Annotated in this window: 52 protein-coding genes and 1 tRNA gene; 24 read left to right on the top strand and 29 right to left on the bottom strand. The window is 62.9% G+C overall.

The features are described 5' to 3' along the window. Window positions 1-202 precede the first annotated feature (202 nt). On the top strand, window positions 203-859 hold the full coding sequence (locus IFT44_RS08685; protein WP_122475011.1) for a DUF1120 domain-containing protein: 657 nt from the start codon (window positions 203-205) through the stop codon (window positions 857-859). 182 nt (window positions 860-1,041) lie between these two features. After that, the gene (locus IFT44_RS08680) at window positions 1,042-1,692 is read left to right on the top strand and encodes a DUF1120 domain-containing protein (RefSeq protein ID WP_122475009.1); all 651 of its coding nucleotides are present in this window, start codon (window positions 1,042-1,044) and stop codon (window positions 1,690-1,692) included. A gap of 7 nt (window positions 1,693-1,699) precedes the next feature. Here IFT44_RS08680 and IFT44_RS08675 read toward each other — a convergent pair whose 3' ends face one another. The 5 genes from IFT44_RS08675 to IFT44_RS08655 all read right to left on the bottom strand — a co-directional run bounded on the left by IFT44_RS08675 (window position 1,700) and on the right by IFT44_RS08655 (window position 7,726). After that, window positions 1,700-2,824, bottom strand: coding sequence for a DUF1120 domain-containing protein (locus IFT44_RS08675; RefSeq protein ID WP_192054578.1), 1,125 nt, complete (start codon window positions 2,822-2,824; stop codon window positions 1,700-1,702). Further along, window positions 2,821-5,193: a fimbria/pilus outer membrane usher protein gene (locus tag IFT44_RS08670; RefSeq protein ID WP_192175768.1), complete on the bottom strand. Its 2,373-nt coding sequence runs from the start codon at window positions 5,191-5,193 to the stop codon at window positions 2,821-2,823. Before IFT44_RS08670 ends, IFT44_RS08675 begins: the two co-directional genes overlap by 4 nt. After that, window positions 5,193-5,915 (bottom strand): fimbria/pilus chaperone family protein, encoded by a 723-nt coding sequence (locus IFT44_RS08665; RefSeq protein WP_122475003.1) that lies wholly within the window; start codon window positions 5,913-5,915, stop codon window positions 5,193-5,195. Before IFT44_RS08665 ends, IFT44_RS08670 begins: the two co-directional genes overlap by 1 nt. A gap of 226 nt (window positions 5,916-6,141) precedes the next feature. Then, window positions 6,142-6,798: a DUF1120 domain-containing protein gene (locus tag IFT44_RS08660; RefSeq protein ID WP_122475001.1), complete on the bottom strand. Its 657-nt coding sequence runs from the start codon at window positions 6,796-6,798 to the stop codon at window positions 6,142-6,144. A 247-nt stretch (window positions 6,799-7,045) separates the two neighbouring features. Continuing rightward, window positions 7,046-7,726, bottom strand: coding sequence for a spermidine synthase (locus IFT44_RS08655; protein WP_122714304.1), 681 nt, complete (start codon window positions 7,724-7,726; stop codon window positions 7,046-7,048). An 84-nt stretch (window positions 7,727-7,810) separates the two neighbouring features. Between IFT44_RS08655 and IFT44_RS08650 the strand changes: the two genes are divergently transcribed. Continuing rightward, a complete protein-coding gene (locus tag IFT44_RS08650; RefSeq protein WP_192175767.1) occupies window positions 7,811-8,089 on the top strand; it encodes a hypothetical protein in 279 nt (92 codons plus the stop codon). Between the two features lie 298 nt (window positions 8,090-8,387). Here IFT44_RS08650 and IFT44_RS08645 read toward each other — a convergent pair whose 3' ends face one another. After that, window positions 8,388-10,442 (bottom strand): S9 family peptidase, encoded by a 2,055-nt coding sequence (locus IFT44_RS08645; protein WP_192175766.1) that lies wholly within the window; start codon window positions 10,440-10,442, stop codon window positions 8,388-8,390. Between IFT44_RS08645 and IFT44_RS08640 the strand changes: the two genes are divergently transcribed. From IFT44_RS08640 to IFT44_RS08630, 3 genes are read left to right on the top strand one after another with little or no spacing between them, the layout of a single operon-like run. Beyond that, entirely contained in the window at window positions 10,441-11,043 is a 603-nt protein-coding gene (locus IFT44_RS08640) for an MFS transporter (protein ID WP_446730944.1), read from the top strand. The two genes, IFT44_RS08645 and IFT44_RS08640, sit on opposite strands and share 2 nt — an antisense overlap. A gap of 30 nt (window positions 11,044-11,073) precedes the next feature. After that, a complete protein-coding gene (locus IFT44_RS08635; RefSeq protein WP_192058706.1) occupies window positions 11,074-11,856 on the top strand; it encodes a class II glutamine amidotransferase in 783 nt (260 codons plus the stop codon). A 42-nt stretch (window positions 11,857-11,898) separates the two neighbouring features. Continuing rightward, window positions 11,899-12,438: a DUF2937 family protein gene (locus IFT44_RS08630; protein ID WP_185795090.1), complete on the top strand. Its 540-nt coding sequence runs from the start codon at window positions 11,899-11,901 to the stop codon at window positions 12,436-12,438. A gap of 63 nt (window positions 12,439-12,501) precedes the next feature. On the opposite strand, the gene IFT44_RS08625 is transcribed toward IFT44_RS08630, so the two are convergent. The 3 genes from IFT44_RS08625 to IFT44_RS08615 all read right to left on the bottom strand — a co-directional run bounded on the left by IFT44_RS08625 (window position 12,502) and on the right by IFT44_RS08615 (window position 15,871). Further along, window positions 12,502-13,680 carry a vWA domain-containing protein gene (locus tag IFT44_RS08625; RefSeq protein ID WP_192175765.1) on the bottom strand — a complete coding sequence of 393 codons (1,179 nt, stop codon included), beginning with the start codon at window positions 13,678-13,680 and terminating at the stop codon, window positions 12,502-12,504. 31 nt (window positions 13,681-13,711) lie between these two features. Beyond that, entirely contained in the window at window positions 13,712-14,557 is an 846-nt protein-coding gene (locus IFT44_RS08620; RefSeq protein WP_056844259.1) for an AAA family ATPase, read from the bottom strand. Window positions 14,558-14,794: 237 nt separating this feature from the next. Further along, a complete protein-coding gene (locus IFT44_RS08615; RefSeq protein ID WP_192175764.1) occupies window positions 14,795-15,871 on the bottom strand; it encodes a DUF748 domain-containing protein in 1,077 nt (358 codons plus the stop codon). A gap of 123 nt (window positions 15,872-15,994) precedes the next feature. Between IFT44_RS08615 and cysK the strand changes: the two genes are divergently transcribed. The 3 genes from cysK to IFT44_RS08600 all read left to right on the top strand — a co-directional run bounded on the left by cysK (window position 15,995) and on the right by IFT44_RS08600 (window position 20,605). Beyond that, window positions 15,995-16,969: a cysteine synthase A gene (cysK, locus tag IFT44_RS08610; RefSeq protein ID WP_122474984.1), complete on the top strand. Its 975-nt coding sequence runs from the start codon at window positions 15,995-15,997 to the stop codon at window positions 16,967-16,969. A gap of 633 nt (window positions 16,970-17,602) precedes the next feature. Further along, complete coding sequence (locus IFT44_RS08605) at window positions 17,603-18,541, top strand: aspartyl/asparaginyl beta-hydroxylase domain-containing protein (RefSeq protein ID WP_122474982.1); 939 nt, start codon at window positions 17,603-17,605, stop codon at window positions 18,539-18,541. A 111-nt stretch (window positions 18,542-18,652) separates the two neighbouring features. Beyond that, complete coding sequence (locus tag IFT44_RS08600; protein ID WP_192175763.1) at window positions 18,653-20,605, top strand: TonB-dependent receptor domain-containing protein; 1,953 nt, start codon at window positions 18,653-18,655, stop codon at window positions 20,603-20,605. 13 nt (window positions 20,606-20,618) lie between these two features. Here IFT44_RS08600 and IFT44_RS08595 read toward each other — a convergent pair whose 3' ends face one another. From IFT44_RS08595 to glcD, 7 genes are all read right to left on the bottom strand, one after another. Then, the gene (locus tag IFT44_RS08595) at window positions 20,619-21,947 is read right to left on the bottom strand and encodes an ATP-binding protein (protein WP_192138258.1); all 1,329 of its coding nucleotides are present in this window, start codon (window positions 21,945-21,947) and stop codon (window positions 20,619-20,621) included. A 29-nt stretch (window positions 21,948-21,976) separates the two neighbouring features. Then, window positions 21,977-22,723, bottom strand: coding sequence for a response regulator transcription factor (locus tag IFT44_RS08590; protein ID WP_192175762.1), 747 nt, complete (start codon window positions 22,721-22,723; stop codon window positions 21,977-21,979). 112 nt (window positions 22,724-22,835) lie between these two features. Further along, window positions 22,836-25,016, bottom strand: coding sequence for a malate synthase G (locus IFT44_RS08585; RefSeq protein ID WP_192102574.1), 2,181 nt, complete (start codon window positions 25,014-25,016; stop codon window positions 22,836-22,838). 30 nt (window positions 25,017-25,046) lie between these two features. Further along, window positions 25,047-25,448: a heme-binding protein gene (locus tag IFT44_RS08580; protein WP_122474974.1), complete on the bottom strand. Its 402-nt coding sequence runs from the start codon at window positions 25,446-25,448 to the stop codon at window positions 25,047-25,049. 59 nt (window positions 25,449-25,507) lie between these two features. Next, a complete protein-coding gene (glcF, locus tag IFT44_RS08575) occupies window positions 25,508-26,728 on the bottom strand; it encodes a glycolate oxidase subunit GlcF (protein ID WP_192175761.1) in 1,221 nt (406 codons plus the stop codon). 18 nt (window positions 26,729-26,746) lie between these two features. Next, on the bottom strand, window positions 26,747-27,808 hold the full coding sequence (gene glcE / locus IFT44_RS08570; protein ID WP_192102572.1) for a glycolate oxidase subunit GlcE: 1,062 nt from the start codon (window positions 27,806-27,808) through the stop codon (window positions 26,747-26,749). Further along, complete coding sequence (gene glcD, locus IFT44_RS08565; RefSeq protein WP_192102571.1) at window positions 27,808-29,307, bottom strand: glycolate oxidase subunit GlcD; 1,500 nt, start codon at window positions 29,305-29,307, stop codon at window positions 27,808-27,810. The genes glcE and glcD overlap by 1 nt, the downstream gene beginning before the upstream one ends. 198 nt (window positions 29,308-29,505) lie before the next feature. Here glcD and glcC point away from each other — a divergent pair, with 198 nt between their 5' ends. After that, window positions 29,506-30,258, top strand: a complete 753-nt coding sequence (glcC, locus tag IFT44_RS08560) for a transcriptional regulator GlcC (protein WP_122474967.1) — start codon at window positions 29,506-29,508, stop codon at window positions 30,256-30,258. Between the two features lie 9 nt (window positions 30,259-30,267). On the opposite strand, the gene IFT44_RS08555 is transcribed toward glcC, so the two are convergent. The 3 genes from IFT44_RS08555 to IFT44_RS08545 form a co-directional block, all read right to left on the bottom strand. Beyond that, the gene (locus tag IFT44_RS08555; protein WP_192102733.1) at window positions 30,268-31,128 is read right to left on the bottom strand and encodes a DUF6279 family lipoprotein; all 861 of its coding nucleotides are present in this window, start codon (window positions 31,126-31,128) and stop codon (window positions 30,268-30,270) included. Between the two features lie 67 nt (window positions 31,129-31,195). Then, on the bottom strand, window positions 31,196-31,915 hold the full coding sequence (locus tag IFT44_RS08550; RefSeq protein ID WP_122474965.1) for a TorF family putative porin: 720 nt from the start codon (window positions 31,913-31,915) through the stop codon (window positions 31,196-31,198). Window positions 31,916-32,076: 161 nt separating this feature from the next. Beyond that, window positions 32,077-32,265, bottom strand: a complete 189-nt coding sequence (locus IFT44_RS08545) for a hypothetical protein (RefSeq protein WP_177327984.1) — start codon at window positions 32,263-32,265, stop codon at window positions 32,077-32,079. 215 nt (window positions 32,266-32,480) lie between these two features. On the opposite strand from IFT44_RS08545, the gene IFT44_RS08540 reads away from it, so the two are divergent. Then, entirely contained in the window at window positions 32,481-33,317 is an 837-nt protein-coding gene (locus IFT44_RS08540; RefSeq protein ID WP_192102570.1) for a CvfB family protein, read from the top strand. A 21-nt stretch (window positions 33,318-33,338) separates the two neighbouring features. Here the strand turns inward: IFT44_RS08540 and IFT44_RS08535 are convergent, their stop codons facing one another. Next, window positions 33,339-33,719 carry a hypothetical protein gene (locus tag IFT44_RS08535; protein WP_192102569.1) on the bottom strand — a complete coding sequence of 127 codons (381 nt, stop codon included), beginning with the start codon at window positions 33,717-33,719 and terminating at the stop codon, window positions 33,339-33,341. A 217-nt stretch (window positions 33,720-33,936) separates the two neighbouring features. On the opposite strand from IFT44_RS08535, the gene IFT44_RS08530 reads away from it, so the two are divergent. Together IFT44_RS08530 and IFT44_RS08525 are read left to right on the top strand one after the other, a co-directional pair. Further along, window positions 33,937-34,128: a CsbD family protein gene (locus IFT44_RS08530; RefSeq protein WP_192058726.1), complete on the top strand. Its 192-nt coding sequence runs from the start codon at window positions 33,937-33,939 to the stop codon at window positions 34,126-34,128. 221 nt (window positions 34,129-34,349) lie between these two features. Continuing rightward, complete coding sequence (locus tag IFT44_RS08525; RefSeq protein WP_185795101.1) at window positions 34,350-35,327, top strand: YihY/virulence factor BrkB family protein; 978 nt, start codon at window positions 34,350-34,352, stop codon at window positions 35,325-35,327. 16 nt (window positions 35,328-35,343) lie between these two features. On the opposite strand, the gene IFT44_RS08520 is transcribed toward IFT44_RS08525, so the two are convergent. Continuing rightward, entirely contained in the window at window positions 35,344-35,751 is a 408-nt protein-coding gene (locus IFT44_RS08520) for a GNAT family N-acetyltransferase (protein WP_342214277.1), read from the bottom strand. Between the two features lie 119 nt (window positions 35,752-35,870). Here IFT44_RS08520 and IFT44_RS08515 point away from each other — a divergent pair, with 119 nt between their 5' ends. Further along, complete coding sequence (locus IFT44_RS08515) at window positions 35,871-36,506, top strand: DUF998 domain-containing protein (RefSeq protein ID WP_122474955.1); 636 nt, start codon at window positions 35,871-35,873, stop codon at window positions 36,504-36,506. A 4-nt stretch (window positions 36,507-36,510) separates the two neighbouring features. Here IFT44_RS08515 and IFT44_RS08510 read toward each other — a convergent pair whose 3' ends face one another. The 4 genes from IFT44_RS08510 to IFT44_RS08495 all read right to left on the bottom strand — a co-directional run bounded on the left by IFT44_RS08510 (window position 36,511) and on the right by IFT44_RS08495 (window position 40,767). Then, complete coding sequence (locus IFT44_RS08510) at window positions 36,511-36,840, bottom strand: DUF202 domain-containing protein (protein WP_185795103.1); 330 nt, start codon at window positions 36,838-36,840, stop codon at window positions 36,511-36,513. Next, entirely contained in the window at window positions 36,837-37,238 is a 402-nt protein-coding gene (locus tag IFT44_RS08505; RefSeq protein WP_122474951.1) for a YidH family protein, read from the bottom strand. Before IFT44_RS08505 ends, IFT44_RS08510 begins: the two co-directional genes overlap by 4 nt. Before the next feature lie 87 nt (window positions 37,239-37,325). Further along, window positions 37,326-38,516 (bottom strand): sensor histidine kinase, encoded by a 1,191-nt coding sequence (locus IFT44_RS08500; protein WP_192058781.1) that lies wholly within the window; start codon window positions 38,514-38,516, stop codon window positions 37,326-37,328. Window positions 38,517-38,634: 118 nt separating this feature from the next. Next, window positions 38,635-40,767: a putative bifunctional diguanylate cyclase/phosphodiesterase gene (locus IFT44_RS08495; protein ID WP_192175760.1), complete on the bottom strand. Its 2,133-nt coding sequence runs from the start codon at window positions 40,765-40,767 to the stop codon at window positions 38,635-38,637. Window positions 40,768-40,952: 185 nt separating this feature from the next. On the opposite strand from IFT44_RS08495, the gene IFT44_RS08490 reads away from it, so the two are divergent. After that, window positions 40,953-42,032 (top strand): MBL fold metallo-hydrolase, encoded by a 1,080-nt coding sequence (locus IFT44_RS08490; protein WP_185795105.1) that lies wholly within the window; start codon window positions 40,953-40,955, stop codon window positions 42,030-42,032. Window positions 42,033-42,044: 12 nt separating this feature from the next. Here the strand turns inward: IFT44_RS08490 and IFT44_RS08485 are convergent, their stop codons facing one another. Together IFT44_RS08485 and IFT44_RS08480 are read right to left on the bottom strand one after the other, a co-directional pair. Then, a complete protein-coding gene (locus IFT44_RS08485) occupies window positions 42,045-42,956 on the bottom strand; it encodes a formate/nitrite transporter family protein (protein ID WP_192054538.1) in 912 nt (303 codons plus the stop codon). Window positions 42,957-43,060: 104 nt separating this feature from the next. Next, window positions 43,061-43,942, bottom strand: a complete 882-nt coding sequence (locus tag IFT44_RS08480) for an alpha/beta hydrolase (protein ID WP_192102564.1) — start codon at window positions 43,940-43,942, stop codon at window positions 43,061-43,063. Between the two features lie 219 nt (window positions 43,943-44,161). On the opposite strand from IFT44_RS08480, the gene IFT44_RS08475 reads away from it, so the two are divergent. The 8 genes from IFT44_RS08475 to IFT44_RS08440 all read left to right on the top strand — a co-directional run bounded on the left by IFT44_RS08475 (window position 44,162) and on the right by IFT44_RS08440 (window position 52,884). Continuing rightward, the gene (locus IFT44_RS08475) at window positions 44,162-45,145 is read left to right on the top strand and encodes a 2-hydroxyacid dehydrogenase (protein ID WP_192175759.1); all 984 of its coding nucleotides are present in this window, start codon (window positions 44,162-44,164) and stop codon (window positions 45,143-45,145) included. A gap of 206 nt (window positions 45,146-45,351) precedes the next feature. Next, a complete protein-coding gene (locus IFT44_RS08470) occupies window positions 45,352-47,289 on the top strand; it encodes a flavin monoamine oxidase family protein (protein WP_192175758.1) in 1,938 nt (645 codons plus the stop codon). A 129-nt stretch (window positions 47,290-47,418) separates the two neighbouring features. Further along, window positions 47,419-48,312 (top strand): nitrilase family protein, encoded by an 894-nt coding sequence (locus IFT44_RS08465; protein ID WP_185795110.1) that lies wholly within the window; start codon window positions 47,419-47,421, stop codon window positions 48,310-48,312. Between the two features lie 12 nt (window positions 48,313-48,324). Beyond that, entirely contained in the window at window positions 48,325-49,515 is a 1,191-nt protein-coding gene (locus tag IFT44_RS08460; protein ID WP_122474935.1) for a hypothetical protein, read from the top strand. A 13-nt stretch (window positions 49,516-49,528) separates the two neighbouring features. After that, complete coding sequence (locus tag IFT44_RS08455; protein WP_192175757.1) at window positions 49,529-50,515, top strand: asparaginase; 987 nt, start codon at window positions 49,529-49,531, stop codon at window positions 50,513-50,515. A gap of 80 nt (window positions 50,516-50,595) precedes the next feature. After that, window positions 50,596-51,264 carry a UPF0149 family protein gene (locus IFT44_RS08450; RefSeq protein WP_192175756.1) on the top strand — a complete coding sequence of 223 codons (669 nt, stop codon included), beginning with the start codon at window positions 50,596-50,598 and terminating at the stop codon, window positions 51,262-51,264. A 104-nt stretch (window positions 51,265-51,368) separates the two neighbouring features. Next, window positions 51,369-51,445: transfer RNA gene (locus tag IFT44_RS08445), tRNA-Val, on the top strand. Window positions 51,446-51,591: 146 nt separating this feature from the next. Then, the gene (locus IFT44_RS08440) at window positions 51,592-52,884 is read left to right on the top strand and encodes a sensor histidine kinase (protein ID WP_185795113.1); all 1,293 of its coding nucleotides are present in this window, start codon (window positions 51,592-51,594) and stop codon (window positions 52,882-52,884) included. A gap of 250 nt (window positions 52,885-53,134) precedes the next feature. Here the strand turns inward: IFT44_RS08440 and IFT44_RS08435 are convergent, their stop codons facing one another. Next, window positions 53,135-53,695, bottom strand: a complete 561-nt coding sequence (locus IFT44_RS08435) for a hypothetical protein (protein ID WP_192058745.1) — start codon at window positions 53,693-53,695, stop codon at window positions 53,135-53,137. Between the two features lie 73 nt (window positions 53,696-53,768). Then, window positions 53,769-54,908: a class C beta-lactamase gene (ampC, locus tag IFT44_RS08430; RefSeq protein ID WP_446730947.1), complete on the bottom strand. Its 1,140-nt coding sequence runs from the start codon at window positions 54,906-54,908 to the stop codon at window positions 53,769-53,771. Window positions 54,909-55,041: 133 nt separating this feature from the next. Between ampC and IFT44_RS08425 the strand changes: the two genes are divergently transcribed. Continuing rightward, window positions 55,042-55,416, top strand: coding sequence for a c-type cytochrome (locus IFT44_RS08425; RefSeq protein WP_192058749.1), 375 nt, complete (start codon window positions 55,042-55,044; stop codon window positions 55,414-55,416). The last annotated feature ends 732 nt before the right edge of the window (window positions 55,417-56,148 follow it).

Raw genomic sequence — 56,148 nt, 5'->3', positions numbered from 1 at the left:
AAAGGGGCGATATGGTAAAGCAAAAACGCATGGGCCAACACCGCACCCCTGCTGGCGGCGCTTTCGCGTCCCAGGACCTACACCGCTGCGCGCACCTTCGTCGGGTGCAGTGGCCGATCTCTCATGTCTTGACCCGCGCGTGGCTATCACCATGCCGCACGCGCCACCTCCTTCACGCGAGCGCATAGCCTGAGACAACGACATGAACGCCGTTACCCGCATTACCCTGCTTGCCACGCTGCTCACCTCCATCGCCACGGCCGTCGCCGCGCCGTCGGTGGACATTACCGTCACCGGTTCGATCGTGCCGGGTGGCTGCACACCTACCCTGAGCAACGCGCTTTTCGATCATGGGCGGCTGTATACCCGCGACCTGCTTGCTTCAGCGCCCACCGTCCTGCTCGATCGTGCCCGTACCTCAACGTTGAACATAAATTGCGAAGCCGCTACCGCTTACGCGCTTCGTGCGGTGGACAATCGCGCCGATTCAGTCCTGGAAAACATCGACGGCAGCCGTTTCGGGCTGGGCTTGACCAGCAAGAACGAGAAAATCGGCTCCTACAGGCTACGCATCGATCCTGAAGGCTCGAGCCTGGATGGCGAACCGCTTCTGCTGCTGATAGGCAGCCCCACGGGCAATGCCTGGTCTGCCGCCGAACGCCGTGCGCGCAGCTTGCGCAACGATGGTCAGCTCATTGGTCTGGCCAGCCGAAAAAACGATGGCGGCGGACCCATGCCGGCAAAGGACGCAGTGCTGACCCTGGTGTCCTACCTGACCATCGCGCCGACCGACAGTTTGACGTTGGACGCTGAAGTGCCCTTGGCCGGTGCCGCTACCCTTGAGTTGTTCTACTTGTAGGAAGAACTACGTGAAGGAAGAACTAGGTGCAGTCAGATCTACCTGTACCAAGATCTTTCGTAGGAACAGATTTACCTTTCTTCAGAAATTTCCTCTTTCAAAGGGGAAACTTCCCCTTCAGCCTGAAGAGCGTGACCGGTTTCCCGTGCCGGTCAGCTCATCGGACAGTGAGGGACAACATCATGCATCCTGGCTTTCGGACGCTGACCGCCATGCTGGCGCTCGGCTTCACCACGCCTGCTTTCTGCGCTTCCACTGTGGATATTCAAGTCACCGGAACGCTCGTTCCCAGCGCTTGCACGCCCATCCTGAGTGTCAGCACGCTGCACTTCGGCACCGTGAGTTCGGCCGACCTGCACCCCGAGCGGCCTACCGCGATGATCGAGCACACGCCGAACCTGACGATTCAGTGCGGCACACCGACCTTGTATGGTCTGCGCCTGGTGGACAACCGCGCCGGTTCAGCCTATGACTCCGGCATTGCTGGTCGACTGGGTATGGGCCGCACGGCGGCGGATGAGCAGATTGGCGCGTATCATCTGCAAGTCGATCCAGCACGTTCGACCGTCGATGGCCGTCGTGTATTTCTCAGCCTCGGCGATCGTACCGGCAGCCTGTGGAGCACTTCTACCGCCCAGCCGATGGCGCTGCCTACCGACGGCAGTTTATTGGGGCTGGTCGACCGTGTCGGCGTAGACACCGGTGCCGTAGTGGTACGAATGGCCCAGCTGGGCATCCGCGCCCATGGCGTTATCGCTCCTGCGCGCAGCCTGACCTTGACCGATGCCGTGCCCTTGGACGGACACGTCACCGTGGAGCTGGTCTACCTGTAAGCATGCGCTACAGGTAGATGATCTCCAGTGTGGCCGAGCCGTCGATCGGGGTTTCCTGGCGCACGTCCAGCCCTCGGGCTGGAGCCAGGTGCAGTTCGACGGTCAGCGGCAATGACAGTCCAGACCAGGCGCCGGGGGCGACGCCGGGTGTCGCTTGTCGCCCGAGCGCGGTGGGCGGGCCGTCACTGCGCAGCCATCCATCGGGGTGCGGTCGCCAGGTTTGCGCAGAAGCGTCTCCGAGCAAGGGATAAGCACTGCTGCCGTCACGACCGATCCCCGTGCCCAGCCGAGCAGTGAAACCGCCCAAGGCCTGACCGTCCGCCGTGCGGCCGATGCCGAACAACGTCGGAGCGGCAGCCAGGAGCTGGTCGCTGACGGAGCCGGCCCGGTTATCCAGCGCGCGGATAGCGAAGCGCGTCGGTGCGTCGCAGTCCACTTCCAGCACCGTTTGCCGGCTGAACGTGGTGACCGATTCGCGCCGCAGATCGGCCATGCCAATGCGACCGAAGTTCACGTTCGCGTTGCCCGCCAGCGAGGGCCGACACGCCGCTGGAGCGAACCCGGCCTTCACCAGCAATGGCTTTTGCTGACCGACAATGTCGAAACTGCCGCTGGCCGACAGCTCATGGGCGTCACTGACGGCGAGCACGGTGGGGGCAAGCGTGGCCTGCAGTTCGATCTGCGCCTGCAGGCGTTTGCCCCTGACCGCGTGGCCGGCCCGCAGCGGTTGCAGTGGCTGGTCACCTTCCAGCGCCGCTGCGCCGGTGCGGGTTGCAACCTGTGGCGCAGCGGCCGCCACCTGGCCCCACTGTACGGGCTGATCGTCCACCGATGCCTGCAGCACGCGCAGACGGTAGGCGCCTTGCGAACCCAAGGCATAGCCCTGGTTCGAGAACTGGCCGGCCCGATAGGCAAGCGTCAGATCCTGTTCGGTTTCACACAGTACGCTCAGGCTGAGTCGACGCGGCGGCAAAGGCACCTCGCCGGACGCCAACTGCACGGTCGTGCGATTGAATTGACCCAGGTCGATGTCGGCCGGGCTGAGCGACAGGCTGCATCCCTGCGCAAATGCCTGCAACGGTGTGGCCAATGCGGTGGCCACCAGCGCCGTCAGGAAGGTGCAACGGCTCATGATTCGCTCTCCTCGACCCGGCACTGCGCCGTGGTCTGCTCGTAATACGCCTCGGCATCGGCGCTGGCCGGCAGTTCGAACTGCAATCGGCACGGCTGCTCGTCTACCGTGCGGCTCCACAACTGCGGACTCGCATGGATATTGGGCACGAAGACCGCGCCGTCTTCCTGTACCAATGTCACCAGTTGGCCCTGCGCATCGGTGACGCCCGTGCTACGGTTGAGGCGCCGCCCGGCCTCGTCCTGCACCTGAAGCAGCAAGCGCCGCGTGACCTCCACACCGAACATGATGCGCGGCACTGCGCCACGCGCGGCCTGGAGGGTGGCTGCGCCTTGATGCACGTCGACGTTGCGCGGTAACGATGCAGTGGCCACCTGCACGTTGCTGCGACCGAACGGAGCCAGTTGCGGCAGCACGGCGCGGCCCTTGCGGTCGGTCCACACGCTGCCGCCGGGGGTATCGATCTGCACGTTTGCGACATTTTCCAGGGTCAACAGGCCGAAGGTGTCCTGCAACGGGTAGGGCGACAAGGTGAAGCCATCTTCGTGGAGCACCACGGCGCCTCGTGCAGCGCCACTGTAGCCATGGCTGTCGCTGCCGTAGTTGGCATAGCCGACGTCCAGTTGACTGGCTTGGGTCAGCCGCGATACGCCGCCGTTGTAGCTCACCGCGCCAGTGCGACTGGCGCGCTCGGCGGCGACTCGGTACTGAGTGCGCTCGTCCCAGCGGCCTTGCACACCGCTGCCCAGGCGGATGCCGGTGCTGTCGTTGCGGGCGGTCGAACGCCAGTTCAAACCGTCACCCAGGGGCAGGCTGGCGCTGAAATACAAGGCATTACCCAGGCCACCGTCGCCGGCCAGCTGCCATTGCCCGGTAGCGGTCAGAGACACGGGGCCGAGCCGTCGCCCCCAATTGACCTGGGCTCGACTGGAGCGTTGCCCGTCGAACGCCGTGGCGGTGGACCACGTGCCGCTCAGGCTGCCCGTCCAGGGATGGGTCCAGCCCAGGCCGAAGGCGTACTGATCACGCACTCGGCTTCGCTGGCCAGCGGGCTGATTCCACCCACTGTCGATCAACTCTCGATAGCCGACTGTCTGCCGACGGGCACTGAGCAAGGCTGACCAGCGATCGCCGAGCTGCTGATTGAGACTGATGCTGCCCTGCACCCCCTGGTCGTCCGATTCGCTGGCATGCGCGGCCTGTAACAGGCTCTGCGCTCGCGAGCCGGGCCACGGTTCCAGGTTGAGCCCGGCGCCGCCGGCGTTGTAGCCTTGGCCGATGAGGGCACCGCCACTGATACTGGCGGCCGGCGCCAGTGGGTAGCTGCCTCCGGCGCTCAACACCCAGGGTTCCCGAGCGCTGCGCCCACTGTTGCGCAGCTGTCCGATGCCCACAGCAAAGCCCTGTGAGGGCAACTCCAGGCCCAAGGTGGCGGCCAGGACGGTAAAGGTGCGACGTTCGCCATCGGCCTCGATCACCGTGACCTCCAGGTCTCTGCGCCGGTCAAGTTGGGGAATATCGCTCAACTCGAAAGGTCCGGCCGGCACCACGGTTGAATAGATCAGCACGCCGCTCTGGCGAACGTCCACCCGCGCCTGGGTAGCCGCAATGCCCTGCACCCGAGCGCCACGGCCGCTGCCGCCGAGCGCCGGTTCGCTCATCCACTGCGCGCCGGTGACGCGCGCGCCGGCGAGCACCGGGTTGCTCAGGTTGATCTGGCCCAACTGCAGCATCGCCTGCTGGTCGCTGAAGGTGCGCTGCGCATAGGCTTCCATGTGCTGCAGGCTCGCCTTGCCCTGCACCGAGCTATAGAACTGACGGCTGCGCAGGATCCAATCGCCTGCATTGACGCCAGCCTCGGTGTTGGCCGAAAGAAACCGGCTGCGTTGACCATTGAACTGGTTGTACAGGCCCTGCACGTCATAGTTGAGCAGGCCGGCAACCCCACCTCGGGTAAAGGCCGATTGGTCGGCCGATGCAGTGCGCAAGGCAGGTGCAGGTACCAACAGCCGCACCTCACCGGCTTGGGGTAGCAGTTCGATCAGGGTCTGCGGAAATTGCTCGATGAACTCGCCGCAGCCTGACCCGGTATCGACCAGTTCCCCGGCGTCGCGCACGGCCTGGTCGATACACAGGGCACCTGCGGTGTCGAAGGCGGCTTGGACAACGCCTCTGGGCTGACCGTTGACCCACAGTCGCACAGCGTGCACGCCTTCTGTGAAGCGCGCGGTCTGGCTCAAGTAGGCGGCCAAGTCAGGATCGATACCACGCAGGCGCAGGGTTTCGCTGTCGAAACTTGTTGCGCTTGCAGTCTGGGTGTACAGCGCCAACGTCACTGCGGACAATGTGCTACCAATGAGCGCCTTCATCAAGGCGCGCCCTGATTCAGCGTTGCCTGATGCGTACCTACGGCAAAACCGTACACCGTGGCAGGGGTAAACAGGACCTGCCCATCGGCGACGGCCAGCGCCTTGCCGGGCAGAGTCAGCCGATCACCGGGCAATACGTAGCTGCGGGGCAGCTGCCAAGGGGTCTTGCTCGGCAGGCTGTGCACTTCCTGTGACAGACGCACGACATAGGGAGTGGGGTTGGATACCGTAAGCTGGCTGTCCTGCAGCGACCAGTGCAGGCCCTTCCAAGGCTCGGCGTTCCTCACCAGGCCTTTGGGGTGCAGGATCACCGGCAGATTCTGTCGTACGTTTACCGATACTCGTGCCTCGCCGGGTTTACCTGGCTGGTCGTTCTGCGCCAGTCCCTCGAAGATGACCCTTTTCAAGCGTTGAGTGGTGAGCGGTTCGGAGTTCGACAGGATGAAGCGCACCAGCTGCGATTCACCCGCCTCGACGCGCGCGATGGGGGGTGTGACGAACAACAGCGACGCCTTGTCTTCGGGGATGTGATCCAGCGTGACGTGCAGCAGCGCAGGATGCTGGTCGCTGTTGGTCACTTTTATGGCGGTTTCGGCATCGCCTTCGTAGACGATGACCACCGAGGTTTCCGGGATCATGCCGTCGGCATGGATTTCAGGACTGCAGATCAGCAACGCTGTGATGCCCAGGTACGCATACAAAACGTGGTTGCGGCGGTTCATCGGTTTCTCCAGACAGGGAACGCAACAGGCAGGTACGACCACGCCTTCCTCGACACCGCAGTGCCGGGAAGATCGTGTGAGGGGGAAAAGCAGCAGTACTCTAAAAGCAATCCGCGCGTTCTCGGCTCGGACCCTTCAGCAAGTGCAGGACGAAAAGATTGCAAGCGACGTAGGACGTATCTGCGCCAGGCTTTGCCGACAAAGAAACTACCGCAACGCGGTGTCGTTACAGGTACACGAGTTCGATGGTGGCGGCACCGTCGAGGGCGACTTCGTCGGTCAGGGTCAGCCCTTTGGCCGCAGCGATGACCAGATAGGATTTGAGTGCGAAAGTGGCATCCTTGATCGGCAGCGGTTGCGCCAAAGCCCCTGCTGTATCGGTGAAACCCAACAGCTCGCCGTAGTTGCGAATACCTTTCTCGCCCTGGGTCGCACTGGTCCATACGGTGCCCGCCGCATTACCTACGCCTACGAAAGCAGGTTTGCCGTCAATCAGTGATTCGCGTGGGTAGATTTCCAGAAAATGCGCACCGATTTTCTCTCCTTTGGGCGTCAAGCCCAGCCCGTAGGGTGTCACGTACCAGTTATTTCCGACGGTATCTGCACGATTGTCGATCCCACGGATTCCGTACACCGTAGCAGCCGTGCAATTGACGCTCAGGGTGGCGACCTTCTTGTTCTCGGTGAAACCTGTTGGCCCATCCACGTTGAGGTCGCTCTTCGATATCTTGCCGTGGTGGAAATCGCTGGCAGAGAGCGATGGGGTGCAAGCGGCCGGTACGATCGAGCCGGTGACACTCAAATCAACGGTTGAAGCCGCCATCGCGGTCGGGAGTGCTGCCAGCAGCGTGGTGCCGATAAGCAGACGGGATATAAGGGTCATGTTGATTTCCAGATTGGTTAATGGTGGTTGCACATCGCAACACCGCCAACTCTAGAAGCCGCTGAACAGCCCGTAAGTGAGCCGATTCAGAAGTTTGCCGTGAAACCTCCTAGCCGATTTCCACAGCCGAACAGGAATGCTCCTCACCGTAGGAGCGGTCATTGGCCGCGAAGCAGACGCCGCGGTGCATCTAGCGGACCGTGCTGCGCCCTTCGCGGCCACGGACCGCTCCTACGGCGCAGTGGGTTCAGATTTTCTGGGCGATCCAGATGGTATGGCGGGTGCCCTTGTTGCCGTGGGCGAACACCTGCACTTCTTCGGCCTTGAAGCCGGCCTTGCGCAGTTTGTCGCTGAACTGGCGGTCGGCGCTGGCCGACCACACGGCGAGTACACCCTTGGACCTCAAGGCTTTCGCGCAGGCCGCCAGGCCACCGCTCGAATACAGCCAGCTATTGGCCTTCTGGGTCAGGCCTTCGGGGCCATTGTCCACATCCAGCATGATCGCGTCGAAACCGGCCGGCTCGGCCTGCAGCACCTTGGCCACGTCCTCCAGGCGGATGACGGTGCGCGGATCGGCCAGTGGATTGCCGGCTTTTTCGCCCAACGGCCCGCGATTCCATTCGACCACGCCCGGAACCAGTTCGGCGACCACCACCTCGGCGGTCTTGCCCAGGTGCTTGAGCGCCGAAGCCAGGGTGAAACCCATGCCCAGCCCGCCGATCAGCACCCGCGAATTCGGCCGCCCGGCCACCTTGCGGCAAGGGATCTCGGCCAGGGCGTCTTCGGAACCGTGCATGCGGGTGTTCATCAGTTGCCCGCCGTCACCGCCCTGGATCTTGATGACGAAGTCTTCGCCGTACTCGAACAGGCAGAGCGCACCGCCGTTGTCGGGGATCGGTGTGGTATCGAGCAGTACGAAGCGTTTCATCGGTCAATCTCGGAAGGAGGACAAGGTAGTGCCATGGTAGTAGCCTGTGTCATCGGAACAGGCAGTCAGGCCTTGGGGTGTTCAATGAAGTTGCGCAGTGTATCGGTCTTTGCATGTGTTGCCCTGTGTGCCGGTGTCGCAGCGGCCTCGTCGCTGCCCCCGGGATCGCCGGGTACACCCACGCCAACCCCCTATCCACAGGTTACCGTGCCCTCGACCCATGGCGGCGAGGGCATGAGCGGTTCACCGCCGCTGCTGCCGCCCATACCGTTGCCTGCGCCACCCAAGGCCGAGAACGTCCCCGAACCCGAACGTCAGGACACGCCGCCGACCCCGGTCAAGCCCAAATCCCCCGGCGGTTGATCGCGCTTTCCCTGGCATACCGCATTCTCCGCCGACGCGGCTCGCGCCGCTGCTACAGGGGGATACAGGCCACCTGCAACGCCACGCCCCTCGTAGCAGCGGCGCAAGCCGCGTCCGGGCTCACCGCGTTCCTTCAGGCCCACCGCATCCGATGCGCCACGCCCCTTGTAGCAGCGGCGCAAGCCGCGTCCGCGTTCACCGCGTCCCTTCAGGCCCACCGCATCCGATGCGCCGCGAACCCTTGTAGCAGCGGCGCAAGCCGCGTCCGGGCTCACCGCGTTCCTTCAGGCACGCCACATCAAGATTGTTTGGGTGTGCCCAGGGCCTTGAGCACGAACGCATATTCCAGGGCCACATCGCGCAGGCCCTGGTAACGGCCGCTCATGCCGCCGTGACCGGCACCCAGTTCGGTCTTCAGCAGCAGCAGGTTGTCGTCGGTCTTGCACGCGCGCAAGCGCGCTACCCACTTGGCGGCTTCCCAATACTGCACACGGCTGTCGTTGTAGCCGGCGACCACCAGCAGGTGCGGATACGCCTGCGCGGTGACGTTCTCGTACGGCGCGTAAGCCTTGATGCGCGCATGCACCTCGGGGTCCTGAGGGTTGCCCCACTCGTCATATTCGGTCACGGTCAGCGGCAGGTCGGGGTCCAGCATGGTGTTGAGCACGTCGACGAACGGCACCTCCGCAACCGCCGCCTGGAACAGCTCCGGACGCTGGTTCAACACTGCGCCGATCAACAAACCGCCTGCGCTGCCGCCACTGATGACCAGCTGCTCGGCGCGCGTCAGCCCCTGCTCGATCAAGTGTTCGGCACAGGCGATGAAATCGCTGAAGGTATTGCCTTTGTGTTCCTGCTTGCCAGCCCGATACCACGCCTCGCCCAACTCGCCGCCGCCGCGCACATGGGCGATGGCAAAGGCAATGCCGCGGTCCAGCAAACTCAACCGCGCATGGGAAAACCACGGATCCAGGCTCTCGCCGTAGGCGCCGTAGCCGTACAGGTACAGCGGTGTGGCCTGCCCAACGAATGCTTTCTTCATCACCAAGCTGATCGGCACCTGAGTGCCGTCTGCGGCGGTGGCCCAGAGGCGCTGGCTGACATAGTCGTCGGCGTCGAACCGACCCAGCACCGGGGTCTGCTTGAGCACCACCTGGGCGCCGTCGCGCAGGTTCAGTTGGCGAACCTGGCCAGGCCGGTTCAAGGCCTCGTAGCGCAAGCGAATCTGCTCGCTGGCAAACTCCAGGCTGTCGGAGACATACAGGCTGTACGCGGCATCCGGCAGTTGCACCGGGTAGGGCGCCAGGCCCTGGGCATGGACTTCGATGATCGGCAGGCCGCGCGCGCGCAGGCTCAAGGTGAAGGCAGCGGCATTGAGGGTCACCCCTTCGAGCATCACATCGTCACGGTGTGGGATCAGCGTTCGCCACTGCTCGCGAGTCGGCGCCGCGCCCGTGTCGGCGGCCTGGTACAAGGCGAAGTTGATGCCCGACTGGTTGCTGCGGATGAACCAGGCCCAGGCACCGTCGAGTTGGCCGTGATCCGGATAGTACTCATGGTCCTCGACCCTTGGCGCCAAGCAGGTGAAATCCCCTGCAGGCTGGTCGGCATCCAGCACCCAGGCTTCGCTGGTGGTCTTGCTGTTGAGCAGCAGGATCAGCTGGCGCTCCGAACTGGAACGGTAGCAGTGCAGGAAGAAGCGCCCGTCGTTCTCCTCGAATACCTGCTCGGCGCCGTCGCTGCCCAAGGTGTGGCGGTGCAGCCGGTGAGGGCGGTGGGTTTCGTCCAGTTCACCGAAGAACAGGGTCTGGCTGTCATTGGCCCAGGTCATGCTGCCGTCGCAATCCTCGAAAGGCAGCTCGACCACCGCATCGTTGCCCAGCTCCTTGACGAACAGGCGGTAGATCTCGTCGCCACTGGTGTCCAGGCTGTAGGCCAGGCGCTGGTGGTCAGGGCTGATGTTGAACGCGCCCATCGACAGGAAGCCACCGTTGGCCAGCACGTTAGGGTCCAGCAGCAACTGCTCGGAGTGCTCGTCGACCTGGGTCGAGCCGTCGTCCGGGCGTGCGCAGCGATAGTGCCGCGGGTACTCGTCGCCGGCCGTGGTGCGGGTGTAGTACAACCACGGCCCCCACGGCGAGGCCAGGGACAGGTCGGTTTCGCGGATGCGCCCCTTTATTTCCTCGAACAATTGCTCGCGCAGCTCGGCCTGGTCGGCCAGTTGTGCATCCTGCCAGGCGTTCTCGGCCTTGAGGTAGTCGAGCACGTCGGCGCGGTCGCGCACCTGCAGCCAGGCGTAGGGGTCGTCACCGGGGGCGACATGGGCGATGGGGGCGACGATAGGCTGGGACATGAGCGGCTCTCTTGGCGCGGGTGCTGGCGGTGCATGCCTCGGGGGGCACGACAACAGCAGCGCCGGGCAGGCGAAAAGCCGTTATCATAAGCGCCTATTTGCCTGCCATGCCACGGACACCATGACCGAGAACGACTATTTCCTCGCCTGGGGTATCTACGCCTTCGCCGCCCTGGGCTGCATTCTGGTGTGGTTTCGTATCACCCGCTGGATGTGGCGCTACCTGCGCGAGCCCTTGCGCCTGCTCGGCGTGGTGCTGCTGCTGACGCCTACCGTGGTCGATCCGGCCCGCGACCTGCTGGCCCCGGCCGTGGCCATCAGCGCCCTGGAGCTGTTGTTCAAGATGGGCGGCAGTGCCTGGGGCGCGATTTCCGACCTGACCATGGCCGCAGTGATTGCCTTGGGCGTTTACGTGATTTTCGCTCTGGTGCGCCTGCCGTTCCTGCGCAAGGCCCAGGCCCGGCGCCTGGCGCAGGCTGAAGCAGACGCCGCACGGCACGATGGCGATGCCGCCGCGGCTGCGCGGCCCATCGAGCCGCGCGAAGAACGTCCGGTGCCCACGCCGCCACGGGACAACCTGCGGGTCGAACCGCGCATCTGAATCCACGTTCCATCGTCTCGAGTACCGTGCATGTGTGAACTTCTGGGCATGAGTGCCAACGTACCGACCGATATCGTTTTCAGCTTCACCGGCCTGATGCAGCGCGGCGGCCGCACCGGTCCGCACCGCGACGGCTGGGGCATCGCTTTCTATGAAGGCCGTGGCCTGCGCCTGTTCCAGGACCCGACCGCGAGCAGCGAGTCGGAAGTGGCGCAGCTGGTGCAGCGCTATCCGATCAAGAGCGAAGTGGTCATCGGCCACATTCGCCAGGCCAACGTCGGCAAGGTCTGCCTGGCCAATACCCATCCCTTCGTGCGTGAGCTGTGGGGACGCAACTGGTGCTTCGCCCACAATGGCCAATTGGCCGAGTTCAGCCCGCGCGCCGATTTCTACCGCCCCGTGGGTGATACCGACAGCGAAGCGGCGTTCTGCGACCTGCTCAACCGCGTCCGCGAATGCTTTCCCGAGCCGGTCGAGTTCGAGCGCCTGTTGCCCATCCTCGTGCAGGCCTGCGAGCAGTACCGTGGCCAGGGTGTGTTCAATTGCCTGCTCAGTGACGGCGACTGGCTGTTCTGCTTCTGCTCGACCAAGCTGGTGCACATTACCCGGCGGGCACCTTTCGGTCCGGCCCGGCTCAAAGACGTGGACGTGATCGTGGATTTCCAGGCCGAGACCACGCCCGACGATGTGGTCACGGTGATCGCCACCGAGCCGCTGACCGAGAACGAAACCTGGAACCGCTACGCGCCCGGCAACTGGGGTCTGTGGCGCCAGGGTGAATGCGTTGCCACCGGACAGGCGCAGCCTGCCTGATACCCCACCGTGGCGCTGCCACCTTTGACTGAGAGGACGTTCATGCTGCGAAGCTACCTGCGACTTGTGCTGTTTGCCGTCGGCTTGCTGGTGGGTGTGCAAGTGCCCGGCGTGATCAACGACTACAGCCAGCGGGTCGAGGCCCATCGGCTCGAAGCGCAGCAGAGCCTGCGTGGTTTCAGCGAGACCGCGCAGCGCTTCTTCAATGGCGACCTGCAGGCGCTGGTGGCGCACTACCGTGCCAGTGAAGACCCGGTGTTCCGCAGCGACGCCGCCAGCATCGGCGCGCTGCTGGCCCGCAACCAGTTGCTGGAACGCGAGTGGCAAGCGCTGCAAGGGCCCTGGTATGCGAAAGCCTGGCATGTGGTGGCCCAGGCCGATCCGCAATTGCGCCAGGAAACCTTGAATGGCTACAGTTATCAGGTGCTGCTGGCGCCTGAGGCAATTGCCTGGGGCATCGCCTGTGCCCTGGTGCTGGCCTGGGTGGTGGAATGCATCATCCTGTTCATCGGCTGGACCCTGTGGTTCGGCCGCCGCCGTGCCAAACCCGTGGCCGAGCCCCTGGTACGCCGCGAACGCTAGAGCGTGCTCCTAGCTTCACCGTAGGAGCGGTCAGCGGCCGCGAACAACCTCACGCAATACCTTTCACTTGGCCAGGTAGCGCATCCCGTCTTCCAGGCCACTCAGGGTCAGCGGGTACATTCGCTGTTCCACCAGATCGCGAATGATGTGCGTCGACGCCGTGTACCCCCAGGTGTTCTCGGGGTAGGGATTGATCCAGATCAATTTGCGGTAGGTCTGCATGAAACGCTGCAACCAGACCAACCCCGCTTCTTCGTTCCAATGCTCGACACTACCGCCCGGATGGGTGATCTCGTAGGGAGCCATGGCGGCGTCGCCGATGAACACCACTTTGTAGTCGGGGCCGTACTTGTGCAGCAGGTCGTGGGTGCTGATGCCCTCGGCGTTGCGACGCTGGTTGTCCTTCCAGACCGTCTCGTAGACACAGTTGTGGAAGTAGAAATACTCGAGGTGCTTGAACTCGGTACGGCAGGCCGAGAACAGCTCCTCGCAGACCTTGACGTGGGCGTCCATCGAACCGCCGATATCGAACAGCAGCAACAGCTTCACGTTGTTGCGCCGCTCGGGACGCAACTGGATGTTGAGCAGCCCGCCATCGCGTGCGGTGTGGTCGATGGTGCCGTCGATGTCCAGCTCTTCGGCCGCCCCTTGCCGGGCAAACTGGCGCAATCGACGCAGTGCCACCTTGATGTTGCGCGTACCCAGTTCCACGCCGTCGTCCAGGTTTCGGTACTCGCGCTGATCCCAGACCTTCACCGCCTTGCCCTGGCGCTCGCCGGCATCGCCCACGCGAATGCCTTCGGGGTGATAGCCACCCGAGCCGAACGGACTGGTGCCGCCGGTGCCGATCCACTTGCTGCCGCCGGCATGCCGGCCTTTCTGTTCCTCCAGGCGCTGCTTGAAGGCTTCGATCAGCTTGTCCAGCCCGCCCAGGGACTGGATCTGCGCACGTTCCTCGGCGCTCAACGAGCGCTCGAACTCCTTGCGCAGCCATTGCTCCGGGATCAACGCTTCGAGGTGTTGATCGAGGTGCTGCAGGCCATTGAAATAGGCTGAAAACGCCCGGTCGAATTTGTCGAAGTGACGTTCGTCCTTGACCAGTATCGCCCGCGCCAGAAAGTAGAATTCGTCCATGTCGGCGAACGTCACGCGCTGTTCCAGGGCATTGATCAGGTCGAGCAGTTCACGCACCGACACCGGCACTTTGGCCGCGCGCATTTCATTGAACAGGTTGAGCAGCATGGCGGACGCCCTCGCAGTCGAAAAAGGGGGATCAGCGGTTGCCGCGCCGGCTCATGAACGCCAGGCGTTCGAGCAATTGCACGTCCTGTTCGTTCTTGACCAGTGCACCGGCCAGCGGTGGGATGGCCTTGGTCGGATCACGTTCGCGCAGCACGGCTTCGCCGATGTTGTCGGCCATCAGCAGTTTGAGCCAGTCGACCAGCTCGGAGGTGGAGGGCTTCTTTTTCAGGCCGGGCACCTTGCGCACGTCGAAGAACACGTCCAGGGCTTCGGCCACCAGGGTTTTCTTGATGTCGGGGTAGTGCACGTCGACGATGCGTTGCAGGGTCGTGCGGTCGGGAAAGGCGATGTAGTGGAAGAAGCAGCGACGCAGGAATGCGTCGGGCAGCTCCTTTTCGTTGTTGGAGGTAATGATGATGATCGGGCGGTGACGGGCCTTGATGGTTTCGTTGGTCTCGTAGACATAGAACTCCATCTTGTCGAGTTCCTGCAGCAGGTCGTTGGGGAACTCGATGTCGGCCTTGTCGATTTCATCGATCAGCAGGATGACCCGCTCGTCCGCCTCGAACGCCTCCCACAGCTTGCCTTTCTTCAGGTAGTTGCGCACATCGTGGACCTTGTCCACGCCCAGTTGCGAGTCGCGCAGGCGGCTGACCGCATCGTACTCGTACAGCCCCTGGTGGGCCTTGGTGGTGGACTTGATGTGCCAGGTGATCAGGCGCGCGCCGAAGGACTCGGCCAGTTGTTCGGCCAGCATGGTTTTGCCAGTGCCCGGCTCGCCCTTGACCAGCAGGGGTCGTTGCAGGGTGATCGCGGCATTGACCGCCAGCTTGAGGTCGTCGGTGGCGACATAGGCGGGAGTGCCTTCGAACTTCATGGGGCTGTCCTCGGTGATCAAAAGTGGTGGCCGACTATATAGCGCAACGAGCTGCTTGTGGTGTGCCAGAAGGCTTGGCGCAACCCCCGTAGGAGCGGTCAGTGGCCGCGAACGGTGCCACGCGGTGCGCCAGATACACTGCAGCGCCTGGTTCGCGGCCAAAGACCGCTCCTACGAGAAAACCCAAGGAGAGCGGCTGGCCCTCTGCCCGCGAAGGGGCCAGGCCTGTCAATCACCTCATTCCTGCTTCGGCGGCGCCTGTTCATAGCGTGCATTGAAAGCCTGCACGAATCCGTTGCGCAAGATCTGCCAGAACGCCTGCAATGGGCTGATGTCCTGACGATGCACATTGCCGCTGAGTTCGACCCGGGTCGCGAACTGGTTCTGCGACTGGTTTTTCAATACCGTCTCGGTCCCGCCCACCACGGCCTCCCAGATGGAACGCAAGATGCCCTTGTCCTTGTTCTCGACGTCCTGTTGCCAGTTGAACACGTCGACATTGTGCAACAGCGGCTTGATGTAACCACTGAGGCGGGCGTTGTCGGCGTCGGCCTCGATCACGATGTCGCCACTGCCGGCGTTGAAATCGAACTTGCCATAGGCCCCCGAGAAATCGTTGAGCCGACGCAACTCGATGCCGGTGGCGCGCAAGCGGAATTCGAAGTCTTCGAAGTTGCTGAACGGATCGAACGTGGCGGTGCTTTCAATGGGGGCCTGGCCGAACAGCTTTGCGTGGCCTTCGAAACGCGCATCGCGCTTGCCTTCGAGGTCCTCGACATTGGTCAGGTTGTACAGGCTGGCGTTGACCTGGGTGGCGCTGAGGTTGACCTGGGGTTTGGACGAAAAATTGCGGAAGCTGATCTTGCCATCGTTGACCCGCACTTCGTTCAAGGTGATCGGCAGCAGCTTGTTCATCTGGTCGCGCCAGTCGGTGCCGGCACCGGTCTGGGTGGCCTGCTTGTTGGTACCACCGTCGACGAAGTTGAGCGCGGGGCGCAGGAATTCCACGTGTGCGACCACAGCATGCTTGTTCCACAGGGCGTGCCAGCTCACCGCGATGTCGATCACCGGTGCGTCGAGCAGCGGCACGGGCACTTTGCCGGAGGTCTTGACGATCTGCAGGCCGTTGATCTGATAGGCGCCGCGCCACCAGGCCAGGTCCACATCGCTGACACGGCCTTTGTAGTCGCCCATGTCGGCCAGCTTGTCGTTCAGGTAGTCGCGCACCAGATAGGGCAGGGCGATGTGCAGCCCCAGCACCAATACGACCAGGCCGGTCACGGTCCATAGCGGCCAGCTGTAACGACGTTTCATGGCAGACTCTCCAGAACGATAGTTAGCGATTGACTGTCCACAGTCTCATCCGTTCGCTGGACTCGCCCCCATCGCGGGCTTAACCTTGGATTTTTCCTGCTGCAGCACAAGGACCCTTACGCCATGAGCCGCATTTACGCCGACAACGCCCATTCCATTGGCAACACGCCGTTGGTGCAGATCAACCGCATCGGCCCGCGCGGGGTGACCCTGCTGGCCAAGATCGAGGGGCGCAACCCCGGCTACTCGGTCAAGTGCCGCATTGGCGCGAGCATGATCTGGGACGCTGAAAGCTCGGGCAAGCTCAAGCCGGGCATGACCATCGTCGAGCCGACGTCGGGCAATACCGGCATCGGCCTGGCATTCGTGGCCGCTGCGCGCGGCTACAAGCTCATGCTGACCATGCCCGCGTCCATGAGCCTGGAGCGCCGCAAGGTGCTCAAGGCGCTGGGTGCCGAACTGGTGCTGACCGAGCCGGCCAGGGGCATGAAGGGCGCCATCGAAAAGGCAGGGGAGATCGTCGCCAGTGATCCCGAGTTGTATTTCATGCCCCAGCAGTTCGACAACCCGGCCAATCCGGCCATTCATGAAAAGACCACCGGGCCGGAGATCTGGAACGACACCGACGGCGCCGTTGATGTGCTGGTGGCAGGTGTGGGCACAGGCGGCACGATTACCGGCATCTCGCGCTACATCAAGCACGTCCAGGGCAAGTCGATTCTCAGCGTCGCGGTCGAACCGCTGGGTTCGCCCATCATCACCCAGGCCATGGCCGGCCAGGAAATCAGCCCGGCACCCCACAAGATTCAGGGCATCGGCGCCGGCTTCATCCCGAAGAACCTCGACCTGTCGCTGGTGGATCGGGTCGAGCTGGTCAGCGACGACGAAGCCAAGGCCATGGCGCGGCGCCTGATGCAGGAGGAGGGCATCCTCTGCGGTATTTCCTGTGGCGCGGCCATGGCGGCCGCGGCCAAGCTGGCGGAAAAGCCGGAAATGCAGGGCAAGACCATCGTGGTGATCCTGCCCGATTCGGGCGAGCGTTACCTGTCGAGCATGCTATTCAGCGACCTGTTCACCGAAACCGAACTGCAGGCTTGATCGCTGTTGTGTGACGGCTGACGCCTTCGCGGCCGATGACCGCTCCTACGGGTATACGCCACCTCCGTAGGAGCGGCCCGCGGCCGCGAAAGCCGCGCCGCGGTATGCCTGACACACCGCGCTGGCCTTTTCACGGCCGATGACCGCTCCTACGGGTATACTCCACCTCCGTAGGAGCGGCCCGCGGCCGCGAAAGCCGCGCCGCGGTATATCTGACACACCGCGCTGGCCTATTCGCGGCCGATGACCGCTCCTACGGGTATACGCCACCTCCGTAGGAGCGGCCCGCGGCCGCGAAAGCCACGCCGCGGTATATCTGACACACCGCGCTGGCCTTTTCACGGCCGATGACCGCTCCTACGGGTATACGCCACCCCCGTAGGAGCGGCCCGCGGCCGCGAAAGCCGCGCCGCGGTATATTTGACACTTCGCGATGGCCTTTTCGCGGCCGATGACCGCTCCTACGGGTATACGCCACCCCCGTAGGAGCGGCCCGCGGCCGCGAAAGCCGCGCCGCGGTATGCCTGACACACTGCAAGCCCGTCCATGTGCCGACCGCTGCCCGACGCCTTTCATTTCCAGTCGGGCCACCAGGGTTTATCATGGCGCACTGCCCACTCGAGGATCCGCTCCATGACCCTTTCCTTTGCCGCCAAGGCTGCCGTGTTGCTGCTGTTCATCGGCAGCACGCTCTACGTGCACCTGCGGGGCAAGGCGCGTCTGCCGGTGTTGCGCCAGTTCGTCAACCACTCGGCCCTGTTCGCTCCCTACAACGCCTTGATGTACCTGTTCTCCAGCGTGCCGTCCAAACCCTACCTGGACCGCAGCAAATTCCCGGAGCTGGATGTGCTCAAGGACAACTGGCAGGTCATCCGCGACGAGGCCATGCACCTGTTCGACGAGGGCTACATCCGTGCTGCCGAAAAGAACAACGATGCCGGTTTCGGCTCGTTCTTCAAGAAAGGCTGGAAGCGTTTCTACCTCAAGTGGTACGACAAATCCCTGCCGTCGGCCGACGCGCTGTGCCCGCGCACCGTCGAACTGGTCAACAGCATCCCCAACGTCAAGGGCGCAATGTTCGCGCTATTGCCGGGCGGCAGCCACCTCAACCCGCATCGCGACCCCTTTGCCGGATCGCTGCGCTACCACCTGGGCCTGTCGACGCCAAACTCCGATGCCTGCCGCATTTTCGTGGACGGTGAGGAATACGCCTGGCGCGACGGCGACGACGTGATGTTCGACGAAACCTACGTGCATTGGGTGAAGAACGAGACCGAGCACACCCGGGTCATCTTGTTCTGCGACATCGAACGCCCGCTGAGCAACCGCTTCATGGCGAGCCTGAACAAGCGCGTCAGTGCCTTTCTGGGGCGTGCCACCGCACCGCAGAATCTGGACGACGAACGCGTGGGCGGCATCAACCAGGCCTATGCCTGGAGCAAGACCTTCAGCGATCGCTTCAGTGGCAAGGTCAAGCAGTTCAAGCGCGCCAATCCCAAGGCCTACCGAGTGTTGCGCCCGGTGCTGGCAGTGGTCGTGCTGACGGCGCTGGGTTACTGGCTGTTCGGCTGACCGCTCGGCCAGCCCTGACACCGCAAATCCTGCCCCTGTCACACCTTGTCCAACCTTCGTGCCTGAGGATGCATACGATTCGCTTTTACAACAGAATCGTAGGGAAGTTCCATGCATCCTCCACTTTCCTTGCGGCCCTTGGCCGCAATGATCGCCCTGGCTACTGCCGGGCTGGCGCAAGCCGAACCGATCGAACTGGCTGCACCGACCGTCCTCGACGAGGTCGTGGTCACGGCGTCGGGCTTCGAGCAAAGCGTGGAGGATGCCCCGGCCTCCGTCACCATCATCACCGGCGATGAGCTGCGCAAAAAATCCTACAACGACCTTGGTGACGCCGTACGCAACATCGAGGGGGTCGTCGTCAACGGCAGCGCCAATGAAACCGATATCTCCATCCGCGGCATGCCACCGGACTACACCCTGATTCTGGTCGATGGCAAACGCCAGAGCAGCCGCGAAACCCGAGTCAACGGCAACCGTGGCTACGAGCAGAGTTTCGTGCCACCGGCCGAAGCCATTGAGCGCATCGAAGTGGTCCGCGGACCGATGTCTTCGCTGTACGGCTCGGACGCCATCGGTGGCGTGATCAACATCATCACCCGCAAGGTCTCCACCCAGTGGGGCGGCTCGGTTTCCTACGATTACGCCGCGCGTCAGCACAGCGACCAGGGCAATTCGCGGCAGACCCAGTTCTACCTCAACGGCCCATTGGTGGAGAAATACCTGGGGGTGCAGGTCTGGGGCCGTTACCTCGACCGCCAGGCCGATGACGACGTGGAACTCACCAACGGTTTCACCAAGGCCGACCACAAGGACCTCACCGCACGCCTGGCCTTCACGCCCACCGAGGATCACGACATCCTCCTGGAAGGCGGCGCCACGCGCCTGAAGAACGGCGACGGTACCAGCGTCAACTGGGCCACCCGCGAGCAGGAAAACAACCGCGATCATTATTCCATCTCGCATCAGGGTCGCTGGGGCTGGGCCACCTCGGACGTGTCCCTGGCTTACGAGAAAGCCAGCCGCGAAGGCAAGGCGGCAGCCAACCAGCCGGAGATTCTCGGACGCAAGCCGGTGGTGGAAAACACCGTGCTCGATGCCAAGCTGGTCATCCCCACGGCCTACAACATCACCACCACCGGGTTGCAATGGAACCGCGCCAAACTCACCGACTGGAACCAAGGCTTGATGGACGGCCGCGACTATGAATTTTCGGTGACCCAGAAAGCGCTGTTCGCCGAGAACGAATGGTCGGTGACCGACGATTTCGCCCTGACCACCGGTGCCCGGGTGGACGAGCACGAGCAATACGGCACCCACGTCAGCCCACGGATCTACGGAGTATGGCGCGCCACCCCGGACTGGACTTTCAAGGGCGGCGTTGCGCGCGGCTTCAAGGCTCCGGAGATTCGCGCAGTGGTGCCCGGCTACGCCACCATTCGCCGCAACACCTACGTCAACCTCGGCAACCCGGACCTCAAGCCGGAAACCAGCACCAACTACGAGCTGTCGGCGCTGTGGTCCAATCGCAACGACCTGTCGGCCGGGGCCACGGTGTTCCACAACGTCTTCAAGGACAAACTGTCCACGGAAAACACCGCGCGGCGCTGGAACGGCTACATCGTCCAGGACCGCATCAACGTCGACGAAGCGACGATCACCGGTGCCGAGGTCAACGGACGCTGGGACATCACTCGCGCGGTGGCGCTGAAGGGCAACTACACCTACACCGACTCGGAGCAGAAGAGCGGCAGCAATGCCGGCGCACCGCTGTCGCTGACACCCGAGCACAAGGCCAATATCAGCGCCGACTGGACCCTGTCTGACCGCGCCCAGGCCTGGGCCTCGGTCAACTACTATGGCCAGGAATACGGCACCACCTTGAGCGGCGAACCGGCACCGGCCTATACCACCGCAGACGTTGGCGGCTCGTACGAGCTGACCCGCGACATCACCCTCAAGGCCGCGGTGTACAACGTCGCCGACAAGCGCCTGGACGACGACACCTACGGCACGGTCAATTACGGCCGTACCTTCTGGATGGGTACCACGCTGCGCTTCTGATACCCGCCGACGTTCAGCCTGGCAGGCGCACCAGGGCTGCCAGCCCCGGTGCGCGGTTTTCCAGCAGCAGTTCGCCGCCGTGGGCCTGTACGCAGGCGCGGGCAATCGCCAGGCCCAGGCCCAACCCGCCTCCCTGGCTGGGGTCGGCCCCGCCCTTGCCCAGTTGCACGAATGGCTCGAACACCTGTTGCAACCAGCCAGCGTCGATCCCCGGGCCGTGGTCGCGGATCTCGATGCACAGCCCACCGGAATCTTCGCGGTACAGGCGCAATCGCGCATCGCCGCCATGGCGCAAGGCGTTGTCGATCAGGTTGGTCAGGGCGCGCTTGAGCGCCAGTGGTCGGCAGCGACACGTCACGGGGGGCGAGCCTGCCCACTCGACGGGCGTGCCCAGGGTCTGGTAGCGCCGCGCCAGGTCTTCCAGCAGATCACTCAGCGACACCTCGGTAGTCGCTTCCTGCACCGCATCGCCGCGCACGAAATTCAGGGTTTCGCTGACCATTGCCCGCAACTCGTCGAGGCTATCGAGCATGTCCCCGCGCAGGGTCGGGTCCTCCAGCAACTCGACCTGCAGGCGCAACTCGGTGATGGGTGTGTTGAGGTCGTGGCTGAGGGCGGCCAGCATGCGCGTGCGGCCTTCGACATGCCGGGCGATCCGCGCCTGCATCACATTGAACGCCAGCGTCAGTTCCCGGGCTTCGCGCGGGCCGGACAGCAGCAGCGGCGCGATCCATTCGCCACGGCTGACCCGCTCGGTGGCCAGGGCCAGGCGCTTCACGGGCGCGACCACCCGGCGCATGAAGAAAGCCACGATCAACAATACCGGGATGGTGCTGACCGGCACGCTGTAGGCCAGCAGTCGGCCCCACTCATAGGCACCGGCCGGTGCCTGCTCGGCATTGAGCTGTGCGCCGTTGGGCAGGCTTATGGAGCTGCGCAGACGCAGCGCCTCCCAACCGGCGCGCTTGAACAGGTGCTCACGGGCCGGGCCGCCATTGCGCCGTTCCAGTTGCAGGACGACCACGGTGCCTTGCTGCAACTCCAGCCGCTGGCGAACGGCCTTGGCCAGGCGCTGTTCTTCACTGTGCATGACGAACGGCTGCACCTCGGCGTCGGGGGCGATCCAGAAACGTGTATCGGCAGTGGTCATGGCCTCGAGCAAGTGCTGCGCAGCGTCAGGGGGCAGATCGCGGGCGGCGTGGTAGGCGCTGGCCAGCCGCTCGACCACCAGCGTGCGCGACAGCGGGTGCACCAGCGAGCCGGTGCGTTGCAGCAGCAGCACGGCAATCAGGTTGGACGCCAGCAGTGCCAGCAGCAGCAGTACCGCCAGTTGGCGAGCCATGGTCTGGGGCCATGCTTTGCGCAGGCGCTTCATCCGGGCTGCTGGGCGACGTTGGCCGCCAGGCGATAGCCGCCACCCCACACCGTTTGCAGCAACAGGGGCTGCAGGGCGCTGTCGTCCAGCTTGCGACGCAGGCGGCTGATCTGCCGGTCGATGGCGCGATCGAACAGATCGCTGCCGGGCCGCGAGGTCAGTTCGATCAAGCGTTCGCGACCCAGCACGGTATTGGGATGATCCAGGAAGACTTCCAGCAAACGGCCTTCCACGGTGCTCAAGCGTACCTGGCTTCGATCTCGGCGGGTCAGCGTGTTACAGCCGCTGCGAAAGCTCAGGTCGGCGAACTGGTAGCAGCGCAAGGGCGCTGGCTGGGCTGGCGGCACGGCCGTCACCGTTGTGCCCAAGGTGCCACGCCGGCGCAGCACGCTGTGGATGCGCGCCACCAGTTCACGCGGCTCGAAGGGTTTGACCACGTAGTCGTCGGCTCCGGCATCCAGGCCCTGAACGCGGTCGGCGCAGGCATCGCGCGCGGTCAACAGGATGACCGCCGCCGTGGACTGGTGCGCCAGCGTGCGACACAGCTCGAACCCATCGCCGTCGGGCAGCATCACATCGAGGATCAGTACGTCGAACACGTCCTGCTTGAGCAGCGCCCACATGCCAGCTGCGTCTTCGGTGGTGCGCACGTCGAAACCGAAGCGGCGCAGGTAGATGGCCAGCGGCTCGCGGATCTTGCGGTGGTCATCGACCACCAGCAAACGAGGAGAGGAAGGATTCATGATGATTGCGTTCGCGGATGATTCTCATTCGGAACGCGATACTACAGCAAGCGGGAAACCGCCGCAGCAGTGCCGGGACAGGTCGGCGACAACCTTCCTATCCCGGCCGATGTCACGCCTGGGCGTTCTTGAATGCCAGGCGGAACCGGTGCAGCAACGGCTCGGTGTAGCCACTGGGCTGTTCGCCGCCCTGGAACACCAGCGCACTGGCCGCCGTGAAGGCCACCGAGCTCTGGAAGTCGGTCGCCATGGGGCGGTACGACGCGTCTCCGGCATTCTGCTGGTCGACCACCTTGGCCATGCGCTCCAGGGTTTCGACGATCTGCTCGCGGCTGACCACGCCGTGGAGCAGCCAGTTGGCCAGGTGCTGGCTGGAAATACGCAGGGTCGCGCGGTCTTCCATCAGCCCGACGTCGTGGATGTCCGGCACCTTGGAGCAACCGATGCCCTGTTCAACCCAGCGCACCACATAGCCCAGCAAGCCTTGGGCATTGTTGTCCAGTTCCTGACGGATCTCGTCCGCACTCCATTGCGCATTGGCTACCACCGGGATGGTCAGCAGGTTGTCCAGCAGGGCATCGTGCTCGCCTGCTGCGTCGATCTGCTCCAGGGTCTGCTGCACCTCACTGACGTTCACCTGATGATAGTGCAGGGCGTGCAACGTGGCCGCAGTGGGCGAGGGCACCCAGGCGGTGTTCGCGCCGGCCTTGGGGTGGCCGATCTTCTGCACCAGCATGTCGGCCATCAGGTCGGGCATCGCCCACATGCCCTTGCCGATCTGAGCCTTGCCGCGCAAGCCGCAGGCCAGTCCGGTGAGCATGTTGTTGCGCTCGTACGCGGCAATCCAGGCACTGCCCTTCATGTCACCCTTGCGCATCATCGGCCCAGCCTGCATGGCGCTGTGGATCTCGTCGCCGGTGCGGTCGAGGAAGCCGGTGTTGATGAACGCCACGCGGGTCGAGGCTGCGCCAATGCAGGCCTTGAGGTTCACCGAGGTGCGGCGTTCCTCGTCCATGATGCCGATCTTCAGGGTATTGCGCGAAAGCTGGAGCAGGTCTTCGATGGCAGCGAACAGCTTGTCCGCGAAGGCCACCTCGGCCGGGCCGTGCATCTTCGGCTTGACGATATAAAGGCTGCCGGTGCGCGAGTTGCCCTTGCGCTCCAGGTCGTAGCGTCCGATCAGGCTGGTGACCACGCCGTCCAGGATACCCTCGGGGATCTCCCGGCCTTCATCGTCGAGAATTGCCGGATTGGTCATCAGGTGCCCGACGTTGCGGATCAACAACAGCGAACGGCCGTGCAGGGTCAACCCGCCGCCTGCCGGCGTGTGGTACTGACGGTCCGGATTGAGCCGGCGGGTGATGCGCTGGCCGCCTTTTTCCAGCTCCTCGGTCAGATCGCCGCGCATCAGGCCCAGCCAGTTGCGATAGATCGCCACCTTGTCGCTGGCATCCACCGCCGCCACCGAGTCCTCGCAGTCGATGATGGTCGAAAGGGCCGCTTCGAGCAGCAGGTCCTTCACGCCTGCCGCGTCGGTACGTCCGATCGGTGAGGTCGGGTCGATCTGGATTTCGATGTGCAGGCCATGATGCTTGAGCAGCACGGCAACCGGTTGCTGCGCATCGCCCTGGAAGCCGACGAACTGGCTCGGCTCGGCCAGCGCGCTGACGCTGCCGTCGACCAGGCTCACCTGCAACTGGCCACCCTCGATCCGGTAGCCGTTGGCGTCGCGGTGCGATCCGTTGGCCAGCGGGGTGCTCTGGTCGAGCAGGGCGCGGGCGAAGGCAATCACGCGGTCGCCGCGAACCTGGTTGTAGCCTTGGCCCTTGCTTGCGCCATCGCTTTCCGGGATGGCGTCGGTGCCATACAGCGCGTCGTACAGCGAGCCCCAGCGGGCATTGGCCGCGTTCAGGGCGTAGCGGGCATTGGTCGACGGCACCACCAGTTGCGGGCCGGCCACCCGGGCGATCTCGTCATCGACATCGCAGGTGCTGATCTCGACGCGGTCGGGCTGTGTCAGCAGGTAGCCGATGGACTGCAGGAAGCTGCGGTAGGCAGCCGGGTCCTGGATCGGTCCGGGGTGGGCGCGGTGCCAGTTGTCCAGTTCGGTCTGCAAGCGATCGCGCTCGGCCAGCAGCAGGCGGTTCTGCGGCGCGAATTCATGGACCAAGGCGTCGAAGCCGGTCCAGAACGCTTCGGATTCCAGCCCGCTGCCAGGCAATACTTCGTTCTCGATGAAATCGTACAGGGTGGCGTCGACCTGCAGACGCTGGGCTCTCATGCGGTGCTTCATTGCAGTCTCCTCGAATACGGGGGCGGGAATTCAGACCAGGGCAGCGGCGCCGGCCTTGGCGACCTGCGCATCCTCACCGGGCTTGACCCCGGACACGCCGACCGCGCCGATGACCTGGCCTTCGTGGATCAGTGGCACGGCACCTTCCAGGCAGGTCATGAGGTTACCCGACAGGAACGCGGTACGTCCGTTGTTGACCATCTCTTCGAACACTACCGATTCCTTGCGCCCCAGGGCCGAGGTGCGCGCCTTGCCCGGCGCGATGTAGGCCGTGCTGGCAGCGGCGCCGTCCAGGCGTTCGAACGCCAGCAGATGGCCACCGTCGTCGACCACGGCAATGCCCACTGCCCAGTTGTTCTTCTGCGCTTCGGCGCGTGCTGCGGCGAGGATGCGGATGACGTCTTCGTGGCCAAGAATCGCTTTGCTTTGCATGGGCTTCTCCAGTTCTATTGTCGAGAGGTTCAAAGTGCAGTGCATTCAAAAATATGGGGTCAGTCGGCCATGGCCTGTTCGACCAGTTCGATCCAGTGCCGTACCGGGGTGCGCGCGGCCCCGTCCAGATGGTTCTGGCAACCGATGTTGGCAGTGGCGATCACCTGGGGTGCGCCGCTTTCCAGGGCATTGAGGCGATTGTCGCGCAACTGCCGCGACAACACCGGCTGAGTCACCGAGTAGGTACCCGCGGACCCGCAGCACAGGTGGCCGTCCGGTACGTCGGTCAAATGAAAGCCCAGCCGACGCAGCAGGTGTTCGGTCACGCCACCCAGCTTCTGCGCATGTTGCAATGTACACGGGCAGTGAAAGGCCAGGCGCAGGTCGGTATGAACGGCCAGTTGCTCCACCGGCTCGTCGCGCAACACTTCGACCAGGTCCTTGGCCAGGCGGCTGACCGTCTGGGCCTTCGCTGCGTAGGCCGGATCCTGTTCCAGCAGGTGGCCATAATCCTTGATGAAAGCACCACAGCCACTGGCTGTCTGCACGATGGCTTCGGCGCCTGCTTCGATTGCAGGCCACCAGGCGTCGATGTTGTGTCGGGCGCGCTGCAGGCCACGGGCCTGGTCGTCCAGATGGTAATCCACCGCGCCGCAGCAAGCGGCCTGGCGAACCGCCGTGACGCTGATGCCCAGGCGGTCCAGCACTCGCGCGGCGGCGGCATTGGTGTTGGGCGACAGCCCGGGCTGCACACAGCCTTCGAGCATCAGCACCCTACGCGCGTGCCGCGTGGCAGGCCGCGGCACGGCAGCATGCACCTGACGCGGCAGCTTGTCCTTTAGGCGTTGCGGCAGCAGTGGACGAAAGGTCTGGCCGAGCTGGATCAGCGCCTTGAAAGCGGTCGGGTGCGGGGCCAGCGCACGCAGACCGCCGCGCAGCCAGCGTTGCTCGACCGGCCGCGGCACCGCCTGATCCACCACAGCACGGCCAATGTCCAGCAAGTTGTGGTAGTCCACCCCCGAAGGGCAGGTGGTCTCGCAGTTGCGGCAGCTCAGGCAGCGATCGAGGTGCTGCTGCGTGTGCGCCGTCACCTCGTGGCCTTCGAGCACCTGCTTGATCAAATAGATGCGCCCGCGCGGGCCGTCCAGTTCGTCGCCCAGCAGTTGATAGGTAGGGCAGGTGGCATTGCAGAAGCCGCAGTGCACGCAGCTGCGCAGAATGCGCTCGGCTTCCTCGGTACGCGGCAGCAGGCGGGCCTGATCACTCAATTGGGTCTGCATGGGTTCACGGCTCCTGGTTCACAGCTGCGCGTAGAGGCGGCCGGGGTTGAAGATGCCCTGTGGGTCCAACTGCGTCTTGAGCTGGCGGTGGTAGCGCAGCAGCAGCTCGGGCAAGGGTTGAAACGGCTCGGGGGTGACGCCTGTGGTGTAGCAGGTGGCATGCCCGCCGACTGCCTCGACCACCTGGCGAATCGACGCGGCGCTGGCGTTGGATTTCAGCCAGCGCTGGGCACCGCCCCAGTCGATCAGTTGTTTGCCCGGTAGCTGCAAGGCAGCGGTGTTGTTGGGCAGCGACAATCGCCAGAGCGCTTCGGGCTGCGCGAAGAAGGGCAGCCGATGCTCGTTCAGCTCATCCCAGAACGCCGAGTCGATGGGCTCGCCGCCGATGCGCTCGTGGGCCGCAGCCACCGAGCCTTCGCCGCCCTCCAGGCGCAGATAGAGCACCTCATCGCTGTGGCATGCGGCACTGATCGGCATCGGCTGCTGGCCCCATTCGGCGAGCTTGAGCAAGGCGCGCTCGGCGTCGCAGGCCAGCTTGATGCTGAAACAGGCACGCGGCTTGGGCAGTACCTTGAGCGACACCTCGGTCAGCACGCCCAGCGTGCCGAAACTGCCGGTCAGCAACCGGGACAGGTCGTAGCCGGCGACGTTCTTCATCACCTCGCCGCCGAAGCGCAGGTGCTTGCCCAACCCGGTGATGACCCGCGTGCCCAGTACATAGTCGCGGGCGGAACCGGCCCAGGGACGACGTGGCCCCGACAGTCCGGCCGCAACCGTGCCGCCCAGGGTGGCCTGCTCGCCATAGGCCGGTGGCTCGAAAGGCAACATCTGCCCGGCCTGCTCAACGGCGGCGCGCAGGGCCTGCAAGGGCGTGCCGGCCCGTGCGGTGATCACCAGCTCCGTAGGGTCGTAGCTGACGATGCCGCAGTGCGCGCGCGTATCGAGGTGCTCGCCGGCACCGATGCAGCCCAGGAAGGCCTTGCTGTTGCCGCCCTGGATGCACAAGGGGCGGTCGTCGGCCAGCGCCTGCCGAACCTGATCCAGCAGTTGCCCGCTGGCGTCCAAATCGCTGCCGGTCATCAGAAGCGCTCCAGATCAGGGAATGGCAGTTGCCCATGGTGGATATGCATGCCGCCGAATTCGGCACAGCGCTGCAGGGTCGGAATGTTCTTGCCGGGATTGAGCAGCCGATCGGGGTCGAACGCGGCTTTTACCGCATGGAACAGCGTCAGCTCGTCACTGTTGAACTGGGCGCACATCTGATTGATCTTCTCCCGCCCCACACCGTGTTCGCCGGTGATGCTGCCGCCCACCGCCACGCACAGCTCCAGGATCTGCCCGCCGAGCGCTTCGGCACGTTCGAGCTCACCGGCCTGGTTGGCATCGAACAGAATCAGCGGGTGCATGTTGCCGTCCCCGGCATGAAACACGTTGGCCACGCGCAGGCTGTATTGTTCGGAAAGCTCGGAGATGCCCTTGAGCACGCCCGGCAGGGCGCGACGCGGAATGGTGCCGTCCATGCAGTAGTAGTCGGGCGAGAGTCGGCCGACGGCGGGGAAAGCATTCTTGCGCCCCGCCCAGAAACGCAGGCGTTCGGCCTCGTCGCGGGCCTGGCGGACCTCGGTCGCGCCGGCCTCCGTCAGCACCTGATAGACGCGCTGGCAATCGTCGTGCACATCGGCTTCCACGCCATCGAGCTCGCACAGCAGGATCGCTTCGGCGTCCACCGGGTAGCCGGCATGGATGAAGTCTTCGGCGGCGCGAATGGCCAGGTTGTCCATCATTTCCAGGCCGCCGGGAATGATCCCTGCGGCAATGATGTCGGCCACGGCGGCGCCGGCCTTTTCCACCGAATCGAAGCTGGCCAGCAGCACCTTGGCCACCTGCGGCTTGGGCAGCAGCTTGACGGTCACCTCGGTGATGATGCCCAGCATGCCTTCGGACCCGGTGAACAGCGCCAGCAGATCGAAACCGGGCGAGTCGAGGGCATCGCTGCCCAGGGTCAGGCGTTCACCCTCGATGGTCAGCATCTGCACCTTGAGCAGGTTGTGCACGGTCAAACCGTACTTGAGGCAGTGCACGCCACCAGCGTTTTCCGCGACGTTGCCGCCAATCGAGCACGCGATCTGTGACGAAGGGTCGGGGGCGTAGTACAGGCCGAAGGGCGCCGCCGCCTGCGAGATCGCCAGGTTGCGCACGCCAGGCTGCACGCGCGCCCAGCGCCCAGCGGGGTCGATCTCGAGAATCTGCTTGAAGCGCGCCATCACCAGCAGCACGCCCTGTTCGAGCGGCAGGGCGCCCCCCGACAGTCCGGTACCTGCTCCACGTGCGACGACGGGCACCTTTTGCGCGTGGCACAACCTGAGCAGAGCCTCAATTTGCTCGATACGCTCGGGCAACACCACCAGCAGCGGTACGGTGCGATAGGCACTGAGCCCGTCGCACTCGTAAGGGCGCAGGTCTTCGGTGCGATGCAGTACGGTAAGGTCGGGGATGCGGGAGTGCAGTGCCTGCACCAGCGCGGCCTTGTCGACCTTGGGCAGGACGCCGTCGATGCGTTCGTCGTAGAGAATGTTCATGGGCGCAGGCCACCGGCTTGTCGTTCTTATGCGCTCAACAGTGGTCGCAAACACCAGGCCTGTCTACGGGCTGAACCACTGGTAGGACCAGTTCTTTTGGTCGGGGGGCTTCTATCGAAGCGTCTACTGGCTTATTTTTGGAGGGTCGTCGAACGTTTGACGACAGTCTCGGCCGATGGTCCTACCAGCAGGCATGGCATGCACAACAAACCTCAAGTCGCCGATGTAGTGTGCGAGCGCATCGAGCGGCTCATCGTCGATGGCATTCTCAAGACCGGACAACCACTGCCGTCGGAACGGCGTCTGGTGGAAAAGCTCGGTGTGTCGCGCAACGCGCTGCGCGAGGGCCTGAAGCTGTTGCGCGCCCGTGGCATCATCGCCACCGAGCAGGGCCGCGGTTCGTTCGTCGCGTCGCTGTCGCCTGCCAACGATGCCACGCCCCTGATGCACCTGTTCAGTTCCCAGCCGCGTACGCTCTATGACCTGTTCGAAGTGCGTTCGCTGCTCGAAGGCGAGTCGGCACGGCTGGCCGCACTGCGCGGTACCCAGGCTGATTTTGTGTTGATCGAGCGCAGCTACCAGGCGCTGCTGGCGGCCCATGACCAGCCGCTGGACGCCACCCGGCATGCGCACCTGGACCACGCTTTTCACCTGGCCATCTGCGATGCCTCGCACAATCCAGTGCTGGTACAGACGCTGCGCTCGTTGACCGACCTGCTGCTCAACTCGGTGTTTGCCTGCGTGAACAACCTGTACCACCGCCAGCCGCAGAAACAACAGATCGACAAGCAACACGCCAGGCTTTACACCGCAGTGATCAATCGCCAGCCCGAGCAGGCACGCAAGGCAGCCGTGGCGCATATCGAGAGCATCTGCGCCAACCTGCGGGAAATCGAAGGGGAAGAGCAGCGTCTGGTACGTGCCACGCTGCGTCTGGAAGGCTGGGCCTGAAGCAGCGGATCAGGCGTTCTTCAGGCACTTGAGGTTGGCAAAGTCTTCGCGTAGTTCACCCAGCCTGCGCTCGATACGCTCGCGTTGTTCAGGCGTACTGTCGGCCGCAAGGCCGCTCATCAGGTCGATGGCTGCCTGCTCGGTACGGGCATAGGCCAGCTTGTATTGCGGGGTCCACACCGCTTCGCGCTGTTGCAGCAATTGCGCGATCCGCGCCGGGAATTCCGCCGACTGGCGCTGCTGCAAGGCGGCCATGAACTGCGCCTGCCAATGCTCGCGGTTGTCGATCCATTCACGATTCTGCTCGCCCAGGCTCTGCGACCAGGCCTGCACGCGCTGCTGCTGTGTATCGGTGAGCTTGCCGAACCAAGGTGTCAGACGCTTGCTCATGCGCTTGGCGCGTTCGTCGATCTGCGCCTGCAGTGGCGGCTCCACGTATTCCTTGCGGCGCTTGACCAGATCCTCGTTGAGCGCCTGCTGCAGGGCGCGCACCTGATTGTCGTCCAGGCCCTGCAGCAACTCGACCGCCGAGGGCGTAACCTGCACCGCAATGGCCGAGATCGCCTGTTTGGCCTCGGCGGTGCGTTCGCGCAGCGCCGGCGCAGTCACTTGCTGCTCGGCGACCATGCGCTGGACCTTGTCCAGCCACTGGAGGTTGTCGGCCAGTTGCGTGGTGCAGTGCCAGCGCAGATGCTCCTTGAGGCGTTCGTCGAACCAGTTCTTCTGTTCGCGATTCATGTCCAGGTAGTCGTTCATCGACCAGGGAATGATCACGTCCAGATTGCGATAGGCCAGGTCCACTCGTGTGCAGCCACTGAACACCAGGCACAGGCCCATGAGCAGCACACAATGCGACAAGCGACGAAACAAAGGATTCATGGCAGCGGTCCGTGCGATGGCGTTGTTGTGGTTATAGAGCCATGCCGGTGCGTGCGGTTCAGAAAAACGCGTGTTGGGCCTTGAGCATGAACATGCTGTCACACTGGCCATTCTGGCCTGAATAGGCAGCGCAATTGGCGCCACTCAGGTCCGAGCCACTGTAGATGAAATCCAGGTCGAAGCTGCCGATCGGCCGTGACATCTGCAGCGACCAGTCGTTGAATGCCCGCACTTCCTGCCCCTCGCCAATGGTGAACGGGGTGGTGAGCTGATGGTTGCTGACCTTCATGGTAAAGCCCACATCCAACAGGGGCAGGCCGCCCAGGTCGGCGAACAGCGTGCTGTTCTGGCCGTCGGGGGTATTGTTGAACGCGGCTCCGAAGCGCCGATCCAGCACGCGCAGGCCGGCGTAGAACGCATGCGTCGAAGGGGCATCCAGCTCGGGGTAGCTGTACTGGATCACGCCCACTTCATAGCCCAGCGAATTATCAAACGGATGCTTGTAGCCCATATAGGAATCCACCTCCAGATTGCTGGAGGAGGTGAGGCCCATGTTGGGCGACCATTGGCCGAAATACAGACCGCTGTCGTGGGTCAGGTCCAGCCCGCCATGGAAGGAACTGCCGGCGCTTGGCTGCACCAGGCCCACGGCCATGCTGCGCGACGGTGTAGTGCCGAGCTTGAGGTTGAAATCGCCGATGTCACGTTGAATGACCTGGGCGCATAGGGAAGGGGGGACCACGAGTCCGGCTATCAATAACCAGCTGGGTCTGAGCATACCTACCTCCAGTAAGCCTGGACGGCCCGATCTAGAAGGGTGCAAGCATACCGCTCATGGGCGGCGTCACGCTGCCATTCGTCGATTCAGGGGGGATGAGGGTGATGCGAGGAGTTACATGACGCTGAAGTTTTGCCCGGCGCCACGGCCGGGCCGCAAACTTACTTCTTGCCCAGGCTGATGTGCTTGGACGGGGTGAAGGTCTGGCCGCTCACGCCCTTGGCAATCTGCTGGATCTCGCCACCGGACTTGAGAAACGCAGCAATCTGTTCGTTGATCGACTCGCTGGTTTCTACGGCTGGAGCGGGTTTGACTTTGCTGTTGGATGCTTTAACGCGCATGGCTGCCATTAACCTGTCAAAAATTAATATGGCCAGGCATTGTACATGATTTATCCCCTCTCGGCTGGGCTATATGGACCAGCGGTGGCAGTGGCATCCCCTGTGATCAAGGTTTTGTCCAGCAAGGTTCCGGCGTACCAATACCTGTCGCGCAAGGCGCCTTGCGCAGCGAACCGAAGGGTTCTCGGGTAGAATGCCGAGCCAGGTGACGAGGAAAATTCGAAATGGCTTTAGTCGGGCGCTACAACGCATTGCAAGTGGTAAAACATACGGACTTCGGGCTGTATCTGGACGGCGGCGCAGACGGCGAGATCCTCTTGCCCAATCGCTACATTCCCAAGGATATTCCCAGCGAAGACGAAGACTGGCTGAACGTCTTCGTGTATCTGGACAGCGAAGACAAACTGCTGGCCACCACTGAAAAGCCCAAGGTTCAGGTGGGTGAGTTCGCCAGCCTCAAGGTCGTCGAGATCAACAGCATTGGCGTCTTCCTCGACTGGGGGCTGCCCAAGGACCTGCTGCTGCCGTTCTCCGAAGAAAAACGCCAGATGAAAGCGGGCGAGTACTGCGTGGTACACGTGTACCTGGACAAGCGTACGCGCCGCATTACGGCCACCGCCCGCCTGGATCGCTACCTCGACAAGCTGCCGCCGGCCTATCAGGTAGGCCAGGAAGTCGATCTGCTGGTGGTCGAAGAAACCGACATGGGCTTCAAGGCCATCATCAACAACGCCCATTGGGGCTTGATCCACAAGAACGAAGTGTTCAAGTTCCTGCGCTCCGGCAAGCAGGAGAAGGGCTACATCAAGGAGCTGCGCGGCGACGGCAAGATTGCCCTGAGCCTGCAGCCCATCGGCGCGCAGCTCACCAGCAGCCTCAACGCCCAGATCCTCGACAAGCTGCGCGACAACCAGGGCACCCTGGCGGTCAGCGACAAGAGCGATCCGCAGGTGATCAGCGACCTGTTTGGTGTCAGCAAGGGCAACTTCAAGAAGGCCATCGGCGCCCTGTACAAGGACGGCCAGATCGTCATCCACGCCGACCGTATCGAACTGGTCTGAAGCCCGTCACGCAGGCCGCTTTCAGGCCTGCAGGAACGGCGCGAAGCCGACGCCGCTGCCGGTGGGGCGCACATCCTTGAGGAACGAATCCTTGTCGGCGCTCAGCTCGAGGCTGACCGTCGACTTGCGTTTGCCGGCGTTGCGCACCACCAGCCCTTCCATGTGTTCACGTAAAAACGCCGTGGTCACTTTCAGGTGCAGTAGCTGATCACTGGAAGGAGTATGCAGCAGCAGGTGAATCCATTCGTACTGGCCGATCTGCATGCGTGCCACAGGGATGTCGAACCACCAGATGTTGCGTTTGGCGTCCAGCACGGTGAAATGGCAGTTGTTGACGCCGAGCACCGCGCCACCCAGTTCCTTGTTGCGACGGGCGATGGCTTGGGGTTTGTCGAGTTTCATGAAAATTCCTACAGGTATGACGCTTCGGCGCACTGGCCGAATCCGACCGGCATTCTGCGGGCAAATCGGCCGAACATAAAGCGCGGGCAAAACCCATGTGCCTGCCGCACGACCACGGCGTCTTTTGCCACGCAAAATAATTTGAAACTCTGGATGGCCGGTGCCGGTCAATTCCTGTGTCGAGACAAGACATTCCTACATGACCAGGAGACATACCATGAGCGGCACTTCAGACAAGATCAAAGGCGTAGCCAACGAAGCAGTCGGCAACCTCAAGCAAGGCGTGGGCAAAGTCACCGGTAGCGACAAACTGCAGGTTGAAGGTGCAGTGCAAGAGAAGAAAGGCGAAGCCCAGCAAGTAGAAGGCGAAGTCAAGAACACTGTGAAAGACGCTGTAAATAAACACTGAGGCAGCGTGTTTCCTGCCTGAGTGAAGTTCGCCAACGGTCATCAAACGATGGCCGTTGTGCTATTGGGCGGACACGGACGTACATACTCTGATTGTCGTTTTTCCTGCAGCTTTACGGTAGAAAGCGTGCCGCTACAAGCCTGCCGCGGCTGCCTGACTCAGTTGAGCTGCGCATCCACTCAGGCAGGGTATTCGAAAGTCGAGTGGCGCAAGGAGACGCTATGCTATTTCCCCACATGAACAACCTGCCTTTCATGAAGGTCATGGTTCGCACGGTCAAGGAATTCGTCGACGACGAAATGCCTACTTATGCTTCGGCATTGGCCTACCAGATGTTGTTCTCGCTATTCCCTTTTCTTCTTTTCCTGATTGCCTTGATCGGCTTCCTGCATCTGCCGGACTTCTTCTCGTGGATGCGTCTGCAATCCGAGTTGGTGCTGCCGCCACAGGCGTTGGAACAAGTCAATCCGGTGATCGACCAGTTGCAGCAGTCCAAAGGTGGTTTGCTCTCCATCGGTATCGTGGTTGCGCTGTGGACTGCCTCGGCAGGCGTGCGACTGACCATGAGCGCAATGAACGCTGCCTATGATGTAGTCGAAGAACGTCCGGCCTGGAAGCGCATTCCCCTGTCGATTCTGTACACCATCGGCCTTGCCGGGATGCTGTTGTGCGTAGCGGCCTTGATGGTCACCGGTCCCCAGGTCATGCAGTGGCTGGCCGGGCAGATCGGCATGGAAGATTTCATCGTCACGCTGTGGACCATCCTGCGCTGGCCACTGATCGTCATCCTGCTGATGATCGCCGTTGCGGTGATCTACTACGTCATGCCTGACGTGAAGCAGGAATTCCGCTTCATCACGCCTGGCTCGATGCTCGCCGTGGTGGTGTGGATCGTCGCGTCGCTGGGCTTTGCCTACTACGTGAAGACGTTCGCCGACTACAACGCCATGTACGGCAGCATTGGCGCGATCATCGTGTTGCTGTTGTATTTCTACATCTCTTCTGCGGTGCTGTTGCTCGGTGCCGAGATGAATGCGGTGATCGAGCACATGTCGGCCGAGGGCAAGGACAAGGGTGCCAAAGACCCTGAAGATACCACCCCCGCTGTGGACCAGACCGGGACCGTGCCCACGGGCGAGAAGGACCTGCGTGCAAGTCCTGCCACGCCGTCATCGGTTGCAGCGCGCCCGCAGCCTTGAGCCGAGGCTATGCAGATCAAGCGGCAGTCGGACGCACCAGGGCCAGCAAGTTCTTGCTGGCTCGGTAGCGCTGCAGGCGCTGGGTCAGCTCGGCAGGCAGAGTGGTTGCATCCTCGAAGCCGGCGCTCAGGTAGAAACCACGCAACGGCGGTTCGCAAAACAACCATACCGGCCCGCCCAGCGTAGCCTGGGCGGTGCTGAGCAAGCGTCGGCCCAAGCCCTTGTTGCGCTGATCGACAGCCACGTGCAGGCCGGTTAACCAGTGCCCGCCGGCCACCGGCAGGAAGTTCGAACCTGCAACGATTCCGTCGCTCCGTGCTACCCACCAGCGGGCGTTGCCCACGCTGCGCATCCGACTGCTCTGCAGCTTGTAGAACTTGTCCAGCAGCGGTCGCGCACAGGTCGGTAGTTCGATGAATTCCACGTAAAATGTGTCCTGTTATTGCCAAAGCGCCGGGTTTGCCCAATGGCGGGAGAAATTGCTTCGTGACCGCACCGGCGCTGTAGTAAGGTCCGGGCCTCTTTTTATGACGGAGATGCGCTGTGCAGCAGCCGATTCGCAAATTACTCTATCTGGCTGGCCTGATCAGCCCGCTATGGCTGGCCGCCAGCCTCATCGTGACCGGCAGCTTGTACGCTGGGTACAGCCACATCGATCAGGCGATGGGTCTGTTGGGCGCCATCGATGCACCCACCCACGCCCTCTGGGCCTGGCTCGGTCATTACCCGCTGGGCCTGTTGTCGATAGCGTTCGGTATTGGCCTGTACGCGGGCCATGCTCATCTGCGCCTTGCGCGGCTGAGCGCCTCGCTGATCATCGTGCACGGTGTGGCGAGCCTAGCCGCTGGGTATTTCACCTGCGACGCCGGCTGTTCCCTGCAATACCCCTCGACACAGCAGAACCTGCATACCATCGCCAGCGTGATCATGTCGGCAAGCCTGTTGCTCGCCAGTGCGCTGTGGATTGTCGTGGCACGCCGCGAGGGCCGCAAGGGCTTGGTCTGGTTGTCCCTGATCTGTAGCCTGTTTGCGCTGGGCTGCCTGCCGTGGATGGCAGCAGCGATGGACGTTGGCCGTGGCTTCGGCCTGTTCCAGCGGGTCAACTACTTCGCTTCACTGGTGTGGGTCGCCGGGCTGGCGTGGGCATTGCTCAAGGCCGAGCGCAACGAATACGCCTGAGGCTTCAGGTCATCAAGGTGATCCAGATCGCCGCGCCGCCGATCACCGTGACCATGCTGCCCAGGCCAAGCACGCCCGTTACGTCGGCCGGGAAGCGCGCGCGGCTGATCCCTTCCACCCTGCAGCGGTATCGGCGCCGTTGGCTCAGCCAGATCAGCAGCGCTCCCAGCAAAGTGAATGCGATCAGGCCACCGGCGAAGCGCCCGTGGTAGGGCATCCAGCGCAGAAAGAACAGACTCGCCACCAGCATCGCCAACAGGGTCCGTCCCCACGCCAGCAACGTCCGTTCAGGCTGCAGGCCTTCGTCCTGATGTCCCGCTTGCAGCAGGCTCATCGCAATACGACGAAGGCTATCAGCGCTGCCGTGACCAACGCACCGCCGATGGACAGCAGCGGCACCAGCAACGGAATGGGCAAGGGCTGCTTGTGACGCATCGCCCGCTCCACGTTCAGCCAGCGCAGGCTCGCACTGGCACTGAGCAGCATGCCCAGCAGCAGCAGGATGACCGCCAGGCTCTTGCGAAACTCGGGTGCGAACACGTCCGCAGTGAATGCTTCGACAGCGATGCCGCCAGCCATCAAGGCCAGGGCTGTACGAATCCAGGCCAGAAACGTGCGTTCGTTGGCCAACGTGAAACGTGGGTCGGGCTCGCTGCCGCCCGTGAGCAGCTTCAGCTGTCGCGCGCTGCGTTGGCCATGAGTGGGGGGGATCCCGGGGTCAGGTCTCGCCATGTGGGTGCCAGGCAGGGTGTGGAGGTAGGGCGATGCTACCATCGCCAGCCGTCGTGCCGGCCACTTTCCGCGTAGCAGGCCCAGGCCTCAGTCGCGGTCGGTGTTCACGGGCAGGTGGAAGCTGAACTGCGTACCGTCTTCATCGCTCGACGCGACTTCCAGTCGACCGGCGTGGGCCAGGGCGATCTGATAGGCAATGTACAAACCCAGTCCAAGGCCCCCGCGCGGGCTGCGCACACTGGGCCGGGCAAAGGGTTTGAACAACTGCGAGCGCACGTTTTCAGCGATCGCCGGCCCCTGATTATGCACCGACAGGGTGAATGCCTGATTGGACAGTCGGCCGCACACGCGCACCTCGCTGTCCGGAGCACCGTGGATGATCGCGTTGGACACCAGGTTGGAAAGCAGTTGGCCAATACGCTCCTTGTCGCATAGCACGCCTTGCAGATCATCGACATCCATCGTGATGACCCGGTCGGGGTGAATGCGCTGCAGCTCGGAGACCACGTGCTCCAGGCTCCGCGTCAGGTCGGCGTCGGGCTGCAGGTCCACCACGATGCCGGCACCGAGTCGTCCACGGGCAAAATCCAGCACATCTTCGATCAGCTGCGAGGCGCGACGTGCACTGGTCTGGATATGCTTGACGATACCCAGGCTGCGCTCATCGGTGACGCGTCGCTGCAACAGCTCCGAGCCGGCGTTGATGGCAAACAGCGGATTGCGCAAGTCATGGCCGAGCACCGCAATGAACTGATCACGCAGATCGGCCATTTCACGCTCTTCCAGTAACGCGGTAGCCGTGCGCTGGTGCTGTTCTTCATTCTCCATCTGCAGCGACAGCAATCGCGAGAACGATTCCATCATGGGTTCGATGGTGCTGCCTTTGAGGCAGGTAGGCCGTGGATCGAGCGCACAGATGGTGCCGAAAAAGCTGCCATCGGCGCGGAATATAGGCGTCGATATATAGCTTTCGAACTTGTAGATGCGCGGAGTGTGATGGTTGCAGTACACCTCGTCTTCGCTGACCTTGTCGATGATGACGGTCTGCTGACTGACGCGTATCTCGTGACACAAGGTAGTGGTCACGTCCAGTTCGTCGCCGACACCCAAGCCAAAGCCGATGCTGTCGAGCACCGCGCACGTGGTCCACGAATCTTCGGTAACTCTGGCTACCGCTGCAAAACGCATCCCGGTGGTTTCGCAGATGACCTGCAGGATTGCCGGGACCGCGTCGATACGCGCGAGGGTGGCTATGTCGGCTGCTGCAGTCGTGCCCATGGAGTGTCCACTGTGGTTGCGCATGCCGGAACCATTGGCTGGTCGTGTCCGGACGGTGCACCGATTCTAGCGATGCCGTTCGAGCCTGTAAAAAAATCTTGAGTCCGCACGGCTTATATCAGCTGTAATTACGTGCCTGCGGTACCTCACGAACCCTGCGCAAGGCGCTCTGCTGCTTGAGCAATGGCTCCAGCGCCAGGTGATCCAGAGCGGTGCTCAAATGATCGCCTTGTACCTCTGCGCATCCTTCTTGCTGCAGGCAGAGTAGCGGTTGCTGGGTATCGACACCGGCGCCGATCACACGAACACCCATGGCCTTGCCCAGGTCGATCATGCCGCGCACCATGGCGCGGTCCCTCGGGTTGTCGGTCATGCCGGCCACGAAACGTCGTTCGATCTTCAACCCATCGAAGGGATACAGACGCAGGTATCCCAGGGAGCAGTAGCCACTGCCGAACTCATCGAGAATCAGCCCGGTACCCAGTTCCTTCAGTGCGGTCAGTGCACCTACGGCACCGTCGGCACAGCCCAGCATGACCTGCTCGGCAACCTGCACCTGCAGACGGCTGGCAGGCAAGCGGGCTTCTGCCAGCGCGTCACGAACATCGCGAGAAACATCCCCGCGGCTGAAATGCGCCGGTGCCAGGCTCAGCGACACGGCAATCGACTGTGGCCAATGGCGTGCTGCCTTGCAGGCCTCGCCCAACATCCAGCGGCCGATCGCTACGATCAAGTCGCTGCGCTCGGCCAAAGGCAGGAAAACGTCCGAGGTGAGCAAGCCTTCGACCGGGTGCTGCCAGCGCAGCAGTGCCTCGACCGCGACCACTCGGTCGGCCTCGGCGCTATACCTGGGCTGAAACTGCAGCAGCAGTTGTTCATGGCGTATGGCTGATGCCAGATCGGTTTCCAGTTGCCTGAGTTGGTTCTGTCGGTCCAGCGCCGGGGCAAAATGCTGCCAGCTGCCGGCGCCTTGAGCCTTGGCCTGACGCAGGGCGACGTCCGCGCAGCGCTTCCACTCGCTGGCATCGCCACGTGCGGGCCGGTCGTGAACCACGCCGATATTCACACCCACCTGTAGCTGTCTGATGCCATGCGCGATCGGGCGCTGGATGTTGTCGATCAGGCGCTGACAGAAATGCTCGATCTCGATCATCTCGTCGATGCTGGCCAGCACGAGCATGAACTGCCCGGCGTGCAGGCGTGTCACCAGATCATTGCTGCGCGTGCTGTCGCGCAGGCGACTGGCGACTGTGCGCAGAACACATTCGCGTGCGGGCTTGTCCAGGGTTTGCTGCGCTGCGTCAAACCCTTCCAGGTCCAGCAGCAGCACGGTCAATGGCAGCGGACGAAGACGATCGGCCAGGGTCTGGTCGAGGAACCGCGTCAGGGCATGCTCATCACCCAGGCCCGTCACGGCATCGTGGGTGGAGCGGTGGGCCAGTTGGGTCTGGGCGCTGACATGGTCGGTGACGTCGACCACCGTACCGCGGTAACCGACCACACGTGATTCATGCAAGATGGGCCGTGCTGCAATGCGACTCTGGCGGGTCTGTCCCGCGCTGTCGCGGTAGCTGCAGCGCAACTGACCAGTCCCTGCTGCTGCGGCGGTGCTTCCCAACTGTTGCAGCCATTGGCCCGGAGGGAGGGTTTCGCACTGCAGCAGCAATTCAATCGGCTGGCCCAGCCAGGCATCACCTGCCAAACCGGTGGAAGCGGTAAATTCCGATGATAGATAACTGACCCGTAGGAACTCGTCGGTTTCCCATATCCAGTCGGAACTGGCACGGGTCAGGTCATACAGGCGCTCTTCGCTCGATTGCAGGGCTCGATGCCTGTCCTGCAATCGTGCATGATCCCGGTCGATGTCACGCAAGCTGCGCAAGGTCCTGAGCAGCAGCCCGCCGGAGACGATCAGCACGACGAGCAACAGTGCGGCAATCGTCGCCGGCGACATCGCCCAGAGCGGCTCGCTGCCCGGTGGAGGCGTCTGCACGGGCAGTCCCGAGCCGGCTTCTTCGAGGGAAATCAGCGGCCGGCCACTGTTATCCCCCAGATCGTGCTCGCCGCTCAAGCTGTTCGCGGCGACCGTCTCTGCCGAAGGATCGCTGGCATGATCCGTCGCGGCGGGAACGCCGAGCACGGCACTGCCGGCAATCAACACACTGGCAAGGATGGGCAGCACGAACGCCAGCACCAGAAGCCGTGCATGGCGTAAGTAGCGGGAGGGGTTGGCGGCATCAACAGCATTCATGAGCAGCGGTCCTTGCGAACAGACGTTTCCTGATCCCATTCGGACGGCTGCGGCGGCGACATGGTTCCCGCCGGGCGACCAAGCGCCGATGCAGGCACCTTCTCGGCGCTCGGGGCCGGGCACGGGCTTCTCACGCCAGGCCGAAAGCGTATGCTGTAGCACGCATCTTCCAGCCAGAGGGCTGCATGAATATTCCACTGCTTTTCGGAGTGCTTGCGCTTATGACGTCGTTTTCACCTAACGCCGAAGAACTGCCAACCTCGTTGCGCGAGGACGGCCAGTATCGCAATCAGGTGGTCCTGCCCAAGGACGGCTTCATGAAGAAGCTGCGCATCGGCATCAAGTACCTGCTGTTGAGCAAGCCGCCAGGCACCCGTCCGCAGGCGGCATTGCCGGTCGAACGCCTGTCTCGCCAGCAACTGCTGGCGGCGCCGGACCACAGCCTGTGGCGGTTGGGGCACTCGACCGTGCTGCTGAAGATGAATGGCCAGTTCCTGGTGACCGACCCGGTCTTTTCCGAGCGCGCCTCGCCTGTGCAGTGGGCAGGCCCATTGCGCTTCCATCAGCCACCGATCAGCATCGCCGACCTGCCGCCGATCAAGGCCGTCATCCTCTCCCACGACCACTACGACCATCTGGACGAGCAGGCGATCAAGGCGCTGGCAGACAAGACCGAATACTTCCTGACCACCCTGGGCGTGGGCGACCGCCTGCTCGACTGGGGCGTGCCCGCCAGCAAGGTGCGTCAGCTGGACTGGTGGCAGGAAACCGAAGTGGGCGGGTTGCGTCTGGTGGCGACCCCATCGCAGCATTTCTCCGGGCGCAGCCTGTTCGACAGCAACAGCACGCTATGGGCATCGTGGGTGATCATCGACAAGGACTTCCGGCTGTTCTTCAGCGGCGATACCGGTTACTTCCCGGGCTTCAAGCAGATCGGCGAACGGTTCGGGCCCTTCGACCTTACCCTGATGGAAACCGGTGCCTACAACGTCGCCTGGCCGAACGTGCACATGCAGCCCGAAGAATCCCTACAGGCGCACCTGGACCTGCGCGGCAAGACGCTGCTGCCGATCCACAATGGGACCTTCGACCTTTCGATACACGATTGGCACGAACCTTTCGATCGCATCAGCGCACTTGCGCAGGCCAAGAGCGTGCCGTTGAGCACGCCGCGCATGGGGGAGCGGGTCGACATGCGCAATCCCCAGGCCGGTGTGCACTGGTGGGAGCAGGTCGACTCACCGGCCCCCGTGGCTACACCCTGATGCAGCCCCGGCTCAGGCGTCGGCGTTGGGTTCCTTGCGCGCCTTGCCCTGCCCATCGTCCTTGGGCGGCAGGCCACTTTCGCTTCTGATCTGGGCATGGCTGATCAAGGCGAAAATGAAGCTGCCGCCAATGATGTTGCCGGCCAGCGTCGGTGCGGCAAAGTCGAGCCAGAAGGCTTTCCAGTCCAGCTCGCCGGCCCATACCAGGTAGGAAACCTCTGCCGAACCCACGACGATGTGGGTGAAATCGCCCAATGCCATCAGGTAGGTGACCAGGATGATGATCCACATCTTGGCGCTTTCCTGCGAAGGAATCATCCAGACCATGGTGGCGATCATCCAGCCCGAAATGATGCCTTTGGAAAACATCTGCGACAGGTCGTTTTCCATCACCTTGCGGCCGATGTCGAGAAAGGCGACATCGGTCTTGGCATCGAAGATCGGCAAATGAAGCATGACGTAGGACACCAGCAAGGTCCCCGCCAGGTTACCCGCCAGGACCACGCCCCATAGTTTGAACAGCCGGCCGAAGTTGCTCAGGCTCGGCTTGCTCATGATCGGCAATACGGCCGTCAGGGTGTTTTCGGTGAACAGTTGCTGGCGCGCCAGGATCACTGCAAGAAAACCGGCCGAGTAGCCCAGGCTGGCAATGACCTTGCTGGTTTCGCCATCGGGCAGGCGTGAATTGAACAGACCCATGGCCATCAGCGACAGGCCCATGGTCAGTCCGGCGGCCAGGGCCGACCACCACAGGGCGGCTACCGTACGTTCGAGTTCGTGGTCGCCCTGTATACGAATGGTTTCATGCAGCACCGCTGCACGGGGCGGTTGATTCTCATGGACCTCGGCTTTTTCGTCGGCCGAAAGGCCAGGGGTCTTGCCGTCTTCTTCAGAGGCATCAAGGCTGGGTTCGTGCTTTTCCATGGAGGTTCCTGCGAATGCGCTGGCGCGCGTGCCCGGTGCACGGCTGCCACAGCACAGACCTTCAGGGCGCTGAATAAGTTGCGTCACCCCACGCTTTGCGTCCACTACAGACCGAACACCTCGCGCAGCGCCTCGGCGTAGGCCTGGCTACCCAACGTCATGCTGTTGTTGTGCGTGCCACCTGGTACCAGCAGCAAGCGTTTGGGCTGGGCAGCGGCATCGAACAGTTCCTGGCTGAAACGCGGCGGTACATAGCGGTCGTCCAGGCCATGAACGATAAGCACCGGTATCCCGATGTCGCCGATCTTGTCGATGGAGTCGAACTTCTCCGACATGATCCAGCGCACGGGCAGCGACGTATTGGCCACGGCCGCTGCGGCAGCGGCCAGATCGGTGAAGGTAGACTCCACGATCAGCCCGGCCGCCTTGGGCTCGTCACCTTCGGCCAGATGCTCGGCCAGATCCACGGCGATCGCACCGCCCAGCGAATGACCATAGATGAATCGGCGCTCGGCGTTGGGCTGAAACTGCACCAGCCGGGCCCAGGCAGCCTGGGCGTCCTGGTACACGGTGCGCTCCGACGGCAACTCGCCGGGGCTTTCGCCGAAACCGCGGTAGTCGATGGCCAGCACCGAGAAGCCCAGCTCGCGCAGCTGACTGATGCGCCGCACTTGTGCCGTCAGGTTCCAGCGGGTGCCATGCAGATACAGCACCGCCGGCGCATCGGCGCGCGATGCCGGCCACCACCAGGCGTGCAGGTACTGGGTGCTGCTCAAGGCTTTCTCGACCGGAATCTGCAGCTCGGTCACCCCGGACGGCAGTCCCGAATACCAGCTCGCCGTGCCTGGTTCGATGTTGAACAGCAATTGCCGCTCCTTATAGGCCAGTTGCGAGCAGCCATACGGCAAGCCGATACCTATCGCCAGAGCCAGCAGCAGAAAGGGAAGCCAGCGCCGACGACGGGGCGCGGTGGTAGGTGTTGCCATGCATGCACACTCCAGACGGGTCTCTTCACTGGACCGGAACGCACTGCAGGCTGTTCATTGCAAATTGATTTCAAGCGGTGTCAGGTACCGTTCGGGACGGTTGCCCGGTGCCCAATGCACACGCTCTATTGCCATGACCGAGCCGATATTCTACTGTCCGCCGACTACCGATGTTTGCGCTACCATTGCGGGCAGCGTTTCGACACAAGAGGGCGACACATGAAAATCGTGATGGTGGGAGAGGCCGCGACACACCGCGAGATGCTTGCCGCAGGCTTGGACTGCCCGGCGCAGTTCGTTGCGCTGCCCCGTGAGGCCCATGAATCGGCTGCCTGGGACGCGCAGATCGAAGGCGCCGACGTGCTGGTCTCGATGCGTTTGCAGCGTACTGGCCCCGCGCCGGCGTTCCGCCTGTTGCAGGTACCCGGCGCCGGCCTGGATGGCATCGACTTCGCAGCGCTGCCGCTCGGTGCCACTGTCTGCAATGTGTTCGAACATGAAATCCCCATGGCTGAATACGCCCTGGCTTGCATGCTCGAACACCAGATCGAGCTGGCGGATCTTCGTGCGCGCTTCAGTACCGAACACTGGACGGGTGCCTACCTGAAGCGTCAGCCGCGCGGCGAGCTGTTCGGCAAGACGGTCGTCATCGTCGGCTTTGGCCGAATCGGCCAGGCTGTTGCCACCCGTGCCCAAGCTTTCGGCCTGCGCATCATCGCCATTTCCGCTCGCGCCGAAGGCGGACGGGTCGACGGCCCTATGGATGAGGCGTACACACCCGGCGAACTCGACCAGGCGCTCTCGCGTGCCGATTTCGTCATCCTCACCTGCCCGTTGAACGAGCGCACCCGCGGCTCGTTCGGCGCTACGCAGTTTGCCGCAATGCGCCAGGATGCCGTCCTGATCAACATTGCCCGCGCCGCCGTGGTCGATGAGGATGCGTTGTACCACGCCCTGCGCGACCACCTCATCGCCAAGGCCTACCTGGATGTCTGGTACCGCTACCCCAGCGGCGACACCGACCCGGTCGCACCCGCTCACCACCGCTTCGAAGACCTGTCCAATGCCTACTGCACGCCCCACGCCTCCGGCTGGACCCAGGGCCTGTTCGAACGCCGCTACGCCTTCATCGCCGCCAACATCAACCGGCTGCACCAAGGCCAGCCCCTCCAGAACGTCGTTACAAACCCCCGTCCCGTCTAACACCCGACGCGGCGACACACCCGGCCCCCTGTAGCAGCGGCGCGAGCCGCGTCCGGCCACACCGCAACTTCCCTGAACCACCGCACCTGCTTCCCACATACGCCCCAAATTCTTCCTACACCGCAGCCCCCCAATCCCTCTGCCTGGACGCACCACGGCTTCGCACACTGACGCCTCCTCAATCCGACCGACAAGGACTGTCATTCATGACCATTGGCTCATCCCACAACCATCCCGCCGACATCGCAGCCGCCGTGCAAAACCCCGCCAGCCTGCCGTGGGCCGCCCGCTTTCCCAACCCTCCGGATCTATGCTTCGACTACCGCCGCCTGCTCGAACAAACCGGGGGCATTGCTCACGCAGGTAACGCACAACACCGCATCTGCATCATTGGCGCGGGCGTCGCAGGGTTGGTGGCAGCTCGCGAACTGCTGCGCTGTGGCTTCGAACGCATCACCTTGATCGAGCAGTCGCGCCGCCTCGGCGGACGTCACCTCACCGTGCAGGTCGACAGCCCTCAATCCACGCCCTCGACGCCTTTCGAAATGGGCGCCATGCGCATGCCCTTTTTCAATCGCACCGGCGAGGCGCCTGTAGACGGCCGCTCATTGATGGCCTACTACGCAGGCCTGTACGATCTCAAGACCTCAGACTTCCCGAATCCCGGCACGCCCTTCGTACACTCCACCGGCATCTATCTGCACGAAGGTCGCCTGGCAGGGGGAACCGAACCCCAACTGCTGATCTGGAACAATCCCGACGGCAGCACACCGCCACCTACCGCCGTGCTGCAAGCCGTCTACCAGAAATGGAAGCTGTTCGCCGAGCGAATGGCGATGCAGGTCGCCGCCGTGTTCGGCAGTCAACAGTGGCCCGCCTTGTGGTCTGCGATTGTCACGCGCTACCAGCATGTAGCGTTCCGCGAGCTGGTTCGCGCTCCTTGCGTACCCACTTGGGATCCCAGCCGGCCGGGCGACTTCGGTGGTCTGGGCATGTCGGCCGCCGAATCGTCGATCTTCTACGCCATCGGCATAGGCGATGGCAGTTGGGGCGCTTTCTACGACGTGTGCAGCCTTTATCCACTGCGCACCGCGATATTCGGCTTCAGCAGCCATTTGCAATTGGTACACGGCCGTGTCGATGGCCAGGGTATGCCGCTACCAGCCCCGTTCCTAACCGAGCATGCCGTGACTGACTCCAAAGGTGTGGCGTTCGCCACACCTCGCTACCTGGGTCTGGCTGCATTGGATGAGTGTCTGATGTTCATGCCGCTGGGGGAGGGGGCTCGCTCGCCTTACGAACGATTGCGCGAGCAGCCTGCTGGCCTGATCACAGACAGCCCGGTGAACAGCCTCACGCGACTGGCCGACGGCAGCATAGAAGTGGGTTACCGCTGGCACCAAAGCGACGCGCTGGCCAGCCGGCAGGTGAAACAGAGCTTCGACTCGGTGATCGTCACGGTGCCCTCCTGGATCCTCGAAACGCGAATCCAGGTGGCTGGTTTCACCTCGGCCATGCTGCCTCAGGCCACCATCGATGCCTACAAGACTGCGCACTGGGAAACCAGCTGCAAAGTCTACGCGCCGCTGAAGAAAACCTTTCTCTCGGCCAGGCGTGACATACCGCAGATACTCGTCACCGACAGTTTCGTGCACGACGTCTATGCCTACCGCTACAACGACAACTATGCCTATGACTGCATCCTGCTCAGCTACACCTGGGAGGACGATGCGACCAAGCTGGCGGCGTTCAGCGACGCCGAGCTGGTCGACAACTGTGTGCGCGAGCTGGACCGCATCTTGATGCGCTGCAGCAACGTCGGCACGCGCATTTCCCCATTCATCGACACCGCCAACGCACGCGTGCAGCGCTGGGTCACGGACCGCAATGCGCTGGGCTGCGCCAAGCTTTACCGGGCAGGCGCGTATCAGGATGCGGTCGGGCTCATGAGCTACAACCGCGATTACAGCCGCCTATCCGGGCTGTACCTCGCAGGTGAATCGTTTTCGGTCGACGCCGGCTGGACCGAACCGGCCATGCGCGGCGCCGTGGATGCGGTGATCAACCTCTGCGCCAACCAGGGCGCAGTGTTCAACGGCGGGTTCGACCTGTCTCATTACCCTCGGTATGGCACCGAGTCCTGAACGACTTTGTACCCTCTTGCCCTACCTGCCGGATTAATCCTACAGATGCTTGGGAAGCGTCCGGTTCTATGATCTTAACGAATGCGTTTCTATGCGGAGGCAATCCAAAAACAACAAGAAGGTGCCTCCATGTCCTCTGTTTCCGCTATCAGCCCCGTGCGGGTCGCTGTCGTTCAGTTCGATCCACAATGCGGTCTCGAGCATCGCTCGTTCAACCTCTCCCATAGCCTTCACCTGGCCCAGCGCGCGGTCGCGGGAGGCGCCCAACTGATCGTGCTGCCGGAGCTGGCCAACACCGGCTACGCCTACCGCAACCGCGAAGAAGCGTTCGCGTTGGCCGAGGCCGTGCCCGACGGCCCCAGCGCGCAGGCCTGGATCGAGTTCGCGCGCGAACATAAGGTCTATCTCGCCGCCGGCCTGGCGGAGCGCGACGGGCACAAGCTTTACGACTGCGCAATGCTGGTGGGGCCCGACGGCTTCATAGGCAAGTACCGCAAGGCTCATCTGTGGAATCTCGAAAAGCTCTGGTTCAGTCCCGGCGACCTCGGTTTTCCGGTGTTCGAAACGCCCATCGGGCGCATCGGGCTGATGATCTGCTGGGACGTCTGGTTTCCGGAAGTGCCACGCCTGCTGAGCCTGCAGGGTGCCGACATCATCTGCAGCCTGAACAACTGGGTCTGGACGCCGCCGCCGCTGTTCGACGAAACCGGCAAATGCATGGCGTCTTACCTGACCATCACTGCAGCGCACGTCAACAACACGTTCATCGCTGCAGCCAATCGCATCGGTACCGATCGCGGCGATCGCTTCCTGGGCTGTTCGTTGATTGCCGGTACCAACGGTTGGCCGCTTAGCGAGGTGGCCGGAGCCGAAGAGGAAACCATCCTCTATGCCGACGTCGACCTCGTGTCCGCACGCAGCGCGCCGATCTGGAACAGCCTCAACGATCTGCCGCGCGACCGTCGGGTCGACCTCTATGGCTCGATGCTGGGCTATGACCGTCACGCCGCGCTGCCGCGCTGAGGAGGGCTGGCCATGCAATCCTCTCTGCAAGACACACCAACCCGCGCATCCAGCGGGACTTTAACTGGCCTGTTGATGCTGTCGCTGGCCATTACCCTGACCGTCATCAGCGGCAAGCTGCTGGCCATCGACGCACTGTGGCCCAGCTATGGCGACATGATGGCTAACTTGCACCACCCGGCAGCCTGGTGGCGCTGGGTGGTGGGTGATATCAGCGAAGTCGCGTTCTACAAGCATGAGTTTGCCTCCATCGGCCTGCTGGCAGGTGCCGGACTGGGCTGGTGGGCCAATCACACCGGCAAGCGCTGGCAAGGCTTCGCGATCTGCTACGGCACCGGGCTCTGGCCATGGGTGGTGACCAGCTCGCTGCTCGGCCTGGGTCTGGGCAATCTGCTCTGGGGATGGACACTTTCGGCCGATACCTGGCAGCCGACTTTCGTCGCGTTCGTGTCCATGCCGGCGGCCACGGTGCTGCTGTTCGGGCGTGGCTGGCGCGTGGCGCTTACCGGGGCCGTGATGGGCGCCGTGCTGATCACCCCGGCCTGCCTGCTGATCGTCAAGTACGTGTGTACCCCGCTGGCATTGCCAGTGGTGATCGGCAATGTTACCGGCATGGCAGTGGGCAGCGTAATCGGCTTCCTGCTGTGCAAGCGCTTCCCGGTTCTGGTCAGGCCTGACGCGGCGCCTGCGCAAGCGCCACCGGTGGTGGCTTCTCCGGCCAACTACGGCCTGCGCTGGACCTTGCGCCGTATCCTTGCGGATTTCTCCGAGGCCCCGTTCTTCGGCAACGAATGGGCCAGCCTGGGGTTGGTGCTGGGGGCGCTGCTGGCGCTGATGCTCAATCCGGCCAGTCCGTTCTACGGTTCCGGTTGGCTGTTGCAGCTGTTGGCGGCGCAAACCCTGGCCTCGGCGCTGGGTGTGCTGATCTGGCGCCGTCAATGGATTGCTCGCGGCTGGTATCCGACCTACATTCCCGTCGTCTCGGTAGCCCCCGCCGCGATTCTGGTCCATGGTGGCAGCCTGCCGGTGATCATCCTCAGTGCCGCATTGGGCGCACTGCTGGCGCCGCCCCTGGCCGTCGCCATCAGCCAGCGGCTGCCGTCCTATATGCATGGCTACATCGGCAACGTGCTGTCCATGGCAATCAGCACCGTGCTCATCCTTCCGCTGATCGGTCTGATCATCGGCAGCCCAAACCTCTGACGGAGTACCGCCCATGGCTCTACCCAGACTATCCGTAGGTGCCCTGGGCGGCACCATCAGCATGCAGGCCCAGGCCACTGGGGCAGGTGTTCAACCCAGTTTGAGCGGGCAGGGCATGGTGGACCTGCTGCCCGAGTTGACGTCGCTGGCCGAGGTTCAGGTGCACACACTGAATCTGCTGCCCAGCGCCTCCTTGAGTTTCCAGGCCTTGCTCGAGGCCCTGGATTGGGCCCGTAGCTGCATCGCGGCTGGAGCCGTCGGGGTGGTCTTGAGCCAAGGCACCGATACCCTGGAAGAAGCCGCTTTTTTCCTCGACCTGCTGTGGGATCTCGATGAGCCTCTGGTGCTGACAGGCGCCATGCGTGCGGCATCGCATTGCGGTGCCGATGGCCCGGCTAACCTGCTGGCTGCAAGTCAGGTGGCGCTGGCCGAACACAGTCGCAGGCGTGGCGTGTTGGTAGTGATCAACGATCAGGTGCACGCGGCGTCCCGGGTGCGCAAGGTCGCGGCATTGGCCATGGATGCCTTCGCCTCGGCACCCTACGGGCCGATTGGCCTGATGATCGAAGGTCGGGTGCACTACGCCGCCGCGCCTGCAGCGCGCTGCTGCCTGCCGTATCCCACCCGAACCGATCACACCGTGTTGCTACTCGAAGCCACACTGGATGCAGACACCCTGCTGCTCGACAGGGTCGTCGACGCCGGGTATCGGGGCGTGGTCATTGGCGGTTTCGGCGCCGGGCATGTATCGCAGCGCTGGGCCGCCAGCCTGCACGTCATTGCCCGGCATATGCCGGTCATAGTGGCCACTCGCACGGGCAGCGGGCCAACGGCCAGCGGTAGTTACGGCTTCGCGGGAGGCGAGCTGGACCTGCAGGCGAAGGGCGCCGTGATGGGTAGATTTCTCTGCCCGCGCAAGTGTCGGATCCTGCTCTGGATGCTGGTCGGTAGCGGCCAAGAGCACGACATCACGCGTTACCTGAGCCAATTGGACAACTGATCGGCGGCAGATCCGGGGACATCGTCCACGCTGGCGGCTACAATGCGGGCATTCTTTTTGATGACCCGACCGAGCAGACCATGGCCTACACCATCAGCAATGACGCGCTGACCGACGCACAACTGGATTACGTGGAAGACGTACTGGGGCAATACGCCAGCGAGAAATCGGTCGGCAGCATCTCCGAGCTCGATGGCTTTTTCACAGCCATCGTTTCGTGCCCTCAGGCAATCGCTTTCGACGACTGGTACGCAGCGCTGTGGGGTGGGCCTGATCACTTGCCGGTCTTCAAGGATGACAAGCAGTTCGAGAAATTCTTCGACCTGCTCATCCAACACATGAACCAGTTGGCCATGCTGCTGGAAGAAGACTTCGAAAACTTCGCGCCGATCTTCAACCTGTTCGACGACGAAGAAGTGGTCAGCGTCGAGGACTGGTGCTATGGCTACGAACGTGGGGTGGTGGTCGGTGGCAGCTGGCTCGACATGCCCGACCAGGAGCAGGACCTGCTGGCGTTGATCACGCTGCACACCCAAGGTGTCGACCTCTTGAAACATGACGCATCAGGCGAGCAACTGGACGCCGAGGAGGCCATGGAGATGATCCAGATGGCCGCCATTCGTCTGCACCAGTACTGGTTCGAGCGTCGTCCGGGCAAGACGCCCATCACCGGCGAAACCAAGACGGGCCGCAACGATCCCTGCCCCTGCGGCAGCGGTAAGAAATTCAAGCAATGCTGTCTGCATTGACCTGCGCATCGAGTGCGTTCGTTGCAAGTGAGTGATTTTTTTACGATTGGCGGCAAATTGCCGTTGACAGTGGCGCCTCAATCCGTAAAATTGCGCGCCACAGCAGGCACGTAGCTCAGTTGGTTAGAGCACCACCTTGACATGGTGGGGGTCGTTGGTTCGAGTCCAATCGCGCCTACCAAACAAAATCCGCTCTGCTGGGCGGTGCAGAAGGGCGATCCGGAAGGGTCGCCCTTTTTCGTTCATGCGCAATATGCTTGCACATGCTTGCCGCCTTGGCTCGCCGCGCGCATTATCGCCAATCAATTCCTCAACCTGGCCCTTTGCATGTCCCACAGCCCGGCCCCATCGCCTATCGACGAGTCCGAACGCCTGGCTGCGCTCGAACATCTGGGTGTGCTCGACAGTGTCCCGGAGCCGGGCTTCGACGACATCGTCCAGTTGGCGACTCAGCTCTGCGGGACACCCATCGGCCTGGTTTCTCTGGTGGACCGCGAGCGTCAATGGTTCAAGGCGTGTGTCGGGCTCGACGTTTCCGAGACCCATCGCGACCTGGCGTTCTGCGCCCATGCCATCCTCGCGCCCGATACCGTGATGATCGTCCAGGACACTCATCTTGACCTGCGCTTCAAGGGCAGTCCGCTCGTGTTGGGCCCTCCCTATATTCGCTTCTATGCGGGCGCGCCGATCATCTCGCGCCAGGGCTTGGCACTGGGCACGGTGTGCGTCATCGACACCGTGCCGCGCACGCTGGATGCGGCGCAGTGCAGCGCTCTGCAGGCTCTGGCACGGCAAACGGCTGCGCAATTGGAGTTGCGCCTGCTCAACGCCGAGCGCGAGCAACAGACCCTTGCCTTGTCCCGGCAGCTCGACAACGTGCTGGGCGAGCACCAGCAAACCCTGCAGACCCTGCGCCACGCCCAACGGGTTTCCTCGCTGGGCCAACTGACCGCGGGTATCGCCCACGATTTCAACAACCTGTTGCAGGCCGTCAGTGCCAGCTTGCAGATGACTCGCCTCAAGGCACGCAAGCCCCTGGAAGTCGAACGCCTCACCGAAATCGGCCTGCAGGCGGTACGGCAGGGCGCGCAATTGATTCATCACCTGCTCGCCTTCGCCCGTCGCGAGGAGCCCAGCGTGCAGGCGGTCGTACTCGACGAGCGGATCGAGCACAACAGTGACCTGTTCGGTCGCGCGCTCGGTACGGCGACGAAGGTGCAGCTGGATCTGCAAGCGCCAGCGCAGGCGGTGATGTGCGACGCCCATCAATTGGATGCTGCGTTGCTCAACCTGCTGGTCAATGCGCGGGATGCGCTGCGCGGTGCCGGGCAGATCCGCGTGGCCACCTGTGAACGTGTCGTCTGCGGCGACGCCCAACTGGCCGACGGCACCTACCTTTGCCTGAGCGTTGCCGACGATGGGCCGGGCATCCCGGAAGACGTACTGGTACAGGTCTTCGAACCGTTCTATACCACCAAGACTGCCGGGCAGGGCACCGGGTTGGGGTTGTCGCAGGTGTACGGTTTCGCGTCGAGCGCAGAGGGTATCGCACGTATCGAGAGCCGGCTGGGCGAGGGCACAACCGTTACCCTCTGGCTACGACGCGTAGCAGCGGTATAGCGAATCACTTACACGCTGTGGCTCCAATCGCCTCTATTGCGATCACCTTCATCCCAGTAATCTAGCCTCACTAACTGAGACGAAGGATGCGACTCAGGGTCAGGGACGACCGGCCATTGCAAGGAAGCTGCTGACAGGATGTTGGAATGGCTAGACAAAAAACCCGCTTCGGCGGGTTTTTTGTTGGGCGCTGTTTTGTCCTGCGCACAGCAAACCCCCTGCCACAGCCGGGCAGGGTGGGCCGATTCCGTTACTTGCCAGTCACGATACGCTTGACCATGGCCGCATGACCCGTCTGGTCGCTGGCGCGCGAAATCACTTGGACAACCGACATGGTCGGTCCCGAGCCGGCCACGAAGGTGGTCGTCATGGTTGCGCCGCCGCCCATGGTCGCGGTGCTGTCGATTTGTTCCACGCCCAGCTTTCGCAAGGTGATACGTTTTTCCGCAGTCTTCTTGAAGTCAGGCAACGCAGTCGCCTGTTGCTTGATGAAACCTGCCGTCGCGCCCGTCAGGAACTCATCATCGTTGTCGGCGGCACGCCCACCCTTGGGAATGGGCAGTTCAGTGGTCACCACCACGCGTCTTTCGCTTTCATTCATGTACATCATGCCCTTGGCACCTGCAGCTTCGCTTTTCGGATCGGCAGGTGGCAGCGGGTTGGCGGTGTACCCCGCAGGCAGGGTGAACATGAACTTGCCGTCGAGCGTCTTGACGGTCTGCGCTTTCGGGGCGCTCGGTGCTGGCTTGGCAGCCCAGGCCACGTTGACCAGGCCCAGCGTGAAAGCGAGAAACAGGCAAGTGCGGCGCATCGACGAAACTCCAATAAGGTCAGGACTCGGATCCTACTCCAGACCCATGGGCTTGAGAACGTGCGTGAACCCCCTACTTGTCCAGTCTCTGGTCCAGTGTCTGGACAAGCTCATGAGCGAACCTGACCCGCGCTTCGTTCGGATAGTTCTTGTTCGCCAGCACCACGACGCCGATCCCTCGTGATGGGACAAACGCCACATACCCGCCAAATCCATTGGTCGACCCGGTTTTGTTGACCCATACCTTGTCCAGATGCCGCAGCGGGCTTGTGGGTTGGGTAGTCAGGGCTACTGCATTGGAATTGCCTTGCACCAAGGTGTCGAGCGCTACGGGATAGGCGTATTGCTCCCAGATCAGGGCTTGCGTCATGCCACCTACCCGGAAGTAGCCCCGTTGCGTGGCATCCAATGCCTCACGCAGCTTCGCAGGCAAGGCCACCGCGCCCATCTGTGCCTGAACATAATGAAGCATGTCCCGCGCACTGGACTTGAAACCATAGGCTTCCTCGGCCAGTACCGCCGGGTTCAGCCGCACCGGTTTGTCGTTCTTGTCGTAGCCCTGCGCATACAACGGCAACTGCGCAGTCGGGACATCCAGGTAAGTGTGGTAAAGGCCCAGGCCTGGGAGCAGCCTGTCGCGCATGGCCTGGCCGAACGACATTTTCATGCTCGTGGCCGCGATCATCCCGAGCAACCCAATGCTGGGGTTCGCATAGCTGCGCTGGGTGCCCGGTGCATAGGTGGGCTGCCAGTCGCGAAAGTACGTCATCAGTTGTGCAGCGTTCTGGATGTCGTCCGGCAACTGCAGAGGAAATCCGCCGGCGCTGTGGGTGCCCAGGTCGGCGAGTGACGCCTGGTCCAGCGGTGTGCCGCGCAATGTGGGCAGATACTGGCCGGGATGATCGCTCAGAGACAGCTGCCCATTGGCTTGCGCATAGGTAGCGAGGGTGGCGGTGAAGGTCTTGCTGATCGAGCCAAGCTCGAACAGTGTGTCTGCGGTAACAGGCGCCTTCGTTTCGCGCGACGCCAGCCCATAGGTGAAGAACAGCTGCTGGCGACCGTCAGTGACAGCGATCGCCATGCCTGGAATGTTGTATTGCGCCATCAACGATGCGGCCCGGGCCTTCACCAGGCTTTCGACTGCAGGCTCCCCGGCATGGGCGCTATCGCCCGCCCATACGGTCGTGAATGCCAGAAAACCCGCAATGACCATGGCTGTGCCGGACCTGCGCATAAGTGACTCCTCTTCCATTTTTATTGGCAGTGATCACTCTGCATTATCCCGGCATCTCTCTTTGTTGTGTCAGCCGTTATGATGAGCATCTGTAACAACAATCCGAGGAAACATGAAATCAGTAACCTGCGCGCTCTTCGCGCTACTGGTCGCGGTGCAGGCCAACGCCATGGCCGCGGGAGACGCCGTAGCCGGCCAGGCGACATTCGACAAGAATTGCGGTGGTTGCCACAAGGTAGGCCGCGGTGCCCAGGCCGCATTCGGCCCGCAGCTCAATGGCCTGATCGGCCGTGCGGCGGGAAGCACCGGTGACTACAGCTATTCAGCAGAGATGAAGAACTCGGGCATCGTCTGGACCACCGAGAAGATCGCCGCCTTCGTCGAGGCACCCAGCGATGTGGTGCCTGGTACCAAGATGCGCCTGTGGTGGTTCGGCAACGATCAAAAGATGGCCGACCTTCTCGAGTACCTCAAAAGCAACCCCTAAGGCAGGTACGATACGGTGGAGGCACGGTGCGGCCCGGGTCACAAGGCAGCGTCCTACAACAGCATCGGAAACGACCTCTTTGATTGGCGGATGTGGCTTCGTATTCTCCAAACCCTTTGATGAGGGCATTGGATGTCGAAGGTAATACTGGCATTAGTGATGTGTCTGACGGGTTGCGCATCGAGCGGGGTCTATCTGGCCGACCCCATGAACCCACCCGATCCCTGGCGAAAGGGACCGGCTTCGCACCGTGAACTGCCCATGGGCGATCCCAAGCGGCAGCACGTATGCCAGGTCGAACCGAATCGGTTTGAATGCGCGCCCCTTGGTTCCTGACGTCAAACGAACGATGTCGTGAAAAGTTTTGCGAACAGGTGTTGACTCACCGGCAAAATCTAGTAATATTCGCCTCCCGCTGACGAGCAATCGAAAGCGCAAGCGGTTGAAGTTGTTAGACATTAACTAAATACTTCAAAATAAACGCTTGACAGGATGCGAGGCTAGCGTAGAATGCGCGCCTCGGTTGAGACGAAAGAATCAACCCACCGCTCTTTAACAATTGAATCAAGCAATTCGTGTGGGTGCTTGTGAGTTAAGACTGTTAGTCAACAAGATTATCAGCATCACAATTACTCCGCGAGAAATCAAAGAGTTACCTCGATCCTTCGGGTTCGAGTGTGCGATTGCTGAGCCAAGTTTATAAGGTTTTCTCAAAACCTGATTGCAGTATTG

It is taken from the genome of Pseudomonas sp. CFBP 13710 (assembly GCF_014842235.1).
Taxonomy (GTDB): Bacteria; Pseudomonadota; Gammaproteobacteria; order Pseudomonadales; family Pseudomonadaceae; genus Aquipseudomonas; species Aquipseudomonas baltica.
Note: the sequence above shows the minus strand (reverse complement) of the source record. Positions and strands in the feature narration are given on the sequence as shown.

Coding starts and splice junctions, on each gene's coding strand:
- glcE (WP_192102572.1), bottom strand. CDS start 27,808: ATGACCGGCAGCGATTTGGACGCCAGCGGGCAACTGCTGGATCAGGTT.
- IFT44_RS08550 (WP_122474965.1), bottom strand. CDS start 31,915: ATGCTCAGACCCAGCTGGTTATTGATAGCCGGACTCGTGGTCCCCCCT.
- IFT44_RS08660 (WP_122475001.1), bottom strand. CDS start 6,798: ATGACCCTTATATCCCGTCTGCTTATCGGCACCACGCTGCTGGCAGCA.
- IFT44_RS08435 (WP_192058745.1), bottom strand. CDS start 53,695: ATGCGCCGCACTTGCCTGTTTCTCGCTTTCACGCTGGGCCTGGTCAAC.
- glcC (WP_122474967.1), top strand. CDS start 29,506: ATGCACAACAAACCTCAAGTCGCCGATGTAGTGTGCGAGCGCATCGAG.
- IFT44_RS08440 (WP_185795113.1), top strand. CDS start 51,592: ATGTCCCACAGCCCGGCCCCATCGCCTATCGACGAGTCCGAACGCCTG.
- IFT44_RS08675 (WP_192054578.1), bottom strand. CDS start 2,824: ATGAGCCGTTGCACCTTCCTGACGGCGCTGGTGGCCACCGCATTGGCC.
- IFT44_RS08510 (WP_185795103.1), bottom strand. CDS start 36,840: ATGAGCCTGCTGCAAGCGGGACATCAGGACGAAGGCCTGCAGCCTGAA.
- IFT44_RS08495 (WP_192175760.1), bottom strand. CDS start 40,767: ATGAATGCTGTTGATGCCGCCAACCCCTCCCGCTACTTACGCCATGCA.
- IFT44_RS08680 (WP_122475009.1), top strand. CDS start 1,042: ATGCATCCTGGCTTTCGGACGCTGACCGCCATGCTGGCGCTCGGCTTC.
- IFT44_RS08450 (WP_192175756.1), top strand. CDS start 50,596: ATGGCCTACACCATCAGCAATGACGCGCTGACCGACGCACAACTGGAT.
- IFT44_RS08585 (WP_192102574.1), bottom strand. CDS start 25,016: ATGAAGCACCGCATGAGAGCCCAGCGTCTGCAGGTCGACGCCACCCTG.
- IFT44_RS08530 (WP_192058726.1), top strand. CDS start 33,937: ATGAGCGGCACTTCAGACAAGATCAAAGGCGTAGCCAACGAAGCAGTC.
- IFT44_RS08600 (WP_192175763.1), top strand. CDS start 18,653: ATGCATCCTCCACTTTCCTTGCGGCCCTTGGCCGCAATGATCGCCCTG.
- IFT44_RS08605 (WP_122474982.1), top strand. CDS start 17,603: ATGACCCTTTCCTTTGCCGCCAAGGCTGCCGTGTTGCTGCTGTTCATC.
- IFT44_RS08685 (WP_122475011.1), top strand. CDS start 203: ATGAACGCCGTTACCCGCATTACCCTGCTTGCCACGCTGCTCACCTCC.
- IFT44_RS08540 (WP_192102570.1), top strand. CDS start 32,481: ATGGCTTTAGTCGGGCGCTACAACGCATTGCAAGTGGTAAAACATACG.
- IFT44_RS08490 (WP_185795105.1), top strand. CDS start 40,953: ATGAATATTCCACTGCTTTTCGGAGTGCTTGCGCTTATGACGTCGTTT.
- IFT44_RS08475 (WP_192175759.1), top strand. CDS start 44,162: ATGAAAATCGTGATGGTGGGAGAGGCCGCGACACACCGCGAGATGCTT.
- IFT44_RS08650 (WP_192175767.1), top strand. CDS start 7,811: ATGAAGTTGCGCAGTGTATCGGTCTTTGCATGTGTTGCCCTGTGTGCC.
- IFT44_RS08455 (WP_192175757.1), top strand. CDS start 49,529: ATGGCTCTACCCAGACTATCCGTAGGTGCCCTGGGCGGCACCATCAGC.
- IFT44_RS08525 (WP_185795101.1), top strand. CDS start 34,350: ATGCTATTTCCCCACATGAACAACCTGCCTTTCATGAAGGTCATGGTT.
- IFT44_RS08620 (WP_056844259.1), bottom strand. CDS start 14,557: ATGAAGTTCGAAGGCACTCCCGCCTATGTCGCCACCGACGACCTCAAG.
- IFT44_RS08590 (WP_192175762.1), bottom strand. CDS start 22,723: ATGAATCCTTCCTCTCCTCGTTTGCTGGTGGTCGATGACCACCGCAAG.
- IFT44_RS08635 (WP_192058706.1), top strand. CDS start 11,074: ATGTGTGAACTTCTGGGCATGAGTGCCAACGTACCGACCGATATCGTT.
- glcD (WP_192102571.1), bottom strand. CDS start 29,307: ATGAACATTCTCTACGACGAACGCATCGACGGCGTCCTGCCCAAGGTC.
- IFT44_RS08480 (WP_192102564.1), bottom strand. CDS start 43,942: ATGGCAACACCTACCACCGCGCCCCGTCGTCGGCGCTGGCTTCCCTTT.
- IFT44_RS08460 (WP_122474935.1), top strand. CDS start 48,325: ATGCAATCCTCTCTGCAAGACACACCAACCCGCGCATCCAGCGGGACT.
- IFT44_RS08505 (WP_122474951.1), bottom strand. CDS start 37,238: ATGGCGAGACCTGACCCCGGGATCCCCCCCACTCATGGCCAACGCAGC.
- IFT44_RS08425 (WP_192058749.1), top strand. CDS start 55,042: ATGAAATCAGTAACCTGCGCGCTCTTCGCGCTACTGGTCGCGGTGCAG.
- IFT44_RS08465 (WP_185795110.1), top strand. CDS start 47,419: ATGTCCTCTGTTTCCGCTATCAGCCCCGTGCGGGTCGCTGTCGTTCAG.
- IFT44_RS08645 (WP_192175766.1), bottom strand. CDS start 10,442: ATGTCCCAGCCTATCGTCGCCCCCATCGCCCATGTCGCCCCCGGTGAC.
- IFT44_RS08500 (WP_192058781.1), bottom strand. CDS start 38,516: ATGGGCACGACTGCAGCAGCCGACATAGCCACCCTCGCGCGTATCGAC.
- IFT44_RS08670 (WP_192175768.1), bottom strand. CDS start 5,193: ATGAAGGCGCTCATTGGTAGCACATTGTCCGCAGTGACGTTGGCGCTG.
- IFT44_RS08470 (WP_192175758.1), top strand. CDS start 45,352: ATGACCATTGGCTCATCCCACAACCATCCCGCCGACATCGCAGCCGCC.
- cysK (WP_122474984.1), top strand. CDS start 15,995: ATGAGCCGCATTTACGCCGACAACGCCCATTCCATTGGCAACACGCCG.
- ampC (WP_446730947.1), bottom strand. CDS start 54,908: ATGGTCATTGCGGGTTTTCTGGCATTCACGACCGTATGGGCGGGCGAT.
- IFT44_RS08485 (WP_192054538.1), bottom strand. CDS start 42,956: ATGGAAAAGCACGAACCCAGCCTTGATGCCTCTGAAGAAGACGGCAAG.
- IFT44_RS08615 (WP_192175764.1), bottom strand. CDS start 15,871: ATGAAACGTCGTTACAGCTGGCCGCTATGGACCGTGACCGGCCTGGTC.
- IFT44_RS08655 (WP_122714304.1), bottom strand. CDS start 7,726: ATGAAACGCTTCGTACTGCTCGATACCACACCGATCCCCGACAACGGC.
- IFT44_RS08640 (WP_446730944.1), top strand. CDS start 10,441: ATGAGCGGCTCTCTTGGCGCGGGTGCTGGCGGTGCATGCCTCGGGGGG.
- IFT44_RS08580 (WP_122474974.1), bottom strand. CDS start 25,448: ATGCAAAGCAAAGCGATTCTTGGCCACGAAGACGTCATCCGCATCCTC.
- IFT44_RS08665 (WP_122475003.1), bottom strand. CDS start 5,915: ATGAACCGCCGCAACCACGTTTTGTATGCGTACCTGGGCATCACAGCG.
- IFT44_RS08595 (WP_192138258.1), bottom strand. CDS start 21,947: ATGGCTCGCCAACTGGCGGTACTGCTGCTGCTGGCACTGCTGGCGTCC.
- IFT44_RS08625 (WP_192175765.1), bottom strand. CDS start 13,680: ATGCTGCTCAACCTGTTCAATGAAATGCGCGCGGCCAAAGTGCCGGTG.
- glcF (WP_192175761.1), bottom strand. CDS start 26,728: ATGCAGACCCAATTGAGTGATCAGGCCCGCCTGCTGCCGCGTACCGAG.
- IFT44_RS08545 (WP_177327984.1), bottom strand. CDS start 32,265: ATGGCAGCCATGCGCGTTAAAGCATCCAACAGCAAAGTCAAACCCGCT.
- IFT44_RS08630 (WP_185795090.1), top strand. CDS start 11,899: ATGCTGCGAAGCTACCTGCGACTTGTGCTGTTTGCCGTCGGCTTGCTG.
- IFT44_RS08535 (WP_192102569.1), bottom strand. CDS start 33,719: ATGAAACTCGACAAACCCCAAGCCATCGCCCGTCGCAACAAGGAACTG.